Genomic DNA, 57,671 nt, shown 5'->3' with positions numbered 1-57,671 from the left:
AATCTAATGTGAATTTCGGGTAGGTTTTGGTGAGATGTTCCTTGATCATATCCCCCATGTGGCCGACGATGATCGTGGCCGTATGAATTCCCTCATCCTGAATCTTGTCCATGATATGGTCAAGAATCGGCTTGCCGGCTACATTCAGAAGAACTTTTGGTATTGCATACGTGTGCGGACGCAACCTGCTTCCCACCCCCGCTACCGGAATAATTGCTCGCATATTCCCCGTTGTTGTTTCGTGTTCAGGCAGTAACGAAAATTTTGCTGATAAAGGTAAGCAACAATACGTAGAGAAGCAATGCAGGCGATGTGAGCCCGCGCAAAGCATGCGGAGTGTCTGCAGCAGTTATCAGAATCTGTTTCTGCAAACAATCAGACACAAGGAAAACCCCTGCCCGGATTCGAGCAGGGGTTGATCTGAAAGCTTGTACGTTTTTTCTATCTGGCAAGAATCATTTTCCTGGTCTCGACCGATGTTCCCGCAGCCAGCCTGTAGTAGTACACGCCGCTGGCAATACCGGTGGCATCGAATGTGCGGACGTGAGTTCCGGCAGGGAGATGCTCATCCACCAATGTTGCAACTTCTCTTCCCAACATATCAAATACTTTCATCGAGGCGTAGCCGTCTCCGGCTATCCGGAAGCGAATTTCAGTAGTCGGATTGAAGGGATTCGGGTAGTTTTGTTCAAGTCCGAACTGAACGGGGGTTCCGATTTCACTAACCGATGAAGGGGGCCCGTTCAACCGGTAGATTCGACCCGTAGTACTATAGGAACATAAGTACACTTCCCCCTGTTCGTCTTCGCCAAACGTCGAAATTGCGTACGCTTCGTCGGTAAGAAGCACCGCGGTTGCGGTTCCAATACCCGTGTATGTGAGCGCCCACGTCTTGCCCGACCCGTAATCCGCGCAGAGATATTTACCCACCATTGAAGGGATCAGGGAACCGCGATACACGTACCCTCCCGTCACGGCAATATCCGAACCCGCGTTGGGATATTCCCACACAGGACGAATGAGTCCTGCCGTATCGAGGCAATTGGGATTCACACCGGGTGTGCAGAGCGATCCTTCCATCAACCTCCAGCCGTAGTTACCACCGCTGATGATAATATCAACTTCCTCGCGAGCATCTTGCCCGACATCTCCCAACCACAGTGTGCCGTTCAATCGATCAAATGAGAATTTCCAAGGGTTGCGAATGCCGTAGGCATATATCTCCTGCCGCCACCCTTGTGTGTTTTCGAAGTAGGGATTCGTGGGAGGAATTGCATAGTTGTTTCCCCCGGCTGTGCTGTCGACGTTGATGCGCAGAACCTTCCCCAGCAACAGCGATCTGTTTTGGGCACGATTGCCCGGATCGTTCCCGCTGCCGCCATCACCTAATCCGATATACAGATAACCGTCCGGACCGAACACCACCGGTCCTCCGTTGTGATTGGAAAACGGTTGCGCGACCGACATCAGGATCAGCTCGCTTTCGCGTACTGCCGAATCGGGATTGGCTGCACTGACCTGGTAGCGCGCCACGTACGAGGTAAGGGGTGAGCCGCCTGTATAGTTCACATAGAAGTACCCGTTGTTGCGGTAGTTCGGATGAAACGCGAGCCCGAGCAATCCTGTTTCGCTGCCCGATTGCGATACCCTGTCGGATAGGTTGAGGAACACTTTGCGGGCCGAAACAGTGGGAGAGTTTTCGATAACGTAGATAATCCCCCGTTGCTGAACAACAAACATCCTGTTTGTACCGTCGCCGGAATTCACCAGGTCAACCGGCAAACTGAACGTTGGCAGACTCGGATACGCCGACACCCAGCTAAACTGTGCCCTGACTTCAGGCAAGCACAATGCAAGTATCAGCAGGATCGGAATGATGCGCCTCATGGCTACTCCTCACATATGGAAAAGAACGAAACATACTTCCCGATGCCGCCTGTTCAATGACGACACCGGAATTATTTGTTTGATAATATACTCTGCTTGGCGGATTGATGCCAACAATTCGCAGATGAAAATTGCTACATAATGAACACGGGGATTACTGCCACTCGAGTCCGCGGACGCGGAGGAATTCCTGCGCATCATGGAAGCCGAGCCGGGCGGAAGCACGCAACGAAGGAAGCGCAGCGCTCAAACTATCCTGCTGTGTGAGCAACATGCCAAGATCGAAATGGGCCTTTGCATGACGGGCATTGCATGCAATCGCCTTCTTGAAGGAAGCCTTTGAACTGTCAACAAAACCCTGCCCGGCCTGAATGTAGCCCAGACGGTGATACCCTTCGGCATTGCAGGAATCAAGCAGGACAATCATCCTGAACGCGTCGGCCGCCTTCTCCGGTTTTTGTGAGTCGTGATATGCCGTTCCGAGCATGGTCAAGGCATCAAGATAGTCGGGCTTGAGATAAGGTTTGCGCTTCTCAAATTCCTCCCGTGACGCCGGCGCATACCGTGCCGCCTGACTCCACAGCGAAACGGAATTGTTCCAGATGGAAACGTGGCGAACTGTACGATAGGCATTGATTCCGCAGAGAATGAACAGGAGAACGAACAACGCTTCCCGTTGATACAGCTTCGCAGGCGACGACGATGATTTCCTCCACCACCATTCTCCGCAGCCGCCAACAAACAGAAAAAGCGGAATCGTTGAAAGATACGTATATCGATCAGCGAGAGGTTGAAGTCCGGTCGGAACTCCGACAAACGTGGGAGCTATGAATACGATATACGCGAGAAATGCCGTCGCAAGTCCTGTGCGCCGCTTTGCTTTTAGCGCGAACAGCGCAAACGCCGCCGCGACGAGAACAAGAGGCGAAAGAAGGAGAAGTGTCCGGTTGAGTTCAGGGTACACAGGTGACAAGTCAAACGGCGCCAGCATTTTCCAGACATAGAAAAGCACGGCATAGGGAAAGAACAGCAGACGCTCAACAATTCCTATCTCCCCGAACACATTTCCTGAAACACCCCGGGGGCCAGACATATTGATGAGTACCACGGCTGCACTCATCACCATCATCAGGATTTTTCCCTCGACAAAATACCCGAACAGGGCAGCTTTCGTTTCTCCCCTCTTGAGCCACCATGCATCAACGATGACGAGGACAAACGGGAACATAATCGCTACGGGCTTTGTCAATAGTGCTAACGCAAAGAAAATGTATGTCGCGACGAGCCATCTTTCGCGCCGGCGAAACCGCCAGAAAAAATACGACGCGAACGCCGGAACAAGAAAGAAGGTGCAGAGAAGGTCTTTTCTTCCCGAGACCCACGCAACAGATTCGACGCGCAATGGATGCATCGCAAACAACAACGCACACACCCCGCTCCCCAGCAGCATTGCCGCCGTGAACCCGCCCCTCATCACATATGCGGAATGCTTGCTGGCACTCTCCGCCAGGCGAAACAACAGAATCCCCGCAAGAAAAACCCAGGTGGCATTGAATGAATGCAACAGCACGTTGGTAAAATGATGCCCTTTCGGATTCAGCCCCCACAGGGCAACATCTGTTGCATGGGAGAGGAGTGTCAGGGGAATCCATGAATAGAAATACGAGTTCGAGAATGCCCAAGACACTGTTGTGCCATCCAACTGCTTGATATGCGGATTCTTGACGATGTATGCATCGTCATCCCAATTCACGAAATCCGATTGTACAGCATTCACAAACGTCATCATCGTTGCGACGAAAATGAACACCGAGGTAATGAGAATATGCCGGCGTGTCATGGCTTCTGAGAGTGAAAAAATCGTGGGCAGAAAATGCTCAACAACAATGGTCGAAACTAACAGTATTGCGGACAAAACGCAACCGGCAGCAAGGGAGGATTCGAGTGACCCGTTCCTGTTCTTGCAACAGAAAAGAAATACGCTAACTTAAGTAGAGAACGGCGAACTCTGTGGAGCGGGTCTGATGTTTTTTTGGACTCCACAGAGACGCCGTTCTTTTTTTCGAAAGCAACCGTTTTCCCGACCGGTTTGTGTTGTGGCTTTCTACTGTTTCTTCAACCGGGAGATTCTGTTCTGTACAACATCGCGTTGTTCCCGCGTGAGCGATGACAGTTGGGAGATAAGAACAAATTCGTTCAAAGCTTCCCCTTTCAAATTTGCCTTTTCCAGAGCCTGCGCTCCCAGCATCCGATACTCGAACTTTTCACCAAGCGAAGGATAACGTCGCAACACATCTATCGTTCTCAACGCGCTGGTGGAATAGTACCCGTTGTCATACAACACACGGATTCCGTTAAGTTGCAGAAGGCCCGCCTCAACGCCGGCTTCCGATGATGCAATTTTCCTGTCCCCCGCCTCACCGTGAACAACGGTTGTGCCCGGAATGTTCATTTCCTTGCTTTTCCACTCATAGGATGATGCCCGGACTTTTTCCATTGTCAACTTGAGCATCAGTTCTTCCTGCGTCAGTTCCCTCATGTCGGAAATATCCACCATCACTTCAGGAGGGAGAAGAATCCTCTTCTTGGTAGATGGGAGAAAGACCACGGCAGAACTGTTCTTGCCGGTTCGTACGGTTGCATCGGGATTCAGTACGTCACCGACATTCACTCTGTTCCATGTCTCCGTTACGCCCACGCGAATCATGACCTCTCCCTGCGCTTTTTGAAGGGAGATACTCTCTCCGCCAAACGCAGCTGCAGCAAGCACACAGGTCAGGATGAGAACAAGAAATGAACGAAAGCCTTTCATGATTTCCTCCTTCAATTAACATCAACAATTTTCACCCAGCCTTTGATGAGGCCGAGATTGATCTCAACATCTTCAAGGTACTGTTGCGCACCCAACGACCACGCCGATTCGAACCCCTTCGCAACTACTGTCGTTTCGATAGGAAGCCAGATGGTTTTGTTGCCGTGGCGATTTTTTCGGATGACGTATCGTTTCGGATTTTCACTCACGCTGGATCCGAACTTCGGATCGAGCCCCGTATCGAACATCATGTAGATATGGCTCTTCTCGGGATTCTGCGGCGGCACGACGTCAACGAATGCGGTTGATATGCCGACGCTGCTCAACAGCGATGCAAAGCAGGCCGTCATATCGTCGCAGTCCCCGCTTTTCATCACCAGCGTTTCCGAAGGGTATTGGACATAGTCGTTGCTCTGCTTCGGGTCGCCGACATAGACGAGCTTTCCCGCAAATTCATTAAAGAGAATCCTTGCTTTCACCAGCGGCTCCAGTTCCCTCGGAACAGCCGCAAGTGAATCCCTGTACTGCAGTAACACATCACGCGTGTAGCGCAAAATGTCAGGATCATCGGGAGTAACGAAGTAGCGGAGTGAGTGAACGTCGCCGTCCCAATCGTTGCGGGCGTGAATCAACAATCTGGTTTGTACACGATCGTCGTACTGTTCGCCTGCGGCCGTTGAGACGTACACGTTGGCTTCCCTGACGGTGAGTTTCGCGACTGAACGAACCTGATCGTTCAGAACCGCTTGAAACGGAATTTCCTTTTCTTCTCCGGGCAGTAACTCCACTGCCTCGGACTCTGTGGCAGCATCCATAAATCTCTCAACAAAAATACTCGCCTTCGCCTGAACAGTTTTGTCGGAAATATTTCTGACTCGAACCCTGCCAATCGGTCGAAATGCAAACAACTCGTATGACGACGGATAGACGCCGCTCAGTATTTCAACACCCTGAATACGCAACAAGCTTTCCCGAACGTTGCCGAATACGGCTTTCAATGAGAGCACAAGTTTGTTCCGGGTGTACGCATTCAAATCAAGATTTGTGATGCGCGAGGCATTGAAGTCGGCTGCCGCGAATGTTCCGGAATGCCTGTCCGGATTGACGAAACCGAGAAAGGCTGCATCCACTTCGAGAAGGCCGTACCTCCATCCGGCACCGACGCCGTACGCGTATGCAAAGGGCGACTCATTCTTGTCGAAGTAGATGCTGCTTCGCAATGCGATACTATAGGGCAACCTGAACTCGAATCCCGCCATACCGGATTCATTCGTGCTTCCGACCCCTGCAGCCGTGATGCCCGAACCTGCGTCGACCTTCATGCCGAATTCAAACGTCCGGTCTGCAGGCATTTCAAATTCTGATAGATCATCGGGAAGCGACGAGCTGCCGACAGCGAGGAGGTTCTTCGCCATTCCGGTTATCGTGAAAAACGGAGTCGGCTTCCATGAGACACTCACATCGGCCAAAAAAGTCCGGTTTGAGTATTCTGTTGTTGCGATTTCGACTTTGGGAATCAGTTTGTATTGCGTGTCGCTGACTTTCTCGCGCCGAACTCTTCCTCCGATGCCGGCTGAAAAATCCTCGTCGAACCTGTATGCAAGTCCGATTGCGAGATCTTCCGAATAGGCCACACGCTTGTCAAGCGAAACCACGCTGTCCCCCGTGTTGATGGAAAGGCCTGACGGTACAAGAAACTCAAGCAGCGAACCGGGGGAATACTGTACGCCTATGGCAAAGTCGTCGAGAAATCTTTTGCCGAGCGCAAGTCCGTGAAAAACAAATCCATTGTCCGACCGGGCAATATAGGTTGAGGTGGTAAACTCCCAATCACGAAGCCCGACAAGTCCTGCAGGGTTGCTCACAAATCCTCTCGTATCGGTAACAAAGGGAGCGTACGCTCCGAGTGCCGTTGCCCGGGCGCCGAACAAGGATTGGCCGTACGTATTCGAGAGAGTCATGCAAAGACCCATAACAATCATCAGACCCTTTTGTGACATAGATCCTAAATCAAATCAACCCGGACATTATGAATTGATGATGCCTGCATCAGTACTTTCCCCTGATACCGCAATGTCTGGTATTCAGCTCTGTTTGATGCCACAAAACTGAACACATAGTCGCCTCGAGGAAGTAAGCTGAGAACTCTTCTGCTGAGGACAACCCGGCCATCTGCCTGTCTCGCGTTGATATTCAGAACCGGAACCACCCTCGTTTCTCCCTGCTCGATTGTCACTTTGCTGATAATCAGCGATATTTTTCCCTGACCCGACCATCGCAACTCAAGGTCACTTCCACGGTTGATTCGTTGTCCACCAACCGGCGAAGTAACAGTAAGATTCTCGGGCGACTCAATCGTCAAGGGAGAAGCAAGGGAATCGGCCGTGAACGTGTAGACCCGCCGGGGCAGATGGTTCAGGATGTCCCGCACATACTCGACGCCGCTGTCGAGATTGCCCTGAATACGGAGGCGGGGAATCATGAATTCCCCGTTGATGCGGACGGTTCCCAACAGCCTGCCGAAAAAAACACCTCTGTCATGAAATGGAATCCGGTTTGACTTGTTGACAACTACAACACGAGCGTGCACAGATTGCCGCACGCCCGTCCCCCAATCGGACCTGACGGAACTGACAGTCGCAAACCCGACGTAGTCGCGATGATCACGCGGCAGCAGCGCCGTCGTATCCACCGCCGTCCCGTCGAGCGACGTATCCGCATCACTGATCGCTTCAATTTCAAGCCGAGATTGGTCATCGCTCAGCTGAACCTCAGTGGGCTTCTGGCAGCCTGCCAGTATTGTTGCGATCAGGATCGCTATGGAGAATTTCGTATTCATTGTTCGGACCGCCTCAATAAGCTCAAACTTGACGTCATCTTCAACGGTGAAACATTCGCAGCCTCCCGGCAATCGGGAGGCTGCGTCTTCTCCCCCACCATCACATCTTAGTACACCCGGTACGGCACGCCCCACCAACTGACGCTGTAGGCGTTTACGTTGTTGTCGTACAATGTCGCCTTTGTCATAGCCTCGACACCCGCGTGGAAATAGCCGGGACGATTGTGGACGAAGAACTTTTGTTCATACGTCTTCACAAAGCCGAGTGTACCGCCATTATTCTGGCTTGTCAACACCATGCGCGCACGGTTTCTGTGCAGCGAGTTGGCGCCGAATCGCAACGCCACCAGATCGGTATCTGCCGAGGCGCTTTCCAATGTCACTTTTACGCGGACAGTATCCGTGCCGTTGAACTCGAGCATATCACGATCGCCGTGCGGCAAGCGCAGCCAGCGATAGCGAAGGAAGTAGCGAAGCGGATCCGTTATGGTGATGGTTGTGCCGCCGCGTGTTGCCAGTTCAATCGCCTTGATGTCAATCTGTCCGTTCGGCGTGCCGCCATCCACCAATGATGTTGCCACGGGAATCCAATTCAGCCAGAACCGTTCGGCTCCGCGACGTACACGCTTGAACATCACGTTGCGGTCGGATTCATCGCTGAAGGGTTTTTCAACGAGAACGGTATCTCCCAGCAATGTGATGGCGCGGATCTTGAGCGTCCCGTTGATCGTTTTATGCACGCGAACAATAGCGATCGTGTCACCCGGCTGAATCGTGACCGTAGTTTGACGCGTGACGCTGGTGATAAACCGCCCCCAACGGATGGGCGTTATCGAAGCCTGAATCTGTCCGGCAACGTATGCGTAATCGGTTGAGGTGATTGCCTGATCCGCGAACGTGAGTTCATCATTCTTCACAAACTCATCATTCTCTGCTGCCGCCTTCATTGCCGATTGTTCATCGGTAACGCCTGCCGGAGCGCCTTCTGCTTCCGGCCCGTTAGTGCTTTTGTTGCACCCTGCGACAAGCAACCCCACCGTCACGGCAATCGTCCAGAGCAGAGCAAAAGACTTCTTCATACCTTCCTCCCTTGTATTTGATTATTGTTTGACATCAGACCAACTTCGTTTGTTTAGTTCTGCCCAAAAGAGGTCAAGCCTCGTGCCAGTTGGCAACCGAATGGGATGAATTTTTCTTTGATGCAAAAAATCTGCAAATTCACCATGAAATTGGCAAGAAATGGGGTGGCCTGCCAAGCGAACCAGCCGGAATGAAGTCAGGGCAAATTCCAGGAAGTGCGGGAAATTGCGAAAGAAGTGCGGGAAGTCAGCAATTCAGGCAATTTCAGGAATCCTTCCACACACGCCGGAAATACGCCTCTGCAACCTGTTCAAGTGTGGTGTGGTACTTCTGCGGCAGGTTTTTCATCTTCGGACGAAGCGCGGGTCTGATCTCTTCCCAAGGCTTGTCGAAGTCAACGGCCCCGGCAATGTTGGCAAGATATTCCTGCATTTTCCTTTTGACGCGCTCGTTGACCGCCGCGTCGGACGAGAGGGAGATGTAGCGAACGGCCGTGTCGAGATCGTAGGTGTGCTCGACGAAAGCCTTGAGACATTGGCCACGGAGATACTCCGCAACAGTGCCGCGGTTCAAACCGCCCAACTCATCCGCGGTTTCAGTGACTGCGCTGCGCGAGAACTTCTTCTCCCGCAACGACTCAAGGATCTGATCCTCAAGTGCAATGGCATTGTTCGCGGCAGCGGAAATCTCGTCTGCCAGGTCCTTCATGCTGATCATCTGACGTTTCTCTGCTTTTGCAAGAAGTACCGCCCGCGTAATCACGCTCTCGAGTTCACGGATGTTTCCCGGCCAGGCATAGTGTTGCAGCGTGTCCGATACATTCTTCGATACCTTCATCCCGGCATGTTCCCGTTCGATGAAATGACTGACAAGCAGCGGAATATCCTCCTGTCGCTCACGCAAGGGCGGAAGCTCGACCGAAAGGACATTCAGTCTGTAGAAGAGATCCTCCCGGAATCGCTTCTCCTTCACCAATTGTTTCAGATCCTTGTTGGTGGCGGCGATGACCCGGACATTCACCTTGATGGTTTTCGTTCCGCCGACGCGCTCGATTTCACCCTCCTGCAGGACACGAAGCAATTTCAACTGAAACGCTTCGTTCACCTCACCGATCTCATCAAGGAAGATCGTTCCGCCGTCGGCAAGTTCAAAGCGGCCGGCCTTCTCCCTCACGGCGCCCGTGAATGCCCCCTTGTCATGCCCGAACAATTCACTTTCCAACAGACTCTCCGCCAATGCGCCGCAGTTCACGGCAATAAATGCGTTCCCGGCTCTGCCGCTCCGCCTGTGAATTGCGCGGGCAACCATTTCCTTGCCGGTTCCGCTTTCTCCCAAAATCAAAACGGTTGCGTCGCTCGCAGCGATCTTGCCGACAAAATCCGTAACAGCTTGCAGCAGGCCGCCCGATTGATAGACCATTCCCTCGAACATCTGCGCTTCCCCTGCCGCATCAGTAACAGACGCTTCCTCCATATCATCCCTGCGTGAACTCAGAGCATGAATCTCGGCTTTGTATTTGCGGATTTCCTCCAGCAACGCGGCCGTTCTGTCGGCGGATTTGTTTCTTTCGAGTGAAACCAACTCACGCTCAAGAGCGACAACTTTTGCTTCACGATCCTGCAACTCGGCGGCAATGCGCTCTTTTTCAGTCAGAGCTCTTTTGAGTTGTTCGTGAACAAAACGATGCCTGTAGAACACGGCAGCCAGCGTTGAAATCAATCCAACAACGATCAACGGAACGACGGGAAGCACAAGCGGAATAGCGAAGAACAGAAGAAATGAAATCAGGGTTGCCGCGAATATCGTCGCAACAGGAACAAACCGCCGGGCCATGGAGACAAAATGCAGAGCCGAAAATGCGCAGAGATAACCGAGCAGCATAGCCAGCAGCACATCAACCCACCACGGCGCACTCTGCAGGAATCCGGAATGCAGCGCATTATCAAGAAACACGGCATGAAGTCCGAGCGAAGGGAAGCGCGGATCAACCGGCGTTGCGAACGTCTCAGTCCGGCCTTCTGCGATGACACCGATGAGGATGATCTTGTTCTTCAGATTGGCAACCGGAATGAGAGGCTCGCGGCCTGAACGAAGGGCATCGTACGACTTCAGTATTTCCAGAAAGGGATAGAGGGTGAACGAAGAAATCCTGCCCGGAAAATGCAGCCGGACTTTCCCCTCATCCGTGCGGATTTCGAGCAACTTACCTTCTTTGCGCAACGCAAGCCGGTTGTGTTCGAAGCGTATCGCATTTCTGCTGACGCCCGAATACAGGCGCAGCATTTCCGTTCCGAGCGAAGGAATCACAAACTGGTCGCTTGCGACAAAAAGCGAAATCCTTCCGTCATCTTCAATATTCACATGCCCGATACCCGCTGCCGACCGGACAAGCGAAGGCATAGGAAGATGCAGCCCGTCTCCCAACCGGTAGATATCCGACACAAGCGGAAAGTCGAACAATTGTGTCGAATCATCCTCCGCAAGCGGCACATCGTCATCACCAATTCGTGCGAGCTTCCACCCGCTCAGCACAAGCTTTTCGAAGTACGAACTCAGCACAACAGACCGCGCATCGCCAACGATGCGAGTGAGAAGCTGATCGTACTCGGGGTATTCGGGACTCGGGTTCTCGAACAGAACATTCACCCCGATCGCTTTCGCCTTCAGATCGGCGAGCGCGCTGATCATCAGCGCATGAAAATTGCGGCGGACCGGCCAGCCAAGTTCCTTGACGGCCTCATTGTCGATGTAGATGATGACGATGTTCGTGTCGGCGTGCCGGTCACCGCGCAGGCCGTACTTCACCGAGGTGACCTGCTCCTCAAGAGAGTTTAGCGGACTGCCGAGTATGATTGTAATAACAAGCGAGGCACAAGCTATAGCGGCAGGCAGGACAAACGGTTTCATCGGCTGAGCCAGTGTTCGGGGTTTTGTTTCTCGCGTTCTTTCCACAATTCAAAATGCAGCCGCGGGCCGTCGATTGCTTCGCCGCTGCGCCCGATCAGATCGCCTTCCTTCACGTTCTGTCCTTCGGTGACACTGATTTCCGAGAGATGCGTGTACACGGTGCGGTAGCCGTTGTAATGATTGATGATGAGAAGATTGCCGTACGACGGATACCAGAGTATGGTCGAGACCTCGCCATCGGCAACAGAACTGACGGGCGAACCGGCTTTCACCTGAATATCAATTCCGGTATTGGTTGTAACCGTTTTGAGTCGCGGGTGAATTTGATTGCCGAACTTTGCCACAACAAGTCCCTGACTTACAGGCCAGCGAAGCTTCCCCTTTTTCGATTCGAAATTACCTGTCTTTGGGGGAGGTTGGGGAAGTACGCCTTCTTTGACTGCGGCGTCGCGCTTTTCTTTCTTCAACCGGTCGGCCTCAATCAGACTGGCGATCACGTTCTCCAATTCTTTTGCGGCCCTTTTTTGACGATCGATCTCCCGCTGGAACGTGTTCTTGTCTTTTCTGATGTCGGCGAGAATTTTTTTGCGGTCAGCGGCGAGCGACGTGTAGCGATCTTCTTCCGCTCCTTTTTCCGCAATCAGACGACGTTCCTCGGCAAGCTGCGACTGCAACCGGTACTGTACCTGCTCGACTTCACCACGCTTTACGTCAATTTTGTCCGCATCGCGTCTGCGCTGCTCGGTGAATCGTCGCAAATAATACGAGCGGACGTATAGCTGATTGATCGAGCGCGAAGAAAGCAGCAACTCCACATCATAGACCCTACCCGACTTGTACGCCGACTTCACATACGACGCATAATGCTGCTTCAGGAATTTCAGCTGTGCATTGAGTTGGTTTAACTCGGCTTTTGTCTTTTCAATGGATCTTTGCAGGACTGCTGCGTCCGCCCTCAGATTTGCAATCAGCTTGCGAAGCAGAGTTCCTTTCCGGTCGTACGAATCGAGAAGATCAAGCGTCGACTTCTCCCTCGCCTGTTGCTGTTTGATTCTTTGTTCGAAATCCTGAATCTGCTTGCGGATGTTCTGCAGTTCATTCTTCCGTTTCGTGATTTCATCCTGTCCGGCCGCGGGGGCCGCCAGCACCAACAACATCACTATGCAGAGCGCGCACTTCATACAACATCACTGAAATCGAGGTTTTGCATTGGATGGAATAGAGAAACGAAAGTCCGTTTTCCCCGCATTCAGCGTCAGCGAATTGTAAGCAATAGAAAGCTGCCTGCTTTGCTGCGGAAACGTGATGCGAATCCGCCGGGCGGCGACGGCATCGTCCTGCTCGGTGAAAGACGACGCCCGCGCTTCAACAAGAAGATTTCCATCGGTGTCCCGTTGTTCGAAACGCGACACGACAAGGTAGCGCGGGTCAATCCAATACCGGCAGGTATTCTGCCCGCATGAATACGTAAGGAAAAACATGTCATCCTCAATTGTATATCCCTGCAACTCCTTTGCCGAATACGGAATGCTGAACACGCCTGCAAACGCATTGAGTATCTGTTCAGGAGTCAGTTCAAACGGAATAACGGAACGAAGTGCCGCACCCGTCGGGTCGCCCGTGGCAACGCTGTTCTCGAGGCTGTTGTACATGACGTACTTCTCACGTGAAAGAAACAGCGTGCCGACTTCAATACCGAACGGGCCCGCCAGCGTCACGAGCAACGAATCGGGCTTCTTCATATTCGAGTGAAACGACGCGGAACCGGCAATCTCCGGACTATCAAACGTCACAATCCCCCGACCGACAAGCGTCGTGAGTTTGGCTTCGCGTTCTTCCAATCTGTTGAGAAGCAGTGCGGGCGGAGTAGCATCAGTGTTGAGAAGTAGTTCGGAGCGCTTGGGCGCACACGACACGACAAGAAGGGCAAGAACCGGCACAAGGCAGAGGCGTCGTCGGATCATCGCATAAAACGGGAGATCTTTTCTTTCAAATCCGCGTTGCCGGCGTCGAGCTTCAGGGCAAGCCCCCATTGCTCGAGCGCACGCTCGGTGTCGTTCATCCGCTCGTACACATCGCCGAGGTGTTCATACAGAACGGCGCTCGCATTCCCTTTGTCGATGGCCTTCTTGATCCACTTTTCCGCCTCGGTGTAGTTGCCGAGTTTGAAGTGAATCCACCCGTACGTATCAAGATATGCCTGATTGTCGGGTTGCTGCTCAATGGCACGCTTCGACATTGCCAGCGCCCGCTGCAACTGCAACCCCCGCTCGGACATGCTGTAGCTGTAGTTGTTCAGCACGAGATGGTTGTCGGGATCGACACGCAACACATCTTCGTACAAGGAATCGGACTCCGCATACATCTTCATCCCGTCATAAATCAGCGCGAGTTGCGAGATCGTGTTCATGTCCTTCGGATCGAGCGTTCGGGCTTTTTCCAGAACACTGATGGCCTCGGTGTTCCTGCCGAGTCTGTTGTACGCAAAGCCGAGTATCGAATGAATCCGGGGTTCCTCGGGGAGAATGTTCAGTGCTGATTCGAGAACGGTAACAACGGCATCGAAATCATTCTTCTCCAGGAACACCGAAGAGAGATACACCCAGCCGTCCGCATTCCAGCTTGCCAACTCGGTGACTTTTTTGAAGTTGATGAGAGAAAGAGAATCGTCGCGGGTGATGGCGCCGATTGCGCCGAGAAACCAATACGAACGCCAATCCTGCGGATGCGCCTGCTGGATCCGTTGAAACACATCGCGGGCATACGGCGCAATGGTGGAATCCTTCTCAAGCTGGCCGAAGTACATCTGCCCGATGCGAAGCTTGTCCTCCACATTGACGGAATCCTGCGCGAGGGTAACGGCAAACTCCTTTGCAGCTCTGGCATATTCCTTTTGCATCAGATACACTCCGCCGAGTTCAGCGGCGTATTCATGGTTCTCGGGATCGCGCTCGCGCAAATCACGATAGATGCTCAAAGCCTCTTCTGGCTGATTGGCGCGGACAAATGCGCGGGCGAGACTTTGTTTCAAATCGAGATTGGAGGGATCGAGATCCGTCATCTTCCTCATTGCTTCGGCGGCTTTGCCGAAATTCCCCGTCGCGTTGTGCAACTCGACAATCTGCAACAAAATCTCCCACTGCGGGCCGAAGCGGTTGGTGATCTCTTCGAGAGTCTGAAGGGCTTTCTGCGGATTGCGGGCCTGTTGCAGTCGTGCAAGATTGAACCACGATTCGATGTTGGTGGAATCGCGTTTCACAACCTCTTCGTACATCGCGGAGGCGGAGTCGAACTCGAACGTCTGCGCGTAGGATGCCGCAAGAATGCGGCGGTATTCCGTGTTGGCGGGGTCGAGCTTCACCGCCTGCCGCGCAGACTCGATAGCGAGCGAATGCTTGTTCAAAGCGGCGTAGTTTTTCGCAAGGCCATAGTGGATGGCGGGGTCTTTTGCATACCGGAGGGCATCCTGGAATTCGAGAATCGCCTGCGCATACTCGCCTTTCACCTCGTACAACGAGCCGTTGATCATATGCTGCGTGGCAACATCGTGCATCGGCGGACGGGGGCTTGTCCCGGTTTGCTCGCTTGCGCCCGCTGACGGAACAGCCTGCTTGCTTCCCGAACAGCCGCCGAGAACCAGCATGGCAAAGGCAACACATACACAGGCAATGAACAGCGTTTTCACAAATCCCCTCGTGTTTTTCATGAAAAATATATTCATAACACGGGTGAATAACAAGAAGAGGATTCTTGCTTGAAACCCCGAATTTCGTATTAATAGTATGCGACACCATCATCCTGTATCATGCCCGACTACTACCACATCGCTATTGCGTGGGATTGGGAATACGACACCGACTTCGTTGCCATGTTGGAAGCGGAAGTGCAGCGGCTGAAGTTGAAGTCGTACTCCATCACGCACCACAATACGCAGGAGACAATCAGGAACGTGCAGAAAGGGGAACTCCGGTTCGGCGCGTTTCTCGACCGTGCCGGTGACGGCGACGAGAAATTTCCGCCGCTTGCCCGCTTCATCAAAAAATCCGGTGCGCTGTTCATCAATCATCCCGATCACGTTCACCACGCAATCGACAAAGCGACGATGCATCTCGAATTCATCACGAAGGGGATCGAGGTTCCGTTTTCCGTCATCATCTCCCCCCATAACAAAAAGAAGGAGATCGAGCTGCGGCTCAGCGATATCGCCAATCTGAAATGGCCCTTTATCATCAAGCCGGCAAATACAACGGGGGGCGGCATCGGGGTTGTGCTGAACGCGGCTTCGCTGAAGGATATCATCGAAACGCGTCAGCATCACAAGAATGACAAATATCTTCTCCAGGAAAAGATCCTTCCCGCCGGGATGGGAGAACAGAAGGCATGGTTCAGGGTGTTCTACATCTTCGGGAGCGTGATTCCCTGTTGGTGGGACGACGAGACACACATCTACCATCTCATCACTCAGCACGAAATGACACTGCATCGCCTTCGCCCTCTCATCACCATCACAAAAAAAATACACGGCGTCTGCAAACTGGATTTCTTTTCAACAGAAATTGCCGTCGCCGATAACGGCCGTTTTGTTGCAGTTGACTATGTCAACGAAATCTGCGACATGCGGCTGCAATCGAAGCATGTTGACGGCGTGCCCGATGTGGTTGTGCTGGAGATTTGCAGAAAGATAGCCAAACACTTGAAGGCCGCACTTCGTTGAATCCGTCACAAGAAAGCCACAATTATACACGCTGCTTGACTTTACCTGATGCGTTTGATACATTTGAACCATGATATACACGTTCCGGGAAGATGTCCATCGACAATTCACGTTCATCCTTAGGAGAATCTTCATGAAACAGACAGGGGCTCACATATCGTTTCTCTTCGTGGTCGCAGTTGCCGGATTGGTCATGATGGCCGCCGGCTGCGGAACAGTGGAGGAAACAACGAGTGAAGACTGGACAAACACCCCGCCGATTTCAACAACGGCCCAACTCGAATACCGGCTCGACAGCCTTTCCAATGAAAACCGGAAATTGCAGCAACAACTTGAAGTTGTTGCAACGGAAAACACGAATCTCTCGGCACGCAATTCGGAACTGGAAACACGCATGCGCGAGGCGGTTATCACACCGCGCACTGCGGCTACTACACCGCCTCCTTCGACGCCAAGATCATCGGCTGCATTTTCCGGGGGGTATGAAGCTGCCCTTTCAAAATACCGGAACAGAAATTTCCAGGAGGCAATCGATCACTTCAGCAGCTTGATTACGGGGGGGGTCAGCGACGACCTGCTCGACAATTGCTATTACTGGATCGGCGAATCGTATTTCGGGTTGAAGAGATATGACGAAGCCATTCAACAGTTCCAAACTGTTACAGGCATGACCGGATCGGATAAGGCGGATGATGCGCAGTATATGATCGGCAACTCGTATCTGCAGGCAGGAAATCGTGAACAGGCACGTGAGGCTTTTCAGAAACTGCTGACGCTCTATCCGGGAAGCCAGCTTGCGGGACGGGCACGATCGAAGATGAGTTCGTTGTAAGAGATCCCTGTTAGAAAGGCAACAACCCCGGCTCACCGAGCCGGGGTTTTTTCGTTTCAGGGAATTACATCCGGTTAGCGTTTGCCCGCAAGAAATTCTTCGGCGAATCTCACGTCATCGGAGCTGCCGATGAAGAGCGGAGTTTTCTGATGCAGCTTCGTCGGAACAATATCCATAATACGTTGCTTCCCGTCTGACGCGGCGCCGCCGGCATTCTCGACGATGTAGGCAAGCGGATTGTTTTCGTACATCAGACGCAGTTTGCCGCTGGGATTCTTTGTATCACCGGGATAACAATAGATGCCGCCGTACATCAGCGTGCGGTGAACGTCGGCGACGAGCGAACCGATATAGCGGAGCGAATACGGCCTGCCGTCTGCTTTGTCTTCCGTCTTCAACCAGTCGATGTACCGCTTCATGTTCGGCTCCCACCGGTTGTAGTTGCCTTCGTTGATGGCATAGATGGCCCCGCGCTGCGGCATGCGGATATTTTCGTGCGAAAGGAGAAACTCGCCGACGGAGGGATCAAGGGTGAACCCGTGAACGCCATGGCCCGTTGAATACACGAACATCATGCTCGAACTGAACAGCGCGTACCCGGCTGCAACCTGCTTATAGCCCGGCTGCAACACATCCTCAAGTTGCCCCTGGCCGTCAGGCGTGATGCGTCTCAGGATCGAGAAGATCGTCCCGACGGTGATATTGGCGTCAATGTTGCCGGAACCATCCAACGGATCGTATAGCAGCACGTACTTGCCGTATTCGTACTGGTCGGGTATGTGCAGGAGATCTTCGTTCTCTTCCGATGCCATCACACACAAATGTCCGCCGTGATCCATTGCTTTATAGATGGTTTCATCGGCAAACTCGTCGAGCTTCTTGACTTCGTCGCCGGTAACATTCATACGATCTGTTTTGCCGAGAATGTTCACCAGCCCGGCTTTTGTGACTTCACGCCACACAAGTTTGACGGCAAGCGAGAGTGCATGCATCACGCCGGAGAATTCGCCCGTTGCGTCAGGATGATGTCTTTCCTCCTCCATAATATGCCGTTCCAACGTCATGAATTTCGCTGAAGATTCGCGGTCGGGATTCATCGGGATTCCTTGCAAGATTGAATAATGATTGTGTGAGTATGAACGGGTATGAACTGCGGGGGAGACTACTTGATAATAGTGAAGAGGGCGTAGAGTTGCAACCCTGTTTTTTGCGGCTTATGCCGTTTGCCTGACCTCCTGGTCTTTGTACTGCAACTGGTACAATTTGAAGTAAATTCCGCCGTGGGCCAGCAATTCCTGATGCGTTCCGATCTCGCGGATTTCGCCTTTGTGCATGACGATGATTTTACTCGCATTTTGTATTGTCGAGAGCCGGTGGGCGATCACAATGGACGTTCTTCCACGCAGCAGCTTTTCGATAGCCTGCTGGATCAGTTGTTCTGTTTCGGTGTCGATGCTCGATGTCGCTTCGTCGAGGATGAGAATCTGCGGATTGTACGCCAGTGCCCGCGCAAAAGAGATCAGTTGTTTCTGCCCGACCGAGAGAGTAGCGCCCCGTTCCTTTACTTCAGCATCATATCCGCCCGGGAGTTGCCGGATAAACTCATCGGCCCCGACTGTGCGTGCTGCCTGCTCGACTGCATCTCTCGGTATTGTTCCATCTCCCAGATTGATATTGGAGGAGATGTCGCCCGAAAACAGAAACACATCCTGCAGCACAACAGCAATATGCTTCCGCAACTCCTGCTGACGAATGTGTTTGATATTAATGCCGTCTATCAGAATTTCGCCTTTCTGAACATCATAAAACCTGCAGAGCAGGTTGGTGATTGTGGTTTTCCCCGCTCCCGTATGTCCCACAAAGGCCGCCGTTTCGCCGGCATTGATCGTAAATGACACATCCTTCAAAACCCATTCGGTCTCGGCGTCTGTCGGGCCAACATTGTACGCAAACCAGACATTCTTGAATTTGAGCGTTCCACTGACATGATCGAAAGGTTTCGGATGTCCTGGGTCGTTGATCGCCGTCTTGTCGTCCAACAGCTTGAATATCCTCTCGGAAGATGCCATCGCCGTCTGCATAATGTTGTACTTCTCCGAAAGATCACGTATCGGCCGCCAGAACATCTCATTGAACTGCAGGAAGGCAATCACCGTCCCGACCGTGATCGTTCCTTCGAGCGCATCAACGCCCGCATACCAGATGATCAGCCCCACGGCGATAGCACCGATAAGATCGACTCCGGGATAGAAGAGGGCGTAGTAGAAAATGGATTTGATATTGGCATCACGGTGCGCCGCATTGACGCGATCGAATTTCTCGAACGATTTCTTCTCACGATTAAACACCTGATCCACCATCATGCCGGTGATATGTTCCTGCATGAACGTGTTGATGCGGGCGATCTGGATGCGAACTTCACGATACGCCTCACGGGCTTTCTTCCGGAAGAGAAACGTTCCGTAGAACAGCAGCGGCAGTACGCTGAGCGAAATAAGCGCAAGCTGCCAGTTCATCGTAAACATCAAGGTGAGGATGCCGATGATGGTGAAGATGTCGCTGAACACCATGACGATTCCGGACGAGAACATCTCGTTCAACACCTCGGTATCGTTTGTGACACGGGTGATGAGCCGGCCGATGGGGTTCTTGTCGTAGAATTTGAGACTACGTGACTGAAGGTGCTCGAATACCTGCATGCGCAAATCAAAAATCGTCTTCTGGCCGATCCACTGCGTCAGGTACGCGTTGAAGTATTGGATGACCCCGCGTAAAAGCAGAACGCCAAGAAACGCCAGCGCCGTCAGGAGAAGGCCTTCTCCGTCTTTCTCGGCGATGTTCACGTCGACAGCAATTTTCGTAAAGTAGGGACGAACGGCTTCGAGTCCCGAAACCACCACGCTGAGGACGATGCCGAAAACGACATGCCATCTGTACGGACGGAGGTAGATGAGCAACCGCCGCATCAGAGAGGCGTCGTACGCTTTACCGAGTATTTCTTCTTCGTGCATCAGAGATTTTCCAGTTCCTGCTCCAACAACTGCTTGCGGTGCAGCTCGGCGTACACACCACCCTGTTCCACCAACTGATCATGCGTTCCACGTTCAACAATCTTGCCGTCATCCATCACCACAATCATGTCGGCATCTTTCACGGTTGAAATGCGGTGACTGATGATGATGCTCGTCCGGTCTTTCATGATCTGTCGAAGCCGTTTCAGGATTTCTTCTTCCGTATATGTATCGACTGCGGAGAGGGCGTCATCGAGAATCAGGATTTTGGGCTTGCGCATCACGGCTCGCGCAATACTTGTCCGTTGCTTCTGTCCGCCCGAGAGGGTGATACCCCGCTCGCCCAACATGGTTGCATATCCCATCGGGAAATCGCTGATGTCGCGGGCAATCTGGGAAATCTCGGCAGCATCGCGGACGTGTTCCTCGGTTCCATTGTCCGTCCCGTAGCTGATGTTCTCGGCAAGCGAATCCGAGAACAGGAAGGTTTCCTGGGGGACGTAGCCGATACTTCTGCGCAGCACTTCCAGCGGAATCTGCTTCACATTCTTCCCGTCAATCAACACCTCGCCGGACGTCGCGTCGTAGAGCCGCGGAATCAGGTTGACGAGCGTACTCTTGCCGGCTCCGGTATAACCGATAACAGCAAGAGTGGCGCCTTGCGGAATTATCAGGTTGATATCGGAAAGCGATGCACGAGCCGCCCCGTTGTGCGTGAATGAAACGTTGCGGAATTCAATCATTCCCCCGATATCGGTAATTGTATGATCAGTCCGTTTGGTATCCTGAACCTCGGGCTTGGTATCGAGTATCTTCGCGAGACGATCCATCGAAGCGGCGCCTTGTTGCAATATGTTGATCACCCAGCCGAAGGCAATCATCGGCCAGATGAGCATTGTCAGATAGATCAGAAATTTTGTAAGGCCGCCCACGGAAAGTTCATTGGCAATCACCTTCAATCCGCCGAAGTAAATGGTGATAACGAGAGAAAGTCCGACCAGCAGGAACATTAGCGGCCACATAATGGACTGCACGCGGGCAAGTACCAGGTTCTTCTTCAAATACTCGAAGCTCATCGTGCGGAACAACTCCGTCTCGTATTCCTCGCGAACATACGCCTTGACGACGCGAATGCCGGAGAGATTTTCTTGAGCCCGTGTCGTCATCTCGCCGTATTGTTTCTGCCGTTCATCGAATTTCTTGTGCACAACTTTGCCCAACCGGTACACCGCGAATGACACAAACGGCAACGGAATCATGGCAAAAAGAGTGAGTTCCCAATCAATGCGGAGCATCATCGCAATGACCATGGCAAAGGCGAGGATCGTATCGGTGGGATACATGATGCCGGGACCGAGACAATTGCGCACGGCACTGATATCATTGGTGGCATGCGCCATCAAGTCGCCGGTGGGGGTGTTCTGGTAAAATGAGAGTGAGAGTTTCTGGATATGGGAAAGGAAATCATTTCGCAAATCGAATTCGATGTGACGGGAAACGACGATGAGCGTTTGTCGGGTGAAGAATGTAAACGTGCCTGCGATAAGGAAGAAAACAACTATCCCGACGGCGTACATGACAAGGTCGGACCCGCCTATACTCTTCGCTTGAAGCCCCTCCTCAAGGATATCAATCGCATCCCCGATGTAAAGCGGAGGCAAGATGGTAAAGATGTTACTCCCCACAACCGTCAGAAACCCGATGAAAAGGGTCCGTTTGTATTGTGCAAGATACGGCAGCAGCCGCAGCAGTGGTTTCATGCAATCTCTAAAAGAACATATTGCCCGCAGCAGTCGATGACTCGCTGCGAGCAGATTGGCTCACCCAATCACTTCAAAACCTGTGTACTTATGCAGGACTTTCGGCATAATTACTTTGCCTTCCGGAGTCTGGTAGTTCTCGATGATTGCCGCGACAATGCGGGGCAATGCAAGCGCCGAGCCGTTGAGTGTGTGCACAATTTCAGGTTTTCCTCCGCTCCCCGGTTTGAAACGGATGTTCATGCGCCGTGCCTGATACGACTCAAAGTTGCTGCACGACGAAACTTCAAGCCATTTCTGCTGGCCTACCGACCAGACTTCCAGATCATACTTCTTTGTTTGTGTAAACCCCAAATCGCCCGAACACATCAATAATACGTGGTAGTGCAGCCCGAGTTTCTGCAGAAGCCGTTCCGCGTCTGCGCGGAGGCTTTCCAATTCATCGTACGATGTCGAGGGATGCACGAACTTGACCAGCTCGACTTTGTCGAATTGATGCACACGGTTCAGCCCGCGCACATCTTTGCCGTACGAACCGGCTTCACGCCGGAAGCAGGGTGTGTATGCACACATCTTGACGGGGAGTTGCTTCTCGCCTAAAATTTCGTCGCGGTAGAAATTCGTTACAGGGACTTCGGCGGTGGGGATGAGATAGAACTCATCCTTTGTTGCGACATACATCTGGTCTTCTTTGTCGGGAAGCTGTCCCGTTCCCGTTGCGCTTGCGGCATTCACCACATGCGGTGGCATCACTTCTGTATAGCCCGCCGCTTCTGCTTCGTCAAGAAAGAAATTGATGAGGGCTCGTTCCAACTTCGCGCCTTTCCCGACGTACACGGGAAATCCGGCTCCGGTAATCTTCACGCCGCGCGGGAAATCAATAATTCCCAATTTTTCCACCAACTCCCAATGCGGCCTCGGTTTGAAGTCAATGGCCGGAGGCTCACCCCACGTGGCAACGATTTGGTTTTCTTCGGGTGTTCTGCCGACGGGCACCGAGGGATGCGGGATATTCGGAATGGCGAGCAGCACATTCCGCAGATCTGCCTCGATAGCCGCCAGATCATGATCCAGCGACTTGATTTCGTCGGCAACTTTCCGCATTTCTTCGAAAACTGCAGTTGCATCTTCCCCCTTTGATTTCTTCTTTGCTACTTCGGCGGATACGCTGTTCTTCCGTGCTTTCAGTTGCTCGGCCTGCGCCAGCGTGTGCCTCCGCTTTTCATCGAGCGCAAGCGCCTCATCGACTTTGGCGGGATCCTCCCTTTTTCTTGTGACGCCTTCTTTGACGACCTCTGCGTGTTCACGAACAAACTTGATATCGAGCATGAATCCTCATGTATGGGATGAATGTGCTTGCACATTCTACCCAAATGATGCATGAGTTTCAAGGCTTGAGAATGGACTTGTCTCTACTCAGTTTAATCACTCTCACGAGCAGTGAGCATAACAGAGTCCGTCTGTTGCGTGGATTAGCTTTTCGGCTTGCTCACGTTCTGCGCGGGAATCGGGCCGCTGTCGGCCAACATGCGGAGTGTGCGGTTGAGTTGTGTTTTGAGAATCAGCAATCCCTGCTCTACCGTGCTCGGACGGAAGCCAAGTTCCACCTCGGCCTTCAGCGTTATCAGTCCGCTTTTCAACGGCCGCGGCGCGGGTTGCTTGAGTGTTGATGTTTTGATGGGAGTAATGAGTTGGGGATCGAGATTGAATACTTTGGCAAGTTTCAATGCGAATTCGTACCGGCTGATAATATCGCGCCCGGCAATATTGTAGATGCCCGTCCGGTCCATTTCGAACGCCTGAATCAACCCGTACGCAAGATCATCCACCAACGTCGGGTTGCCGAACTGATCGTCCACAATGTTGACGGGCTTTCCGCTTTCGAGACTGTCGATAAGCCACAGCGCGAAGTTCGGCTTCACACCTGGAGCAAAGCCGTACAGCACCATCGTCCGGGCAATCATGTAGGGCACGCCTCCAGTCCGCACGGCGGTTTCACTGGCGAGCTTGCTTTTACCGTAATAGCTCAGCGGCTCGGGCCTGTCGTCCTCGGTGTAGGGTCCGGTCTTTCCGTCGAACACATAATCGGTTGAAACATGAATCACTTTCGTGTCGCGCTTCTTCGCCGCCTCGACGATGTTCTCCACCCCTTCCACATTGATCTTCCAGCACATTTCCCGCTCGGTTTCGCAGATATCAACATTCGTCATGGCGGCAGCGTTGATGATTACGTCGGGATTACAGTCGAAGACGAGGCTTTTCACATCCTTCTTGCTCGTAATATCGACGCTCTGGTACTGCGCCCCGACTACCTGCCTGACAGACTTCTCTTCGATTGAAGCAATCGTGAGAGAATAGGCTCCGCCGCGAACGATAATCTCACACAATTTTTGTCCGAGCAAACCGTTACTGCCGATAACGAGGATTTTTTTGCTGTTCATGGGGTGTGAAGAAATGTTGATGGTTGATTGTTAGTGGGCAGGATCAACACCCGGCAACGAACAACGAAGAACGAAGAACAAACTCACCGCAACGCCTCCTCCAACGCCACCGCCGCGCTTGTCTTTCCGTCCCGGTATTTTATGATAACCGGAGTCGACACCTGAAGTCCCTGCTCCATCCCCCACTCATCCGAAACGGGCCGGCTTCCTGCAACAACAACGGCGTTTTCAGGAATCGTGAGCGGGCGCCCTTGTTCTTTTTGGTGGATTGTTGTATGAACAAGATCGTACACCCGCGTTCCGCTTGTGAGAATCACGCCCGCGGCAAGTACCGCCCCGCGCCGTATACGCGTCCCTTCGTACACGCCGCAATTCCCGCCGATAAACACATCGTCTTCGACAATGACGGGCATTGCGCCGACCGGCTCCAACACTCCCCCGATTTGCGACGCCGCGCTGAGATGCACACGCTTCCCGATCTGCGCGCACGACCCGACCAGCGCATGCGAATCCACCATCGTGCCTTCGTCCACATATGCCCCGACATTGATGTACATCGGCGGCATGCAGACAACACCCTTTGCGACGTACGCGCCATCCCGAATCGACGAGCCCCCCGGCACAATCCGGACGCCGTCTGCAAGCTGCATCGGCTTCAGCGGGTATGTTGTTTTGTCGAAGAATTTGAAATGCGTGTTGATCGACACATCCTCCAAATCGCCGAGCCGGAAGCCGAGAAGAATGGCCTTCTTCACCCAATCATTCACCCTCCATTCCCCGCTCACACATTCGGCGGCACGGACTTCCCCCTTGTTCAGAAAGAACTTGAACTTGCTGAACACTTTCAGCGCCCGGTCAATGTCGGCACCTTCGAGTTTCATGTCGAAGAGCCGCTCGATGTCTTGTCGGAGAGTTGTCATACGAATACCTTTACTTGATCAGGCCGAGTTCCTTCAAACACCTCTCCACTTTCGGGCGTGAGGCATCGGAGAGTGGAACGAGCGGGAGCCGCAGATGTTCTTCCATCATTCCCATCATCGCCATCGCCGCTTTTACGGGAATGGGATTGGACTCGACGAAGTTGATGTTCATGAGATGCAGCAGTTCGTAGTGAAGCTCGCGGGCATCGTCAAGCTTGCCCTTCAACGCGAGACGCACAAGCTCCGAGAATTTTGCGGGGACTTCGTTCGAAAGCACGGAAATTACGCCGTCTGCCCCGAGCGCAATCATCGGCAGCGTCAGATTATCGTCGCCCGACCAAACACCGAATCCTTCAGGGCAATGATGCAAGATTTCCATGATCTGCGCAAAATTTGCCGACGCTTCTTTCACTCCGGCCACATGCTCGATCTCTTGCGCGAGACGCAGCGCGGTGCCTGCCTCAATGTTCGAGGATGTCCGTCCGGGCACGTTGTAAATTACGACGGGCATCTGCACGGCTTCGGCAACAGCCGCGAAGTGCCGGAAAATTCCTTCCTGCGTCGGCTTGTTGTAGAACGGAGCAACACTCAGCACGGCATCGGCGCCGCAGGCTTTCACCTGCTTTGCAAGCGCGACGGCTTTTGCGGTGGAGTTGCTGCTCGCCCCGCCGATGACGGGCACCTTGCCGTTCACTTCGTCGACGACAATTTCAATGACGCGTGCCTGTTCGGCTTCGGTCAGCGTTGCGCCTTCGCCCGTACTGCCGACGGGCACCAGCGCCTCGACTTTCCCCTTCAGCTGAAATTTGACGAATGCCCTCAGCGCAGCCTCGTCCAGCGAACCGTCGCTTTTGAATGGTGTAACAAGCGCGGTTGCCGTTCCGCGAAACAGTAGATTACGTTTCATTGACCTCCTTTTCATTCTCGTGGAAACCACATCTCCTTGCCATCAAGACACAGAGGCACAGAGAGGATCAACGTGAAAGTTACATTTTCCTTTTTATGAACTGAATCTTCGTCCTCTTTCCCGGAAGAAACCTCTGTGGCTCCGTGTCTCTGTGGCTTCCGGGATCGTTCTGCAACACCATGCTAAACAACAACATCCTTCATCGTAAAAAACCCCTTCTTGCCTTTGAGCCATTCAGCGGCAACCACTGCGCCAAGCGCCAGGCCGCGGCGGTTCTTGGCTGTATGAACAAGCTCAATGGTGTCACATTCGGAATCAAATATCACGGAATGCTTCCCGACTGTACTCCCGACCCGCGTCGAGCTGACATGCAGTTGGTGAGGCTTGATTTGTCCGTGCGATGTTTCCGAGAGAATCTCCGTTTTCCGGCGGACATGCTGGACTATCGTCGAGCCAAGCGAGAGCGCGGTACCGCTGGGGCTGTCGACTTTTTTGTTGTGGTGGGATTCGAGAATCGCGACATCGTACTCGGCATACTTGTCGAAGATATGAGCCGCATCCTTCAGAATATGCAGGAAGATATTGACGCCGAGCGAAAAGTTCGACGAATAGAGAAATCCCGTATTCTTCTCCTTCACCATCTTGCGAACGTCGTCTAACTTGTCGTACCATCCCGTTGTTCCGACGACGATGTTTTTCCCGCACGAAACCACGGCTTTGATATTGTCCATCACGGCAAACGGCGTCGAGAAATCAATGCACACATCCACCCCCGCTAGCGCGGAAGTGTTCAGCGCGTGGCCCCCGTGATTTTCCTTCTCGTCGAAGATCTGAAGAATCGTGATCCCTTTTTCCCGCGCCACTGCATCGATCTCCCTCCCCATCTTCCCGTACCCGATGAGAGCAAGGTTCATGTTTATGCCTTCACGTTGTTGCAAATGATTTCAATTGCCGGATATCATCCGAGCCTACCATGTTTGCCTTTGCAGCCGCCACCTGATTGGCGAACGTTGCCGCAGCAGGCAGATCGCAGTTCTTCACATAATGAAGGTGAAACGCCGCCCCGAACACGTCGCCGCATCCGGTTGCGTCACGCGGCCGCTCAACGGCCAACCCGTCAATGTCCTGCCGGATGACTTTCTTATGTTCGTTGAAGAACAGCGAAACGCCGCGTTCTCCCCGCGTAACCACAAGCCCCTTCACGCCCAACGTGAGCATGTGCCCGACCGTTTGCTGTTCGGTCAGCTTTTCGAGCGTAAGTCCGCCAATCTCTTCTTCGTTCAGTTGAACTGTGTCCGTCATGAACGCCCACCGGCGCCAGTCGGATACAGGGCGGCGAAACCGTTCGAAGTTGGGACTGATGCCGAGCGTGAGACTGTGATAGTCGAAATGAACCGGAATATTCTTCTCCCGCACGGCCATGCGAATTTCGTCGAGCGTGTTCACGGTGATATCGGAACCCGAAATCATGTTCACAAGAATACCATCCACCTTCAGGAAGTCCTTGATGCGACTAAACGGAATCGGCTTCGAGATATCCTTCGAGCATTCGATGCGTGTTTCCTTATTCTGATAGAAGAGATGAACGTTGTTCGTCGGTTCATCAAACTGAAAAATCGCCAAGGTATCGACATTCGGAAATTGTTTCAGATGTTGAATGAGCGGCTCATAGTGATTCTTGTTCACTCCGAAAACAGGAATGATGCGATCATTCTCGCCAAGAAGGGACGCAAGCGTGGCAATCGAGTAGTAGATCCCGCCGTAGCTTTGCACTTCGGGTTCATCAACAGGATGAATGACATCGAGACACATGTGGCCGATGACGAGAAACTTCATGGCTGGCCTGTAGAGGTGTTGACGTGGCGGGCGATCAGAACTTCGCCCCTTGCTTTCTGAATTCAATCAGCTTTTGCTTGATCGACGAATCGTGCAGTGCGAGAATTTCGGCCGCAAGCACGGCTGCATTCTTTGCCCCCGCGCTTCCGATGGCAACTGTGGCAACGGGAATTCCGGCGGGCATCTGCACAATTGAATAGAGTGCATCAACGCCGTTCAACGCCGAACCCTCCAGCGGAACTCCGATAACGGGGATTGTAGCATGCGATGCGGCGACGCCGGGCAAATGCGCCGCCATGCCCGCCGCGGCAACAATTATTGAATAGCCGTTCTTCTCCGCATTCTTGCAGAATTCCGCGGTTTCGTCGGGATTTCTGTGGGCGGAAGAGACTTTCAAATCGAACGGTATGCCGAACTTCGTAAGATAGTCGGCGCATCCCTGCATAACCGCTTCGTCGGATTTGCTTCCGAGAAGTATTGCAACTTTTGCCATGACACACTGAGAGTTAGGAATAGTATAGAATCAGAATTGAACCCGTGCCGTGTAGGGAAAATTCTCCTTCTCGCACATTCGCCACAGCGCCTGGCAGGAGAATTTGTTCTCGTACAACGAGCGCCCCATAATGACGGAATCGACGCCGTATTGCTGCAATTCCTGAACTTTCAGCAAATCATCGAGGCCGCGAATACCGCCGGCGGATGTTACGCGCATTCCTGTTACCTCGGTAAGTTGGCGAAGAACTTCAAGATTCACGCCTTCGAGGTTTCTGTGCTTGTTGATATCGGTATAGACAAGGCGTTTGAAGCCCAGTGCTTTCGCGTTCAAGGCAACGGAAAGGGGTGACAAGCCCGATGTGTGCTGCCAGCCATGAGTTGCTGCAAGTCCGTCAATAGCGTCAATCCCGACAACCACTTTACTTGAACCGAATCTGTCAAGCGCCCGCTTCGCATCGTCGGGGCTTTCAATAAGCATGGTGCTGATGAGGACGCGGTACGCGCCGATCTCGAATGCGGCACACACATCATCAAATGTCCGGAACCCGCCCCCCACTTCAATCGGAATATCCACAGCCCTGATCATCTCGCCGACTGTCCCCAGATTGACGGGCTTTCCCGCAAGTGCACCGTCGACATCGGTGACGTGCAGCGTTTTCGCGTTCTCCATACGCCACAATTTGACCGTGCGAACCGGGTCGTCGGAGTACGTCGTGCCATCGGCTCCGACAACCGTGCGTACGCAATGTTCAGCGCAAATCTCAATTGCGGGAATGATCAACAACATGACTGCTGCATCTCCTCGTCGTCGGGATCAAGTTGCAGAAAAAGAGGCTGAATTTCAAGCAAGCCATGTGACGGCCGGAAGCATGCAACTCACCGAACACGATCTTCCCTTTCTTTTCTAACGACTTTTCACTACACTTTTCCAACATCCTACTCTGTTTTTCACAGTCATTTCCGCCACGAGTCATTCAATGGTCAAGCGAATTTTCACCATCACGCTGTTCTGCGTTGCAGCAGCTATGCAGGCCCGCGCATCCTCACCAAAGCTCATCGTCGTTATCAGTCTCGACCAATTCCGCTACGATTACATCACACGGTTCGGGCAGCATTTCGGCAAGGGCGGGTTCAGGTACTTTCTTGAGAACGGGGCAAACTTCACGAACGCGAGTTTCAAACATGCCATCAACACGACAGGGCCGGGACATGCCGCGTTGCTCAGCGGCACGTACGGCAATGTCAACGGTATCATCGGCAACGATTGGTTCGACCGCGACAGCCGGAAATGGATGTACTGTGTAGAAGATCGGAATGCGGCGCTCATTGGCTCGCAAGGTACGGGCCGCTCGCCCCGCAATTTCATCGGCTCGACACTCGGCGACGAGCTGCGTATGAAATACGGCTTTCATGCGAAAGTGGTTTCCGTTTCGAACAAGGACCGGGCCGCCATTCTGATGGGCGGCAAAATGCCCAATGGCGTCTATTGGATGAAGGATTCGGTTTTCATTTCCTCGAACTACTATGCGAACGAACTTCCGGCGTGGGTAAAGCAATTCAACCGATCGGGCTACATCGATTCATTCTTCGGAAAAGTCTGGAACAAGAAGCTCCCCGATTCCGCCTACCGGTTCATGGACGATGATAACGTGCCCTACGAAACGGATCAGGATGGTTCAGGCAGGACTTTCCCTCACACAATCAACGGGCTTGACACAACGAAAATCACCCCCTCGTATTACTGGTCGTTGGCAAGAAGCCCGTTTAGCTCGGAGATTCTGAACGAATTTGCCAAGAAGGCAATCGAGGCCGAGAACCTCGGGCAGCGCGGACTTACCGACTTGTTGTGCGTAGGATTCTCCGCCCCCGACATTGTGGGACATGCGTATGGACCCCACAGTATTGAAGTGATGGATATGGCGTTACGGACGGATCAGATTTTGGCGGATTTTCTTTCCTTTCTTGAGAAGAGAATAGGATTGAGCAACTGCGTGTTTGTCCTCTCTGCCGATCACGGCGTCGCGCCGATTCCGGAATACATGAAACGCCATCATCCGAATGCCGACGCAGGACGAGTCCGGGTTGATTCGCTGAAGGAATTCTGCTCCAGAGTTCTTACGAGACGATTTGGCGAGCCGCAGAATGACGCAAAGTGGATTGATGCCATCGTGGCAAACAACATCTACTTCAATCGGGAGACATTCCAACAGATGAAGGTTCCAACGCTCGAGTGGGCAGCAAGCGAGCTCGCCGACTCGCTGCGTACATATCACCCGATTGCCGCGGCATACAGCAGCAGCCAACTGTCCGCACTTGCCGCCACCGGGCCGGTGGAAAACAAACTGAAGCGCAGCTTCCACAAAGTCCGCAGCGGGGATGTGGTCTATGCGCTGAGGCCCTATTGGACGGAAAGCAACTGGACTGCGGGCGCTTCACACGGCGAGCCGTACGAATATGACGCCCACGTTCCTCTTGTTTTCGTCGGCGCCGGAATTCGCAAGGGCACGTATGCGGTCGAAGCCAGCCCGGTTGATATTGCGCCGACGCTTTCCGCATTGCTCGGCATCGAACTTCCGGCAGGCCGCGGCGGCCGCGTTCTGACGGAAGCCCTCAAGTAACTGCGCCATTCAACATTTCATGAGTGTATAATGTTCAGAACAACAGAAGGAAGTACCGGGCGCCTCATCCAGCTCTGTATCGGCTATTTCGTTTTCTACGTCATCACCGGCGTCAGCGTGAAGTATTTCACAGGCAGAGCGGAACTCGGTTTCCCGGGGATGCACCAGATCGAGTACCTCGTGTACAGCACATTCGGAGGCAGCCTCGTTGCGCTTTCCGTTGTGCTCATTCTGCGTTGGTTCAAACTCAAATCCAACAAGATGATCTCCTGGGGGAGATTCCGGTTTCCTTCCGAGGTTCTGTACATCATCCCGTCGGGAGTCTGTACAGCCGTCATCATCCCGACAACAACAATGATGTATCTTCTTCCAATCTCTGTTATGGTGGCGATGGTGATTATGCGAGCGAGCGTCATCATCATCAGCCGGGTTGTTGATGCTGTGCAGATCAAACAGGGAATTCTCACCAAACGCGTCTATTGGGAAGAGAACATCGCCGTCGTCTTTGCCTTGATTGCGGCAGCGATAAACATTTTCTGGGTAGGCCCGAACGATTTCGACTTCGCGGCCTCCACTGTTGCCCTTGCCATACTGGGCAGCTACATTGTCGCGTACTCGCTGCGCATTTACATCATGAACTATTACAAGAACACACGGGCGAAAGGCGTGAAGTTAGACAACAACGGCTTCTTTGCCATCGAGCAGATTGCAGCATCACTGACGATGATGCTCGCCACCTACATCCTTTTCAAATCACCGGAATGGTTCAACAATGTCAGCGCGGAACTTGTCACATTCCGTAACAGCATTGCCAGCCCGCACTCGTTGTGGTCGCTTGCCGTAGTTGCGGGCTTCGCGTACGGTATCGTGGCGTTCTTTTCCGTTTTCATTTTCATGTTCAAGGGACGAACCGCAACCTTCGCCGGACTCGTCAACAGGCTGACGTCGCTTGTTGCAGGAACTGCGGCAACCCTCGTCTCGTACTTCGCCTTCAGCGGAAGATTTCCCGGCACGCAGGATTGGTTGGCTCTCGTTTTTATTCTGGTCGCCGTCGGATTCCTGACGAGAGCCGAACGGAAGCGAACGCAGGAACTTCTGCTGGCACATGAGATTGAAGGCAGCGCCAAAGCCTCCTGATGACTGCCGCCGCGCACAGCGAACATCCACTTTCCTCCGACTTCCGCAAAGCGAGAAGGCCCGTTCTTCTCACGCTCGGCCTGATGTATGCCGCGTACTACACGGGACGTTTCAACTTCCTTTCCGTCGCGAACAAGACTCTCACCACCGAGTTCGGCTGGCGTGCCGATGAGTGGGGGCTTATCATCAACGCAACACTCTGGGCCTACGCCGCCGGACAAATTATCAACGGACTTCGTGTCGATCGGGCCGGAGGACGAAGGATGATGTTGATCGGCGCGATCGGCATTGTCGCCGTCAACGTTCTCCTCGGTTTCGGCATGTTCGTCCGGACGCTTTCGTATTTTGTGGGGATGGGCGTATTGCTCGGATTTTTCCAGGCTCATGGCGCGCCGTCTCTGGTAAAAATCTGCGCGAGCTGGATGCGGGTGAACGAGCGGGGAACATTTACGGGAATATTCGGCGCTGTTATTCAATGCGGCCGCTGGGCAATACTGCTTGGCGGCGGCTGGCTTGTCGCCAACGCCCCATGGCCGTGGCTCTTCTGGGCACCGGCAATCCTCATCGCCGCAACTGCGGCAGTTTTCTATTTCGTTGTGAGAAACAATCCGGAAGATATCGGCTTGCCGCCCGCCGAAACCGGAGATGTCGGGCACGGCATCGAGGATACCACGCCACTGCGACTCGGCGAAATCTTCCGCAAAGTCGCAACCAACAGGATTATCTGGATGCTTGCCGCCGCGTATTTTTGTACGGGCGTCATCCGGTGGGGAGTTGATTCGTGGTACATCCGCTACCTGCAGGAAACATACAACATGCGCACGGATTCGTTCACGTATGTCGTCAGCGCATTCCTGATTCCGATTTCAGCGGTGGCGGGATCGTTCCTTGCAGGTCTTTCATCCGACAAAATCTTTGGCGCACGACGCGGCCCGGCAGCGGCTCTCATGTATTTCATGAGTTTTGTGATGCTGCTTCTTTTTCTCTATTTCCCGGGGCCAATCCTCTCGGTCGTCTTTCTCATCATCCTTCAGATGTTCATCAACGGGCCGCATTCATTGCTCGGCGGCGCTGCTGCAATGGATTTCGGGGGAAGAAAAGCGGCGGGATTTGCAACCGGATTGATTGACGCGTGCCAGTATCTGGGCGGAGGGTTGTTTGCAGGCTCGATCATCGGCGCAATCATGCAGAGTTACGGAACTGTTCCGGGCACAACCAACATCACCCCCGAAGGCTGGCAGGCATGGATTATTGTGTTGATGGGATTTACCCTGCTCGGCGGCGTGCTGATGACGGCGATGTGGAATGTGAAGCCAAAGAAGGCCTGACTGCTCAGTCCGGCCTCACTTCCTCTCCATCCTCTGCCAATTCTGATTCGAGCCTATGTTCGGGTTGTAGTTGGGATTGTCCGAAAGAATGTACTCACCCAGCCCGTTCACCCATCCATCGTTGTAGCCCGAAGGAAGTTCAACCGTTTCCCCCTTCACGGGATCGTAGTAGCCGTCTACTCCTCTGATGTTTCTGCTGAAGTTCTCCGAAATCTTGTCGTACACATTCTGACGGTTGGTGTACGTCTCCATCATCATATCGCTGATTTCGTTGTGCGTGCGGCTGATGATTCTGCTCAACTCGCCGATGTTGTGGATTTGTTGTATCTGCTGCTTAATCAGATACTCCACCACCTGGTTGTACCTGCTGAACCATTGCGGGTTGAGCTTGAACGATGAGACGATTGTCTGAAAGAGCTTTGACTGTTCGTCGAGTTTCCCTTTGTCAGATTTGAAGGAGAAGATATAACCCACCGTCCACATCGTATTCGTTTGCGTGCCGAACATGGATTGAACGGGAAAGGAAAACCACTCCACTACCGCATACAGTTCTTCCTCCCTCATAGTTTGTCCGGCTGGATACTCGACACGCATGCTCGCGCCGTCAGCTCCGGCCGAAATTCCCTGCTGACTCTGTCCGGCACCCAGCGCTTGTGCCAGTTCAGGAAGCGGCTGTTCGGAGATGATGCGAAGATCTTTGTACCCTCTTCGGAATCGTGGGAGAACGATCTTCCTCAACGCGTCCATCGGCCCTACCGGCGAACGTACTTCCGCGCCGAAATACTTCGATCCGATTGGCTTCAGTTGCAGTGTCATCTGATTCGTCGTCCAGAAGAAGGATTGGTTGGGGAAAGTTTCAACCTCGTCTTTACCATCGGGACTCGTAATCCTGAAGCCTGCCACCGCAGGCATGCCCGGATTATCCAATACCCAACGGATTCCTCCGTCAAAAGTCCAATCAGTCGGAATCAGCACCCGGAACGCTTCGATGCCGATGCCGTGCTTGTCCACATAACTGACTGTCTTGAATTTGAGGAGCGCTGTTGTTTGCTGAGCGGCCTTCTGATTTGTTGCCGGTTCTTGTTCGATGGACTTTTCCTGTCTTGCACACCCCTGCGACAATTGGGTAAGGAGGTATACGACTGCAAGATAACAGAAGAGAGACTTCGTGTTCATGGCAGTACGTGTTTTCATTCAAGTTGATGGTGCTGACGTAGCTTCCCGGAACGGAGAGATGCATATACTATTTTCCTTGAGACGATCCGAAGAACCCGAGCAGCCCGAAAAGTCCGAACAAGCCGTACAGTGCATCGATGCCCGTCAGTGCACCGAGCAATCCCAACATCCCAAGAAAGCCCAGGTAGCCGAGGTTTCGCCTTGATATGATTCCTCCAATGTTTGTTAGGTTTTTTTCAGCCGATCTTTCCACTATCAGAAGAGAATCGACTCACTGCACCCGGGTGCCTATTTGAACAGTACGAGTGTACGCGTTTGTGTGAATCTTTCCGTCGCCATACGATACAAATACACGCCGCTCGCCACACCGCTCGCATTGAACAGGACGGATTTGAACCCGGGATATTGAACCTCGTTTACGAGCATCGCAACCTCGCGCCCGAGAATATCAAACACCTTCAGCGTAACGTGGCTTTTCGCTGCCAGTTGATAGTTGATTGTAGTCGCCGGGTTGAAGGGATTGGGATAGTTCTGATGTAAAGCAAACGCCGGGGGAACTCCGTTGGTTGTCTGGGGCGCGCCGGCAACCGGGGAGATCTTCCCGCGCAACCATAGACGAAGGGTATCTGTCGGGGCAAGAAACAAACCTGTAAATCGCTTCTCGACATATCCTGCAAACGACTGTCCCATCGTATTCCCATGAGCGAGTTGCATGCAGTGGACGGATGTGTCGGGCGTGATCGAACTTGAAGTCACCCGGAGATAGCTTCCGTTGGTCGCAATATCCAGGAACCAATCAGAATAATCCCCATCGTCAAAATCATCAATCAGGGAATCGGCAAGACTGAGATGGTCAATCCAGTCAACCACTTCCACATACGGCCCACCGATCAATCCCCCACCGCCGATGGGAACCACGACGAACTTCGTCACCGATGTATCGAGAAATCCGCTTCCGTTTCCGAAGGCGGAGAGCGGAATTGAGTACCGGTTCCACACCGTATCGCGAGGGACTTTCAGACTCCAATCTTGCCCGTCATCTTCAAAAAGTCGGAAACCAATCGAGTCGCTGAACATTTGCGCGGCCGATCGATGCTCGGCCATGACGATCAGAGAAACAATCAGCGAGAGCGTTACGCCAACGATCCTCTTCATATGATGCTCCTGTGTGACTGTGCAGAAATGCAGAAACCTCTTTCGTGTATACTTCACCCTTGCGGGATACACAAAAGAGGTTTCTCGTATGAGGTCGGAATGAAGAAGGCCTCGCGTAGTACCAGATTTGTTTCCCGCGAGGGGAAACCACACCTGTTTTTCTTCTTGCTCTCCTGCGCGAATTTAGGCGAAGGTATCTGCAAAGTCAACATCCAGGGAAAAGAAATGTACCGGCAGACGAGAGACTGTTGAGGAGTTCAGCAACATCCTATGGCGCATCGGGTCCGGGAGTTCGGCCGCCGACAGGCACGCACGCCGACCCCTGAGTTCTTGCTTTCACATTCGTGATGAGAGAGGGAACATTCTCAGTTAGCTTCCGCGTGTGAGGTCACGTTCCCGGGCCTGTCCGCAGCAGATGCGACTACGGCTAATGGACCGCCGCCGGCATGGGATAGTGCAACTGTATACATCCATTGATCCGGGTCTGCAGTTGACTTGACTGCAAGCCCACTCTCGATGGTTTCGCCGTTGCTGTTGTAAATTGCAACATCAACTTTTGTTACTTCGAAATCGTCTGTCGCATGAATCAGGATTTGGTCTCCGGCCTTGCGGTTGTAGTTGTTATAGGGAGAATAGAATATGCGGGGAACTAAGTCAGACAGATTCAGAGAATTGCTGTCACGGTGCCGGATTGGTTCGGGAAACCGTGACAGCCCAGCCAATGATGAGGCGGGCTGCCATGATAAACCGGGCACCGGTGGCAGCCCAGCCAAATCATACCTGTTCCCGTTCGGCCTCGCTTTGTTCACGATGCCATTTCTCCCACTCTCCCCGTTCATGGGCAAAAGCTACCTGGTCAACGGTTCGTCCCCTCAGAAGAGGAACTTGTTGATCGATGGTCTTGCCGATGAGCATTCGGTGAGCGTGTTCTACGATCAGCTTCTGAAAAAGCTTAGCGGCATCAGGGTGAATTTCTCCCTGCAGATTGGGTCGTTTTCCAATCTGAGTGTAGATTAAGTGCTTAGGGGAGAGGGGGAGAAAAATCTCCGTGCCTTTACTCCCCCAACCCCCTTTGAAATCGTACTGTTTTGGTGAGGCATAGTTGAGTCGGATCACGGGATCGTCACTCGTTACCCACTCAACGTTGTCAGGTGCCGTCAATATTTTCCATTTATGCTGCAATAACACTTTCGCGATTCCCTTAAGCAGATGTCGCATTTGCCAAAGCCAGAACTCGCGTCCGACATTCAACTCAGCCTTCAGTCTGATCTTCTCCCCGCCAGGATGTACTTCCTTCGAGACTTTTATCGGTGGAATAGGGAAAGGATTGGCCTCGGGTTTTAGGGGACGTCCTTTCCGCTTAGCATCCGCGATTTTCTCTGGCAGATCGCGCAGAATTTCATCAAGCGTGTTAGGTACGTCTCTTCGCCACCTCAACATGTTTTCATATAGCCGTGCTGGAGTCCTTACATCTTGCGCTCCCACAAATCGTATGAGGTGCATCCAATGTTGGCGTGTCAGACGGCGACCGGTGGTCGCCAGTTCCAACGCTTCGGCCGCGGGGGTTTCATACTCCTTTTCAAGCCATCGCTCGAACTCGTCCGTCTCACCGCCAGCCGCAATTTTCACATAAAGGAAACGGTGATACGCTATCCCGCGAATTGATTGAAGCTTCCAGTCGGGCACATTCTGGCTCGGCACCAGCAGCCGATAAATCCAAACCCTCTGTCCATCGACACTCCACCGCTTCAGGTACATCTCTGGAACATAGTGATTGTTGCGTCGCAACCTGCCTGAACTCATTTAGGTGCAGCATCATATTCGGAACGACTAATTTCAATCACAAAGTGCATTAGCGTGGTGGATAAGTACGTCATGTACTCCACTTCTGTAGTCGTGAACGTTCTGGGATCGTCTGATTGTGGCTGGTTATCGTGTTTCACGACAGAATTTTGAAAACTTGTGAACTGGTTGAGCATCGTCCAGAAGTTATTGCGAATTTGTGAGTGTACTCCTTTTTCCTTCATCCATAATAACAACTCTTCCTTTTGCTTTTCAAGAGGTAGTGAATTCTTGAAGAGAATTTTGAGGAGCTTCTCCATCGCGTACCGAAGACAATCCAATGCCTGTCTGTAAGACGCATTCTCGTTAGTTGCAAGGATTCGAAGTGCCTTGTTATACTCTGCCGCGACATCCGGGAATCGGCCCAGCCATAAAACATTCGAATCCACAACGGTATCAAGTATCGGTACACCTAACGGATACAATTGTACACCCTTGCCAGTGAATTCAAGCTTTCGAAGTCTTATCCCCGGTGAGAGATCAAGAACTGTATTAACGTTCTCCACCATTAACCGGCATGCCTCTTCCCACTTCTTTTTGTCCTGAATAGCAACGTCCAGATCACCTATAGCCCAAAAGAGATTCTGCATGATCAGTACGAGTTCTCTTAGGGTATTAGTAGCTTCGATGGATGGCGGTATGTCGCCCTTGCCGTCACCCTTCAATCCACTAATAAGGGCAAACCTTCCCTCCAACGATTGTCTGTACAGATTCAAAGGGTTGTGAAAGAGGGGGTTCCTCAGAAAGGCCCAAACAACCTTCTGAAGCCTATTGCGGAATGCTACAAATGATTCTTCATGTGGGAGCTCTATGTCCCATCGCTTATAGAACTCATCGATGTCTTTGCCGTTTATCAAGTCGTCACCTGCTGTGCCCGCAACTCGGACAAACCGTAATATTGGGAGAATTCTCTCGCCTGCAATAAATCACAGAGCCAGGTCCCAGTTTTGTCCGGTTCCCGCAAACGGTTCTTGATCTCGCGTAGCAATACGATGAGAACATCGATCTTCCAGTACCAGATAAAGATTGGTCGTAGGAGTAGAAATGCGGCGAGCGTGACGACGAGATAAATCACAACGTTTGATCCATTGATTCACCCCCCCCAAGGTTACTGGCCGTAACGGGAGGCCATGTTGACGCTGAGTTCTTCAAAATGTCTATTGGCAATGTCGTAGTATTCTGATAATAGCACCTCTGGCAGTTTCTCTTTCTCGAGCAACGAAATCAGTCTGCAGGTTGCTGCAAGTAACGCTTGGGAATAAGCCAAATTTGTCATGGCAAGGGATGCAAGCATTGCATTTGTTTCAGATTGTGAGAAGGAAATCCCATCCTTCAATTTGTCAAAGATGTCTGGCATATTGAGGTCTCTCCTACAATTTCTGTTTACTGATTATCTCTTTCCCGTCATCCTTCAGTTGAGGGTCTCTTCGGTTAAACCGCCATGTTCGGAGAGTGATACTCGCCGCACGCTTCAAGCAAAGCAAGGAGGATTTTTCGTCGGTAGTACATGATCTGTCAGAGGAAAGTCGGTACGGCAACAGGATAGGAAATCGGAACATGAATTTCAAGCAGGCCTACCTGTTCATCCCCCACAACTTCTTTGACACGCGTTCCAACTCTTCGCCAATGAGGTTCGGGTCGAGTGTTTTCTCCGGCATGTTCTCGAATACGGCGTACGGGACTTTGAAGCCCTTCACTTCAATGAAGTTCGGGTTTCTCGCTTCGAGCTTTTCCCAATCATTTGTCTTGTAGTAGAATTCCATCTTCTCGTCGGGAAGAGAATGATGGAGAATGGAATGTTCCTCGCCGGGACGTGCCCGGCGGTGGTTCTTGCGGACTGATTCGGCATAGTCAACACGAATGTACACAATGCATGCCTTGCTCAGAATATCTTCATGCAGAAAGTTCAAGGCTTCTTCGATGCCGTTCTCACCGCCGCGGGCAAACTCGACAAGCGTGGTTGTGTTGTCGTGGTACGTCGGGTTGCGGGCGAGCTTCTTTCTGTACTCAAGATTGATCCGTTCGATGTAGAGATTCCAGATGAAATGATCCTTGAACCAATACTTCTCGTCCGTCCAGATGCGGGGCTTGCCGTTCTTCGTCAGGATGTCATCAATCTCGAACGTCTCCCACACATACAGAAAATCATCCAGTTCATCAACATTCCCGATATGAAACCGTTGCAGTCGCTCCGCAGGGTTGCATTTCTTCAGGTAGTCGATCACTTCGGATTTTCCGGCCGCCGGGCGTGCCGTTAGAATGACAACAGGAAAGTTGCTTGTACTCATGCGCTGTTCCGTGTTCGTGTTATTGAATGATCTGAATGCGTTTTTCGGTGATGTTGGCAATGGTCTTTGCTTCGCGTGCGGCGTTCTCGATAACCTTGAATATCGTGTGCTTTGAGTAAATCGGCTTGTCTATTTCGAGTCCGAGGTACTTTTTCGATTGCCCCGCCATAAAGTCGTTCATAGCACAATTGTACATCCGTTCATCATCCACGGGCTTACCTCCGATCCGCATCGATTCAAGCTCGAATATTCCGTTCGGCAGTTTCCGGATTGCCGCTTCGATGCCTGAAAACACAAGCGATTCCTCCGCCTTCATGCTGTGAAGGACAACTTTCTTCAACTGTTTGCCGCTGAGTTGAAACGTGGTGAGCATGTTCCTGAACGGCAGGACCTGAAACAGTGTCTGCTTTGTCAACGGACCTGCGGACACATTCGAACGAATGCCGCTGACGTTCATGAACGCAACATCTGCCAGGGCCGCATCGCGCTGCGCATCGGTAATGAACTGCCCGATATTGCTGTCGCCGCGTTGCCTTGTCCAATCGATAGCGAGATGCGCAATCACTTCATTGTATTCCATTTCGATTTCCCGCTGCATCGAGTCAACAAGGGCGGAGAGTCGTGTCGCGGGACGGTTCTCCCCCGGCCATAATTGAATGAGCTTGCCGTTGAACTTCGTAACCTTCCCGTCTTCAACCGTCACTTCAAGCTCGCCGAGATTTTCGCAGTAGCGCCCCGCCTGCACGATGATGACGTTGTTCACCACCTTGGGTTTCGTCAGACGCGTGTGGGAATGCCCGCCGACAATGATATCGAGGCCGCGGACATTCATGGCAAGAATCGAATCATTATCAACCCCCTGATGCGTTAGCGCGATGATCAGATCCGTTTCATTTCCTATCTTGTCAATAACCTTTTGCGCGGTTTCGACAGGCGAAAGAACGCGTATGCCCTTCACGTTATCGGGAAGAACCATGCCGGCCAACGACTGCAGAATCAGCCCGAAAATACCGATTCTCAATCCTCCGATGTTGACAATGATGTATTCGCGGTTGTTGAACGGAAACTCTCCCTTGTCGTTCACAAGGTTTGCGGAAAGCGCCGGACACTTCGCGATTCTAACGAGCGCCCTGAGGTTTTCCTGCGAGATGTCGAATTCATGATTGCCGATTGCCCACGCGTCGTACTTCATCATATTCATCATCTCAAAGAGAGCGCCCCCTTCAGCCCCTTTGTACATCCGGTCGGTAATCGGGTTCCCGGTCATAACATCTCCCGCATCAAGCAGCAGCACATCGGGCTTCACTCTCCTGATACTGTCGACTTTGAACTCAAGTTCCTTGAACCCGCCTACCATTGGTTTCGGTGTTTCTCTCATCCACGTCGCTTCGTGAGGCACGAAACTCGCGTGCATGTCGTTTGTATGGAGGATGGTGATGGTTGTTGCCTGCGACGCATCCTGTTGTTGCGCCGTCGAGCAACTGACGGTCACAAAGGACACAAGGATAACGCAGTTGAGTCTCAGAGAATACGATAGCATATCAAGGATTGTCTTGTGGTTGGATGGAACTGTTTACAAAGCCAATCTACAAAGAAAAGGAAAGGGATGGAAGCATCATTTACTTCAACAGAAGCATCGGCTTCGATATTCTCCGGCCTGCCGATTCCAATGAGTAGAAGTAGACACCGCTTGAAAAACGAGAGGCGTCAAACGCCGCTGTATGACTTCCCGACTCAAGCATTCGTTCGACCAGCGTTGCTGCCTCCCTTCCCAACACATCCAACACCTTCAGGGTCACGATTCCCGACGCAGGAATCTCGAAGCGGATTGTTGTTGAAGGATTGAACGGATTCGGGTAGTTGTTGTCGAGACGAAATCGGCCGGCGACTTCGAGCGGTACTGACGTTGGAGATGACTTGACAGTAAAGGTAAACGCCCCGGCTTCGCCGACAAACGGAAATGTTGATCGCCGCCCCGAAAATGATGTCGCTTCTATGAAGTACGAAACCCGGCTCCCCGCCGTTTGCGCTGGAATCTGAGCAACGTACACGCCGCCTGTATCCGTCATTTGCGCGCGTGTGAACCCGGCAGTCGAGTCGGCACGCCAAAACAAAAACACGGAATCCACGCCGCTTCGTACGCGGACTGTTCCTTCAATACGATATGAGTTCGTCGTATCAGCCACCTCCCACAGACGCTTGTGCCTGATGCGCATTGGCTCACGGACGCCGATTTCCTTCGTAATGCAATGTATTGCGCCGGACTGCGGAATGATGGCGTTGCAATCAAAACCGAGAATGCGGTATCCCGGCAACGCTTCGCGCCAAATCTGTAACGCGGCTGCATCAGTCGGCAGGTTGTACACCGGTACAAGAACAGTCTTGTTCACAATCAGCGCGTTCACGTACGTGAGATAGTATGACTGTGGCGGATATCTGCCGGATGCGTCGGCAGGCATTGGAATGCGGATAATCCGGTAGGGCCGTCCGTAGCTGTTCGTGAGGGTGCTGAGATAGTTGACAGTATTCTCAATACGTTGATAGTCCGACACGTTCACCGGATACTGACCCACAAGAATCGTCTCTTCATCCAACAACTTCATGTGCATATCAATGTGGTGAATGCCGTCGTACAGCAGCGTATCCATTGTTATAAATGACGAGATGCCGTTATACCGCAACAGAATGCTGTCGATGCGATCCATCGACTGCAGCCTGTTCTCGAAATAAATCAACTTCGAAGCGAAGCCCCTTCCCGATCCATCCACCATGTAGTTTCCGCCTGTGTGGGAAAGACTGTCCGGCATCGTTACAGTTTGATACAGCGGCAGGTTCCACAATTGCGCAAGAGCGACCGGAACAGCGTCATCCTGCGGGCGGGGACGGTTGTAGCGGAAGTCGACGATCGCCATCGAGTCCGTATCAGTGTCGTACACGCACCACGGGCCGTAGTCGCGTGACCAGATGCTGTTCGTGCTGATGGAAAGGAACTCGATATTCGTTAGCGGAATGCTTCTTGAGGTGAGATACGATTTGATATTGGTGGAGTCGGAAGTTCCCGGTCTTGTGATGATCCAGACCATGCCTTCATCCTGTGCAGCATCAACAATCTGACTCAGCAGAAGATTCTGTGTGTTGTACGCCCATCGGACGATGATACCCTCAAGTTCCTCGAACTCCGCCATCGTGCGGACGGGTCTTGATGGAGGGAGAATGCGAACAGCAGGCGGCGGTACGTAGAGCGGAGCAATCGCATGTTCTTCTGCCGTCGCGTGTCGCGGAAGGGGATGCAGTTCCGTTTCCGAGATTTGCCCGAACACATCTCCGCAAAAAATCAAATGGAGTACGAAAAGGGTAAAGGAATAGCGCATCGGAAAGTTCTGCTTCATTGTCAGATAATATATATAACTCTGTGGTGACAATCGACAGAGAAAAGTACCGTGGAAAATCGAACGGCTTGATTTTCCATTTCATTTGCGATAGTTTGGTAACAGAATTCTCTCTTGCAAGGGAAAAACGGCTGATCACTTATGTTACGCACCACGCACCTTCACGTCCTTCTTTTGTTGCTGCTGTGCGCTGAGGCGTATAGTTCTTCACGAACCATCTTTCCACTTTCCCCGCCTGAACAATTTTTCCGCTTTCAACGCTGGACTGTAAACGAGGGGCTGTCGCAAGGCTCGATCGGTTTCGTCCATCAAGACAAGACCGGATTTCTCTGGTTCGGAACAGCAGGGGGATTTGATCGGTTTGACGGGATCGAATTCAAATCCTTTGCAAGCATCACGGGTATCCCGGTCCAGCCGGTATACTTTTATTCATGCATTGAGAACAGCGATTCAACATTCTGGCTCAGCACAGACGTCGGCTTGATTCTCTTTGACCCTGTTACGGGGTCGGGAGAGTTGTTTACTCCGCCGGTGTCCCTCACGCAACGCGTCGCTCGCTTGAGCGCACTTCATCTCACGCGATTGCAGGATGGCTCCATGCTCTTCGGCATCAGCGGAATTGGCGTGGTGAGATTTGATACCAACTCACGCTCTTTCGCCCTTGTGGATTCCTTTTCGATATCGAGAAGGGGACGATCGCCGGACGTCGAGGTCGCCGGTGTCGTGCCTCTGGAAAACGGCGATGCGTACATCGCTACGAACGACCACCTTTTGCTGTATGACGGAAAGAGTAAAATAACGAAGCGTCTTGCCGCATTCGGCGCCGATCAGCAAGCGCAGTGTTTGCTCTTCGATCTGAACCCAAACGTGCTGCTCATTGGAACGGGCAGAGGATTGTTGCAGTATGTCAACGGATCGTTGACACCCGAATTATTTTCCGGTAGTCAACCGCTCTTGCGAAATGCTTCCGTGACCGCATTGTTCAGAGACAGCAAGGGCATGCTCTGGATCGGAATGGACATCGGCCTTGCGGCCTATCATTCACGCAACAACAGCATGGCCGTGTACGTTCATGACCCGACCGATGCGTCGAGCGTGATGCCCGGCGCCGTTCTCACGATTACGGAAGATCATTCTCATAATCTCTGGGTCGGGATACGTGACCAGGGAGTGTGCAAGCTTGACCTCAAGCCCCGAAGGTTCTTTTCTTTTTACAATCATCCCCGCCTGCCCCGGCAAATTCCCAGCAGCCTCGTGTGGGCGCTGGCCGTTGACCGCAGGAATCGCCTCTGGATAGCCGGTGGGGGTCTTACCACGATTGACCGCGCAAACGGTATTGTAATGCATCACAACTACATTCCGAGCGACACATCAACGCGATATGCACATAACACGAGGCGCGTGTATGTGTTGGATGACTCGACAGTGTGCCTCATTGCCAATCGCGTTGTCTATCTCTACAACACGAATCGTAACAAGGCCGAAGAGCTTGTCGTTGCCGGACACGCGACAAACGATGTCTACCGTTTGCTCATCCGCAGCGCGACCGGAACCGTCATCTGCGTTTCATCCGACAGCGTTTTCGAGGTTGATCCGAAACGGCGGGTGTTTGTACGAACGCTGTTTGCCTTGCGGCGGCAAGCACTTGTTCCGGAATCCGCATCAATCTCGACATTGATGGAGGAGGGAGAGAATGTGTGGATCGGGACGAACGGCGGACTTCTCCTGTGCAATCTTCGTGATGCAACAGTCCGGTTGATGACAGACGCTGCCGGAAGTCCAGTGAATATTCCTCAAGTGCCGATTCTTTCGCTTGCGCTTGAGGGACCTTCGACTCTCTGGATTGGCTCGCAGTCCGGCTTGTATGTTCACGACGCCACGACGCGACAAACCCACTTCTTCGGAATTCGTGACGGAATGCCGAATGAAAAAATCTGGTGTATTCAACCCGACCGGAACAATTCGGTATGGATCGGAACAAACCGCGGCCTAACAAGTGCACGGCGGGCTCCCGATGGAACCATCCGCATACGCAACTACACAGTTGACGACGGCCTTTTGTGGAACGAGTTCGGGATGGGAATGAATGCGATAGACAGTGCCGGGACGTTGTACTTCGGCATGACCGGGCTACTGTTCTTCTCGCCCGATTCGCTTCACGATAATCCGAACGCACCGACCATAGCACTGACGGGCCTTTCTTTTTATGGCGAACCTGTGAAATTCGAACGGGATATTTCGACGATGAAGTCGCTTACGATCCCTTTCGAGCAAAAAGTCTGGTCGGTGCGGTTTGCCGGACTTGAGTTTACATACCCGCACCGCAACCGTTATGCGTACAAGCTCGAGGGACATGATGACAATTGGACTGAAGCAGGAACGCGTCGCGAGGCATTCTACACCAACCTCGATCCGGGAACCTATTCGTTGCTGATCAAGGCATCCAACAACGACGGAGTGTGGGCGGACACTCCGCTCGCGGTGAGGATTGAAATTGTCCCTCCGTTTTGGATGACGTGGTGGTTCAGGGGAATTGCAGTAATGGTCCTACTGGGAACATTCGGCGGCGGCGTCCGATACTACGAACTGCGCAAAATCCGGCAGCGTCTTGCGCTGCTTGAGCAAGAACGGGCACTGGAACGCGAGCGGGCACGCATCTCGCGCACGATGCACGATGAGCTGGGCGCAAGTCTCACCAGTATCTCTGTCTTGAGCGAAATTGCAAAAAGAGGGTTGTCGTTGTCACATGAGGCACAGGCAACCATCCAAAAAATTTCCGACACGGCGCGACACGTTGTCGGCAATCTCGATGAAATCGTCTGGGCTGTCAATCCGAAGAACGATACGCTCGACAGCCTCGCGGCATACATCGCCGAATATGTGGAGCGCTACTTCGAACTCACACAGGTAAAGTGCCGGTTTGATTTTCCGGGCGTGATTCCGCCGCTGCCGTTGACAGCAGAAGTTCGCCACAACACGTTTCTCGTCATCAAAGAAGCTCTCACCAACGTACTGAAGTACGCCGGGGCCACTACCGTGAGAATCGGGCTTTGCGCCGATGAAGAGTCCTTTGAACTCTCGATACAGGATGACGGGAAAGGGTTTTCAATGGAAACAGTCAGCCGCTTCAGCAACGGCATCACCAACATGAAGAGGCGTATAGAAGAAATCGGGGGAAGGTTTGAAATCCACTCACAACCCGCAAAGGGAACGATTGTGAAGATTCGTTTCAGTTTCTCCGCAATTCGTACAGAATCTTGAGAATTTCACACGAACGTGTGAGGGATAGCTATGTTCCATTTCATACATTGAGTTTATGACAATCAAAGTTGCAATTGTAGAGGACATCGATGGCATTCGGGACGGACTTTCAACGCTCATCAACGGGTCGGACGGGTTTCGTTGCGTCAGCGCGCACCCAAATGCCGAGGCGGCTCTCGCGAGCTTCAGTGCGGTAAAGCCGGATGTCGTCCTGATGGACATCAACCTGCCGAACATGAGCGGCATCCAGTGTGTTCGAAAGTTGAAAGCGATTTCGCCCTCCACCCAAATCATCATGCACACGGTGTACGAAGACGCCGAGAATATTTTCGAGTCATTGCAGGCCGGAGCAAGCGGTTACCTGCTGAAACGCACGCCGCCCGCGAAACTGCTTGAAGCAATCATGGAAGTGCATGCCGGCGGATCACCGATGTCCAGCACCATTGCGCGAAAAGTTGTGCAGACATTCCATCAACAGGGGCGCTCGAAATCCGAGCAGGAAAACCTTACGCCGCGGGAGGAAGAAATTCTCGCTGAGCTGGCAAAGGGGTTCCGCTACAAAGAGATTGCCGACAATCTCTTCATCGGCGTTGAGACGGTTCGCTCGCATATTCACAAGATCTACGAAAAACTCCATGTCCGTTCGCGCACCGAAGCAGTCGTGAAGTACCTTCAAAAATAGCCTGCGTAGTTACTCTTCATCAGTACAATCCCCCACGAACGTGTGAGTCCGGCTTCTCCTTCGGACTGGTTTTCGCGTCAATTCACACATTTGTTCGATTGTCCCGCCTCGCGTCGCTGCGTACCTTGTTGTTAACAAACCGTCACAACTCCACACACAACATTAAGGGAACCCCATGAAACGATTCAACCTGTTCTTTGCTGCCCTGTTCATCGTTGCGGCTGTCATCAGCGGCTGCAAGAAGGACGAAAACAATCCGGCAAACAACAATCCCGACAATACTCCCGATCGCCGCGGGTCTTACGTCGGAACGCTGGCCGATCAGGCAGGCGGCGGTGCTGTTACGGTCAATGTCGGTCTTGCAAAGGCGATGGATATCCTTCCGGTCACGGGCGTGTTCCGTCCTGCGGCAGGAGGTTCAATCACGCTCAGCGGTACGTACAACACAGTCAACGACAGCCTCTACGCCACGGGCGGCGGGTACACATTTGCAGGACGGTTCAGCGGCGGACAAATCTCGGGTACATGCACGGGGCCGAACGGAACGGGAATCTTCACAGTAGCAGTATCGACAACCAACAGTCCGGTCAAGGTGTACACGGGGTCATTCTCGGTAAGCAACGGCGACCACGGACCGTTTAACATGCTCATCTCCGGAGCAACCATCTCAGGAGTGGCATTCATTATTAACCAGAACGGATCGTTCCCGTTTGCCGGTACCGTTCAGGGCTTGAACGTGACCATTGTCGATCCTGCACGTGCGAACCTCGTTGTTGCATCAGGCACAATCAGCGGAAGCGGAACAACCGTCAGCGGCTCGACAATCAACACAAGCGGACAAGCAAACGGCACGTGGAACGGAACGCTGGTGCAGTAAGGGATGGAAGTTGTACCCCCTCGACGCAAAGAAAAGCTCACGTGATCCAAGCGCAACAAGACCCGACGTTCTCTCGGGTCTTGTTCTGTTTGGAGTATCTTAGTTCGGAAGGATTGCATGCGTTTCCATCCTTCAATCGAAGGGTGCTTGAAAAAGTTGAAGGCGGGAAGGTGTGAAACGAGTTTTGATGCTGGGGAACTGGCAAGCGGCGAATATTTCTACATACCCCAAACGACCACGTTCGCGCAGGTACGCCGGATGTTCTTGCTGAAATGATTATCGGGAGGTGAACTTCTTTTTCCGATTGCGAATGTAATCCACAAACACAAACTCGCCGAGGTTATTCAGGGATGAGTAGTATGCTCGTCCCTGATTTGCTTTAGTGAGTTCTTCAACGAAGTTGATAAGATATGGATCGCGGGCAACCATGAATGTGGTAATGGGAATTTTCTCCCTTCGGCACGCTACCGCTTCATCGAGCGTCTTGTTCACGATTTTGGGATCGAGGCCGAAGGAATTCTTGTAGAGCTTGCCCGATTCAGTAAAGATGGCGGATGGTTTTCCATCCGTGACCATAAAGATTTGCTTGTTGGCATTGCCGCATTTGCGAAGCAATTGCCGCGCAAGCTGCAACCCGGCACGCGTGTTCGTATGATACGGCCCGACATTCAGAAACGGCAACTCATTAATGCTTACGAGTTGGGCATCATCCCCGAACGTGATCATGGCAAGATAATCTTTCGGAAATCTCGTCATGATGAGTTCGGAAAGCGCAAGCGCCACTTGCTTGGCCGGTGTGATGCGATCTTCACCGTACAAAATCATGCTGTGGCTGATATCGATCATCAGAATCGTCGCGCAAGTCGTCTGATGCTCGGTTTCGTAGACTTCGAAGTCCTCTTCCTTCAGCGTAAAGTCATCAATTCCGTCACGCTTGAAAGCGTTGGAGAGAGTTGATGTAAGATCAATGTTCGTGGGCTGATCGCCGAAGGTGAATTTCTTCGTCTCGCTTAAGCGGTCGACCCCGCTGCCTGTGTACGGTGTCTCATGCGAGCCGGTGGGGGATTTCTTTAATGACGTGAAAATTTCTTTCAACGCATCCTGCCGGATTCGCTGGATTCCCTTCGTGGTGAGCGTCGGAGTATCATTCACATCTTCGATGATGCCCATCTCGCGCAGCTTGTCGATGAGATCATCCATCGACATGGTCTCATCGAACAATCCGTATTCTTCAGCAAGCTGGCGGAGCCATTCCAGCGCCTCTTCAACATCGCCGCTCGTCTGTACGATCAGGTAGCTGAACAACGACACCATCTGCTGGAGACGTTGTTCGTCAGTCCGGGATTGCGGCGTCCATTGTGAATAGCGGAAACGCATCAATCCTCCTCAAAACCTCGTCCCGGCCCCGAAAAGATACTTCCCACCATATCCTTATACGACGTCATGTGATCAACTTCGTCCTTCGCAATCTTTGAATTCTGATGCAATCCGTCAAGCACAAACTCCATGACAGAAGGCAACTCGTACTTCTCTTCAAGATCGGGCATGTGTTTTCTTGTCAACTCGCGCAGGCCTTTGACCTTGTCTAGCTCCCGGAAGTATTGTTCCGCCGGCATGTCATCGGAGATTTCAATTTTGTTGCCCGATTCGAACCAGAGGGTGATCTTCCCGTACTCTCCATCCTCAACATGTTGCCGGCCTCCCTCGGCACTCTGCGGACGGGTCGGACGCTTCCGCAGCGGGTCGGGAAAATACTTCTTGAATGTTTCCCGTACAGCTTTTCCCACCAACGCCTTGCTCACTTTCACGGAGCCTTCCTGTTCGCCCTCGAACACCAATTCCACTTTCCCGGTCATGCCGGGAAGAACGTGCGGAAGATCGCAGATGCGCGGCACGATCACGTTATCGCCAACCGTAATTGCGCGGCGTTCGGCGTTACTCACGAGATTTTCCATCGCCGCGATTGTCAGTCGTGCGCTGACGCCGGATTTCTGATCGACGAACTCACTTCTGCGTGCTTCGAACGCGATCTGTTCGACAATCTCTCTGAAGAACTGGGGTATCCGCACTTCCCGACCATCACGTTTGATATGCGCCTCTTGCTCGGTAATGCCGATCGCCTCTTCAAGTGAGCGGGGATAGTGCGTCAGAATCTGTGAATCAATACGATCCTTCAGCGGCGTGATGATGTTGCCGCGGTTTGTATAATCTTCCGGGTTCGCCGTGAACACTAACATAATATCCATCGGAATGCGGATATTGAATCCGCGAATCTGAATGTCCTTCTCCTCAAGAATATTGAAGAGTCCGACCTGAATACGCGGCTGCAAATCGGGAAGTTCGTTGATGGCAAAGATCCCGCGGTTGCAACGGGGGACAATACCGAAATGAATCGCGCCTTCATGCGAGTAATGCAGGCGCTTCGCCGCGGCTTTGATGGGATCGATGTCGCCGATCAGATCGGCAATCGTGACGTCGGGCGTTGCGAGTTTTTCTCCATACCGTTGGTCGCGGTGCAGCCACTCAATGGGAGTTGCTTCGCCCATCTCGTTCACGAGATCGACGGCATGCTTGCTGACGGGATGAAACGGATCGTCGTTGATTTCGCTTCCACGCACAACCGGAATGTATTCATCCAGCAAACCCGGCAAGGAACGTACGATGCGCGACTTTGCCTGTCCGCGCAGCCCGAGCAAAATCAAATCGTGCTTCGCGAGAATGGCATTTACGATCGCCGGAATTACTGTCTTCTCATAACCGATGATGCCGGGAAATAACGGTTCTTTGTTGTTGAGCTTGCGAATCAGGTTGGCACGCAACTCTTCTTTCACCGATTGCACGTTGTAACCGCTTGCTTTCAATTCGCCAAGCGTGGCGGGACGACCCATAGAATTCCTCTCACGAAGTTCGGACAACACCTGTGCATTTCACATGCTGCGTCAATGTAGGCGCTTTGATTCTCAAAATCAAACACACCGTCGCGGCTTTGTTCATTGCAATTGCAAATCGATTTTGGTAGAATGATACGCAGCATGACAGATGTACTACATAAAACACTCGTCATTCGATTAAGTTCCATCGGCGATATCGTGCTGTCATCGCTGCTCGTCCGCGTGTTGCGCAGCCGCTTTCCTGCAAACCGGCTTGACTACTGTGTGAAGGAGGAATTCGCCGACCTCATCCGTTTGAACCCGAACATCTCGAATGTCATCACATTCCCGAAACACGGCAGGTTCGGCGACGTGCGAAAACTCATGCGCACGATCGGAGAAAACGATTACGATCTCATCATCGACATTCACGATAGTCTACGAAGCCGATTTCTCCGCTTCGGCGCTTCACGCGTCGTCCGAATCAACAAAAGAAAACTCGCACAGTTCCTGCTTGTCAAGTTCAAGCTGAACGTGTATGAACGATTTGGCGGCAGCCCCGGCGTTGCGCTCCGTTATCTTGAACCGCTTCGCCCGTTCGGGATTGAAGATGACGGAAAGGGACTGGAGATCTTCATTTCGGAAGACGACCGGCAACGAACAGAACACTTGATTCGCGAAGGCGGATTCGGGCAGGAACAGTTCATCGGCATTTGCCCTTCAGCCAAACATCACAACAAGATGTGGCTGAAGGAACGCTTTGCAGAAACCACGGCGGCGTTGAGCATCGGGCGGCAGCGCCCTGTCGTTCTTTTCGGTTCCGGAGATGAGGCGGAACGGTGCAATACCATCGCCGATCTTATTCGAGAACGAAATCCGCAAGCGGGGATTCTGAATCTTGCCGGGAAGATCTCGTTGCGCGAAACGGCGGCGATGATGGATCGTTGCTCGATTGTTATCACAAACGACTCCGGATTGATGCACATTGCGGCGGCTCGCAAGCGACACGTCGTTGCACTCTTCGGACCGACGGTGAAAGAGTTAGGCTTCTTCCCTTTCGGGACCGAGAACGAAGTTATCGAGAATGCTGAATTGGCATGCCGCCCCTGTACGCACATCGGGCTTCCGAATTGCCCCAAAGGACATTTTAAGTGTATGAATGATATTTCCGCGGCGCAGGTTATCGCATCCGCCAACAGACTTCTGCAAACGCACACGCAATGAAAACCATCTGGCACACTGCGTACAGCCTGCTCGCCCTGCCGATGATGTGGGTTGTTGTCAGAATTCTCGGCCTCTTCAACAGAAAGGTCAGACGGGGTATTCAGGGACGGCGTGATCTTTTCGCGATGCTTGAAAAGCAAGTCACCGGGAAGCTGGCGGGCGGAAGGCGTGTGTGGTTTCATGCATCGTCGATGGGCGAGTTTGAACAGGCGAAACCGATTATTGCAGAACTGAAGCACCGCCATCCCGACATCCGCATCATCGCAACATTTTTCTCCCCGTCAGGATTCGAACATTCCCGGAAATATCCGCTTGCCGATGTGATCAGCTACATTCCGTTCGACACACGGGCAAATGCCAGACGCTTTCTCGACCTGACACGTCCCGATGTTGCCGTCATCATCCGTTACGACGTCTGGCCCAATCACATTTGGGAATTACAACGCCGCAACATTCCTGTTCTCATCGCCAACGCTACAATGCGGCAGAATACACAACGCCGCTTTCCGCTTGTGCGGACGTTCCACTACTTCATCTATAATGCAATTGATAGCATTCTCACCGTATCGGAACAGGATGCCGAAGCCTTCAAGATCTTCTCTCTCACGCATCCTGCCATTCAAGCAATCGGCGATACGCGCTACGATCAGGTAAGCATCAGAAGTGCGGAAGCGAAGAAGCGGCATGTGATTGCGGAGCCTGTGCTTCGCGGCAAGCGCGTACTCCTGGCAGGCAGCACGTGGCCGGAAGATGAGGAGGTGTTGCTGACCGGTTTCTTGCGACTGCGACAAACGATGCAGAATTTCCTGCTCATCATTGTGCCTCACGAGCCAACCATTGAGCATTTGGAGGAACTTGAAGCGGAGCTGCAAGGGAAAGCCTCGTTCATCCGTTTTTCCGCGTTGAATGATTACAGCAATGAGGATGTTGTCATCGTAGACAGCATCGGCATACTCCTTACACTTTATACATACGCCGATGTTGCGTTCATCGGCGGAAGTTTCAAGCAGAACGTTCACAACGTGTTGGAAGCCGCCGTGTACGGAATTCCCGTGGTGTACGGGCCCCGTCATGCAAACTCGCAGGAAGCAGTGACGCTTGCAGAATCAGGTGGAGGATTTGTTGTGCAGGATTCCGACTCCCTCTTCACGTCGTTGAAGAGGTTATTCGAGAATGAGGGGAAGAGAAGAGAGGCGGGGAGAATTGCGGCAACCTTTGTTCATGAGAGAATCGGGGCAACGGAGAAGTTTTTGGCTCATTTGAGCAAGTATTTGTAAGAATCAGTCGGGAACATTCAAGGACCTGCTTGAAACGCATGCTTGCTCCTATTCGGGCTCTCCTTCTCGGTTTTGTTTTGCGTGGAATCGCCGTGAGTGTTGTTAAGGACTGCCGCCGCTTTCGTGTTGATTTGATGCCCGACGTGGCAAAAAGCCTATTGCGTCAAAGAACGCATTTGACTCTGCCAGCCGTAGGCCTATCCACATATTACAGGAACTCACAAACTGTTTGTCAATAGAGGATTCTCTCTGAAAATCAACTCAACAGCGAGTAGGTAATTAATATTTTACCATTTTCCTGCCATTGGATCCACCCTTTCCCCTGAGGTTGGAAGTTCTCATCCAGCAATTCCACCTCCATCCATTGACTGGAAATCCTCAGCGGCTTCAAGAAAGCATAGCGTGTCGAAACAAGCGAAGCATGGGATAGCGGCTTTATCCGAACAGGATAATCCTGCGGAAACAACGGCTCCACGCTATTGATTGTTAACAAGAACTCCGGCCAATACCGCAAATCACTCTTGAACCGATCCATGAACGCAGTGTGTCCATTGAGCTCATTGACAATGACCTCAACAAAATCGGAATGAATGGAAACAACTCGAAGAAACAGAATGTCGTAATCGAGCTTGAGATGCGCGGGGACGAACCACGGCGGCGCCGAAGTGATCTCAAACCCCGTTTCGCGCCGTTCAAATACCAGGCTGTCGGTCGGCATGTGATCGGAGACCGGTTTTTCCAGGTTGGGATTGCCGTAGAAATACACAACGCGATTGTCATAGAACTTCGGCACGGCCATCCCCAGCCCCATTGGTGGATAGTCATTACGTACGTCAGGTTGAGCGTACACGGCGGGCGTCAGACATATTAGCGCTGACAGAATACAAAACATACCGGCAAATTTCCGGATGTCGACAAGCCGAACGCCGAACTGATTCTCCCCGGCGCTATTCTTCTTGCTTTGCATACGAACTTTCTCATTGCGGAGAAGTTTACGCTGCGCGAGGAATTTGTCAAGAGTTATTGTCATGTTGTGGTGCTCCTGATTTGCCTGCCCGCCGGAACCGTTTGTCTTGGCGGGACTCTTTTCTTGGGGAATTCGCCCGTCACGGGAAACTTGTCAAAGGATATGGTGTCAAAAATGTCGGAGATGAACATTCGACCATTTTGCATACCGCCAACGTTACAGATCGCAAATATTTGCAGGTTCATATAGTGTCAAGATTAGTTGAACACAATTTGCCGCCAGCCAACTGTTTGCGTTACCTGCGTGTGGGCGGTCGTGGACTCTCTTTGAGAGCAGGAAAAACTCGAAGCCAGATAAAAGGTTGAAAATGCCGCAGAATCCACACGTCAGGTGCACGCTGTGTCCGGCGGCTCCCTGCCTTAAGACTCGTTGACAAAAAGAGATGCCATAGCCAATACGATAAATTTTTACACACAACTTAATCCTTGGCAATCACTAAAAACAGAATTTGTTAACCGTGCACTCTCTTCGACAATGTTATTTTTCAGAAAGCCATTGTTTTGCTTCGTCCAAGTCTTCAAACAACTTCGTGTGTTGCCAGCGATTTAGTGTTACGGTTTCATAAAAACGATAGTCTCCTAATCGCTTATCTTTCAAGCCTTTTGCTATAACAACTGCTCTCCTGAGTTTGTGAACATTAATCCCCAACGGAGCAACTATATCTGCTAGTATGGTGGGCAAATCATAAAGTTCCATCGTTGACAAGTCCAATATTGCCTCACGATAATCGGCGAGATAGAGAAAAGACTCGTTCTCCATAGTCGTTTGTACGTACTTAGAATAGATCTCTTTAATTTCGTTGAAACTTATAGCTCCTTGAACCTTCGCTTCAACAAAACCTGTTTCTGGATTGTAACTGATTCTATATGGCATTTTGTCGCCTCATTTATAGAAATAACGTCAAGAAACGCCGATCAAAGTTTTTATTTACTGACTTCTAAAGTTTGCCTCAAAAATAATTCGACTTTCAAAGAACAAATGCGCTATTTCGGACGTGTTGTCGAAGACCCGACGTGCTTTACCTTCTGTCGGGAGCTGCTGGTTAGGTTGCGGACGGTTCATCGTTGCGACAATTGCACACAAAGCTCCTTCAACTCTTTCAGCACTTCCCAGTGGTGTCTCGTTGCTCCCTCGTATTCCGCAAGTGTTACCCGCGGGTATTCATCAATGAAAGACAACTTGTCTTGCTCAGGAATATCATGTACTTGCATTGCGTTCCTGAAGGACATATCGTTGCTTGTCCAAATGCAAAAGTGTTTTGAGGGCTCAACAAACACTTCTTCCGTCTTCCCCTCAACTTGGTGAATCAGTCCGAATTGTATGAATCCGTCATTCGCAAGTTCAAACTCATATTTACCGAGTATGTTTAGAAGAGCTTCCCGGCTCGAATATGGCCCTAGAAAGAGTTGATCTTTCTCCTGGTCCTTCTCGCCAAGAATAGTACCAACCTCCTCAGGAAGAAGCTGGTGACTTAAATCTTTGAAGACTTTCCAGACTTGTGGGGCACTGACATTGATTTCGGCGTAATAGGGGTAGTTTGGGTTTTCACTCGTAGCCAGAACATACCCTTCGCGAATGTCTGCACTTGCGATTCTGTCGAGAAGGCTCACCTTGAGATCATTATTAGGTATTTCATCTGCAACGGGAAAACGAACCCCCTTTGGAAAGACCAGAGCTCTTGTCATTGACTGCCTTGTTCGATGGAACGATTCCGCAACCTAACGATTGCGGCTAATCCCGATTCGACAGATCCCGCCCTGGCGGGATCGTGGTCGAATCGAGGATCCCGCAAAAGCGGGACCCGCCGCAACGTAAACTCTCCCGCACGCAAAATGCGCGGGGAGCTATCATTGATTTAATTTTTTGTGCGTTGGTGACACTTGATAACGTGAATGAGTGCTGACTGAGTTTGAACGAACGACGGTTAGGAAATCAATGAGATTAAGACTCACATCCTTGATGTGCGCCCATTTCTCGTTAGGCTTTCCGTTCCAGTACGCCCGAACACACATTTTCCCAGACGAACACTGAAAAAGAAATTCCAGCGTCCTCGCAAGCACATCAAGATACTGAGCGTCAAAAGTCCAGAATTCATTCTTCCAATCTGCGCCATCTGCCAGAAGTTTGCATGAACAGTTACTCTCGAGTGACGAACTCACATGAAATCCGCAGAGCTGCTCAGACTTTTCAGTACGAGCTGCAAGAAGACCAAGGAGACTTTTCTCTTTCGCTTGCTTCGTAATCTGACCACCCACTTGTCGAGAGACATCAGGTAACACAATTTCAATGAGCAAACACATGTTTGATTGCGCTGGCTAACGGACTGGAGCTAACCTGCGTTGCAATGTTCCAGCGGGCTGCCGCCGTTTTTAAATTTAAAATGATGTTTCGTATCGTAAGTTGTGTTTAGAACTCTCGAACAATTTCAGTTCAGGCGCGCCCGCGATTGCAACGTCAGGTTGAGCGACTGGTTAGGCTTACAAAAATAATTCACGAGAAGAGGTTTAATCAAACAACCAATCCCAAAAACTGTTTTTCTTTGGTGACTTGTGCCCGTGACCTAGCCCGGATGATCCGCTCTGAAAAGGAAATAAGGGAGCGCTACATTTATCGCAACTCATAATTTTTCCTAATACCCAAGTTTTCCCGCAGTCTGGACAAGTAAAGTCGGAAGAATGCCGAAATGGGTCCCACGAAATACTCCAAAGTTCTTTTGGAGAAAAACCTTCGAGTCCAGCAAGACGCTTTCCACATTCACGACATTTCGTCTCTGATGGAAGAGTGAAGTAACGTTCAAGACATTCTTTATGAGCAACTATATCCTGCCAGTATCCTTCAACTGTATTGTGCCACCGTTTTGAAGTTATACCATCTGACCGGCGAAGGCGTGTAAAACACAATTCACACAGCACACCGAATGGTTCATTCGATGAACAGTTCGGACACGATAAAGCAGAATCACTGAGTTGGCACTTACAGTCAAGACATTTTGTTAATGCCATTTCAATTGGTACTCCTTTTGTAAGCCTAACGATTTCTATGTTCAATTAGTGGGAGAGGGGATGTTCGCCCCCCTCCC

General features: G+C 52.1%; 47 protein-coding genes (1 of these 47 running past the window's edge). 10 read left to right on the top strand and 37 right to left on the bottom strand.

Annotated features, from left to right (window positions below; translation table 11 throughout):
- From KF749_04510 to KF749_04460, 11 genes are all read right to left on the bottom strand, one after another.
- Positions 1-223: the beginning of an NTP transferase domain-containing protein gene (locus KF749_04510; protein MBX2990416.1), read on the bottom strand. It extends 755 nt beyond the left edge of the window; only the first 223 of its 978 coding nucleotides appear in the window; its start codon is at positions 221-223; the stop codon falls past the left edge of the window.
- A 218-nt stretch (positions 224-441) separates the two neighbouring features.
- A complete protein-coding gene (locus KF749_04505) occupies positions 442-1,887 on the bottom strand; it encodes a PQQ-dependent sugar dehydrogenase (GenBank protein MBX2990415.1) in 1,446 nt (481 codons plus the stop codon).
- A gap of 154 nt (positions 1,888-2,041) precedes the next feature.
- Positions 2,042-3,727 (bottom strand): hypothetical protein, encoded by a 1,686-nt coding sequence (locus KF749_04500; GenBank protein ID MBX2990414.1) that lies wholly within the window; start codon positions 3,725-3,727, stop codon positions 2,042-2,044.
- 264 nt (positions 3,728-3,991) lie between these two features.
- Entirely contained in the window at positions 3,992-4,699 is a 708-nt protein-coding gene (locus KF749_04495; GenBank protein MBX2990413.1) for a hypothetical protein, read from the bottom strand.
- 11 nt (positions 4,700-4,710) lie between these two features.
- Entirely contained in the window at positions 4,711-6,660 is a 1,950-nt protein-coding gene (locus KF749_04490; GenBank protein ID MBX2990412.1) for a transglutaminase domain-containing protein, read from the bottom strand.
- Positions 6,661-6,704: 44 nt separating this feature from the next.
- On the bottom strand, positions 6,705-7,538 hold the full coding sequence (locus KF749_04485) for a hypothetical protein (protein ID MBX2990411.1): 834 nt from the start codon (positions 7,536-7,538) through the stop codon (positions 6,705-6,707).
- Between the two features lie 107 nt (positions 7,539-7,645).
- Positions 7,646-8,617 carry a hypothetical protein gene (locus tag KF749_04480; GenBank protein MBX2990410.1) on the bottom strand — a complete coding sequence of 324 codons (972 nt, stop codon included), beginning with the start codon at positions 8,615-8,617 and terminating at the stop codon, positions 7,646-7,648.
- Between the two features lie 265 nt (positions 8,618-8,882).
- Positions 8,883-11,525: a sigma 54-interacting transcriptional regulator gene (locus tag KF749_04475; GenBank protein ID MBX2990409.1), complete on the bottom strand. Its 2,643-nt coding sequence runs from the start codon at positions 11,523-11,525 to the stop codon at positions 8,883-8,885.
- Positions 11,522-12,706, bottom strand: coding sequence for a peptidoglycan DD-metalloendopeptidase family protein (locus KF749_04470; GenBank protein ID MBX2990408.1), 1,185 nt, complete (start codon positions 12,704-12,706; stop codon positions 11,522-11,524). The genes KF749_04475 and KF749_04470 overlap by 4 nt, the downstream gene beginning before the upstream one ends.
- A gap of 6 nt (positions 12,707-12,712) precedes the next feature.
- Entirely contained in the window at positions 12,713-13,489 is a 777-nt protein-coding gene (locus KF749_04465; GenBank protein MBX2990407.1) for a DUF4292 domain-containing protein, read from the bottom strand.
- Complete coding sequence (locus KF749_04460) at positions 13,486-15,231, bottom strand: tetratricopeptide repeat protein (protein ID MBX2990406.1); 1,746 nt, start codon at positions 15,229-15,231, stop codon at positions 13,486-13,488. Before KF749_04460 ends, KF749_04465 begins: the two co-directional genes overlap by 4 nt.
- Before the next feature lie 99 nt (positions 15,232-15,330).
- On the opposite strand from KF749_04460, the gene KF749_04455 reads away from it, so the two are divergent.
- Together KF749_04455 and KF749_04450 are read left to right on the top strand one after the other, a co-directional pair.
- Positions 15,331-16,239, top strand: a complete 909-nt coding sequence (locus tag KF749_04455; protein ID MBX2990405.1) for a hypothetical protein — start codon at positions 15,331-15,333, stop codon at positions 16,237-16,239.
- Between the two features lie 133 nt (positions 16,240-16,372).
- Positions 16,373-17,071, top strand: coding sequence for a tetratricopeptide repeat protein (locus KF749_04450; GenBank protein ID MBX2990404.1), 699 nt, complete (start codon positions 16,373-16,375; stop codon positions 17,069-17,071).
- Positions 17,072-17,145: 74 nt separating this feature from the next.
- Here the strand turns inward: KF749_04450 and fbp are convergent, their stop codons facing one another.
- The 11 genes from fbp to KF749_04395 form a co-directional block, all read right to left on the bottom strand.
- The gene (fbp, locus tag KF749_04445; protein ID MBX2990403.1) at positions 17,146-18,168 is read right to left on the bottom strand and encodes a class 1 fructose-bisphosphatase; all 1,023 of its coding nucleotides are present in this window, start codon (positions 18,166-18,168) and stop codon (positions 17,146-17,148) included.
- A gap of 117 nt (positions 18,169-18,285) precedes the next feature.
- The gene (locus KF749_04440) at positions 18,286-20,082 is read right to left on the bottom strand and encodes an ABC transporter ATP-binding protein (protein ID MBX2990402.1); all 1,797 of its coding nucleotides are present in this window, start codon (positions 20,080-20,082) and stop codon (positions 18,286-18,288) included.
- A complete protein-coding gene (locus KF749_04435; GenBank protein MBX2990401.1) occupies positions 20,082-21,842 on the bottom strand; it encodes an ABC transporter ATP-binding protein in 1,761 nt (586 codons plus the stop codon). Before KF749_04435 ends, KF749_04440 begins: the two co-directional genes overlap by 1 nt.
- Positions 21,843-21,902: 60 nt before the next feature.
- Positions 21,903-23,171 (bottom strand): serine--tRNA ligase, encoded by a 1,269-nt coding sequence (serS, locus tag KF749_04430; GenBank protein ID MBX2990400.1) that lies wholly within the window; start codon positions 23,169-23,171, stop codon positions 21,903-21,905.
- Positions 23,172-23,314: 143 nt separating this feature from the next.
- Positions 23,315-24,283, bottom strand: a complete 969-nt coding sequence (gene rfbD, locus KF749_04425) for a dTDP-4-dehydrorhamnose reductase (GenBank protein MBX2990399.1) — start codon at positions 24,281-24,283, stop codon at positions 23,315-23,317.
- An 83-nt stretch (positions 24,284-24,366) separates the two neighbouring features.
- On the bottom strand, positions 24,367-25,203 hold the full coding sequence (locus KF749_04420) for a 2,3,4,5-tetrahydropyridine-2,6-dicarboxylate N-succinyltransferase (protein MBX2990398.1): 837 nt from the start codon (positions 25,201-25,203) through the stop codon (positions 24,367-24,369).
- 10 nt (positions 25,204-25,213) lie between these two features.
- A complete protein-coding gene (dapA, locus tag KF749_04415; GenBank protein MBX2990397.1) occupies positions 25,214-26,110 on the bottom strand; it encodes a 4-hydroxy-tetrahydrodipicolinate synthase in 897 nt (298 codons plus the stop codon).
- Between the two features lie 182 nt (positions 26,111-26,292).
- Positions 26,293-27,024, bottom strand: a complete 732-nt coding sequence (gene dapB, locus KF749_04410) for a 4-hydroxy-tetrahydrodipicolinate reductase (GenBank protein MBX2990396.1) — start codon at positions 27,022-27,024, stop codon at positions 26,293-26,295.
- Between the two features lie 10 nt (positions 27,025-27,034).
- Positions 27,035-27,946, bottom strand: coding sequence for a carbohydrate kinase family protein (locus KF749_04405; GenBank protein MBX2990395.1), 912 nt, complete (start codon positions 27,944-27,946; stop codon positions 27,035-27,037).
- Between the two features lie 34 nt (positions 27,947-27,980).
- Positions 27,981-28,439: a 5-(carboxyamino)imidazole ribonucleotide mutase gene (purE, locus tag KF749_04400; GenBank protein ID MBX2990394.1), complete on the bottom strand. Its 459-nt coding sequence runs from the start codon at positions 28,437-28,439 to the stop codon at positions 27,981-27,983.
- 30 nt (positions 28,440-28,469) lie between these two features.
- Positions 28,470-29,228 carry a 1-(5-phosphoribosyl)-5-[(5-phosphoribosylamino)methylideneamino] imidazole-4-carboxamide isomerase gene (locus KF749_04395; protein ID MBX2990393.1) on the bottom strand — a complete coding sequence of 253 codons (759 nt, stop codon included), beginning with the start codon at positions 29,226-29,228 and terminating at the stop codon, positions 28,470-28,472.
- Positions 29,229-29,418: 190 nt separating this feature from the next.
- On the opposite strand from KF749_04395, the gene KF749_04390 reads away from it, so the two are divergent.
- The 3 genes from KF749_04390 to KF749_04380 are packed head-to-tail and all read left to right on the top strand — an operon-like array spanning position 29,419 to position 33,524.
- Positions 29,419-31,059: an alkaline phosphatase family protein gene (locus KF749_04390; GenBank protein MBX2990392.1), complete on the top strand. Its 1,641-nt coding sequence runs from the start codon at positions 29,419-29,421 to the stop codon at positions 31,057-31,059.
- 30 nt (positions 31,060-31,089) lie between these two features.
- Positions 31,090-32,196: a hypothetical protein gene (locus tag KF749_04385; GenBank protein ID MBX2990391.1), complete on the top strand. Its 1,107-nt coding sequence runs from the start codon at positions 31,090-31,092 to the stop codon at positions 32,194-32,196.
- Complete coding sequence (locus tag KF749_04380; protein MBX2990390.1) at positions 32,196-33,524, top strand: MFS transporter; 1,329 nt, start codon at positions 32,196-32,198, stop codon at positions 33,522-33,524. The genes KF749_04385 and KF749_04380 overlap by 1 nt, the downstream gene beginning before the upstream one ends.
- A gap of 15 nt (positions 33,525-33,539) precedes the next feature.
- Here KF749_04380 and KF749_04375 read toward each other — a convergent pair whose 3' ends face one another.
- From KF749_04375 to KF749_04335, 9 genes are all read right to left on the bottom strand, one after another.
- Positions 33,540-34,718: a hypothetical protein gene (locus tag KF749_04375; protein MBX2990389.1), complete on the bottom strand. Its 1,179-nt coding sequence runs from the start codon at positions 34,716-34,718 to the stop codon at positions 33,540-33,542.
- Between the two features lie 270 nt (positions 34,719-34,988).
- Positions 34,989-35,855, bottom strand: coding sequence for a T9SS type A sorting domain-containing protein (locus KF749_04370; protein ID MBX2990388.1), 867 nt, complete (start codon positions 35,853-35,855; stop codon positions 34,989-34,991).
- A 365-nt stretch (positions 35,856-36,220) separates the two neighbouring features.
- Complete coding sequence (locus tag KF749_04365; GenBank protein MBX2990387.1) at positions 36,221-36,664, bottom strand: hypothetical protein; 444 nt, start codon at positions 36,662-36,664, stop codon at positions 36,221-36,223.
- Entirely contained in the window at positions 36,630-37,643 is a 1,014-nt protein-coding gene (locus tag KF749_04360) for a DUF4238 domain-containing protein (GenBank protein MBX2990386.1), read from the bottom strand. The genes KF749_04365 and KF749_04360 overlap by 35 nt, the downstream gene beginning before the upstream one ends.
- Before the next feature lie 11 nt (positions 37,644-37,654).
- Positions 37,655-38,554, bottom strand: coding sequence for a hypothetical protein (locus KF749_04355; protein ID MBX2990385.1), 900 nt, complete (start codon positions 38,552-38,554; stop codon positions 37,655-37,657).
- Positions 38,555-38,805: 251 nt separating this feature from the next.
- Positions 38,806-39,054, bottom strand: coding sequence for a hypothetical protein (locus tag KF749_04350; GenBank protein ID MBX2990384.1), 249 nt, complete (start codon positions 39,052-39,054; stop codon positions 38,806-38,808).
- A gap of 217 nt (positions 39,055-39,271) precedes the next feature.
- A complete protein-coding gene (locus KF749_04345; protein ID MBX2990383.1) occupies positions 39,272-39,985 on the bottom strand; it encodes a hypothetical protein in 714 nt (237 codons plus the stop codon).
- 19 nt (positions 39,986-40,004) lie between these two features.
- A complete protein-coding gene (locus tag KF749_04340; protein MBX2990382.1) occupies positions 40,005-41,525 on the bottom strand; it encodes a bifunctional metallophosphatase/5'-nucleotidase in 1,521 nt (506 codons plus the stop codon).
- A gap of 79 nt (positions 41,526-41,604) precedes the next feature.
- On the bottom strand, positions 41,605-43,356 hold the full coding sequence (locus KF749_04335; GenBank protein ID MBX2990381.1) for an agmatine deiminase family protein: 1,752 nt from the start codon (positions 43,354-43,356) through the stop codon (positions 41,605-41,607).
- Positions 43,357-43,515: 159 nt separating this feature from the next.
- Between KF749_04335 and KF749_04330 the strand changes: the two genes are divergently transcribed.
- The 3 genes from KF749_04330 to KF749_04320 all read left to right on the top strand — a co-directional run bounded on the left by KF749_04330 (position 43,516) and on the right by KF749_04320 (position 48,194).
- The gene (locus KF749_04330) at positions 43,516-46,635 is read left to right on the top strand and encodes a hypothetical protein (protein MBX2990380.1); all 3,120 of its coding nucleotides are present in this window, start codon (positions 43,516-43,518) and stop codon (positions 46,633-46,635) included.
- Between the two features lie 55 nt (positions 46,636-46,690).
- Positions 46,691-47,317, top strand: a complete 627-nt coding sequence (locus tag KF749_04325; protein MBX2990379.1) for a response regulator transcription factor — start codon at positions 46,691-46,693, stop codon at positions 47,315-47,317.
- Positions 47,318-47,492: 175 nt separating this feature from the next.
- Positions 47,493-48,194, top strand: coding sequence for a hypothetical protein (locus tag KF749_04320; GenBank protein ID MBX2990378.1), 702 nt, complete (start codon positions 47,493-47,495; stop codon positions 48,192-48,194).
- A gap of 276 nt (positions 48,195-48,470) precedes the next feature.
- On the opposite strand, the gene KF749_04315 is transcribed toward KF749_04320, so the two are convergent.
- Positions 48,471-49,571 carry a VWA domain-containing protein gene (locus tag KF749_04315; protein MBX2990377.1) on the bottom strand — a complete coding sequence of 367 codons (1,101 nt, stop codon included), beginning with the start codon at positions 49,569-49,571 and terminating at the stop codon, positions 48,471-48,473.
- A complete protein-coding gene (locus tag KF749_04310; protein ID MBX2990376.1) occupies positions 49,571-51,082 on the bottom strand; it encodes a sigma 54-interacting transcriptional regulator in 1,512 nt (503 codons plus the stop codon). Before KF749_04310 ends, KF749_04315 begins: the two co-directional genes overlap by 1 nt.
- A gap of 144 nt (positions 51,083-51,226) precedes the next feature.
- Here KF749_04310 and waaF point away from each other — a divergent pair, with 144 nt between their 5' ends.
- On the top strand, positions 51,227-52,288 hold the full coding sequence (waaF, locus tag KF749_04305) for a lipopolysaccharide heptosyltransferase II (GenBank protein MBX2990375.1): 1,062 nt from the start codon (positions 51,227-51,229) through the stop codon (positions 52,286-52,288).
- Positions 52,285-53,565: a 3-deoxy-D-manno-octulosonic acid transferase gene (locus KF749_04300; protein ID MBX2990374.1), complete on the top strand. Its 1,281-nt coding sequence runs from the start codon at positions 52,285-52,287 to the stop codon at positions 53,563-53,565. The genes waaF and KF749_04300 overlap by 4 nt, the downstream gene beginning before the upstream one ends.
- A 256-nt stretch (positions 53,566-53,821) precedes the next feature.
- On the opposite strand, the gene KF749_04295 is transcribed toward KF749_04300, so the two are convergent.
- The 4 genes from KF749_04295 to KF749_04280 form a co-directional block, all read right to left on the bottom strand.
- Positions 53,822-54,595: a hypothetical protein gene (locus tag KF749_04295; GenBank protein ID MBX2990373.1), complete on the bottom strand. Its 774-nt coding sequence runs from the start codon at positions 54,593-54,595 to the stop codon at positions 53,822-53,824.
- Between the two features lie 474 nt (positions 54,596-55,069).
- Positions 55,070-55,465 (bottom strand): hypothetical protein, encoded by a 396-nt coding sequence (locus KF749_04290; GenBank protein ID MBX2990372.1) that lies wholly within the window; start codon positions 55,463-55,465, stop codon positions 55,070-55,072.
- A gap of 185 nt (positions 55,466-55,650) precedes the next feature.
- Positions 55,651-56,277 (bottom strand): hypothetical protein, encoded by a 627-nt coding sequence (locus KF749_04285; GenBank protein MBX2990371.1) that lies wholly within the window; start codon positions 56,275-56,277, stop codon positions 55,651-55,653.
- Between the two features lie 162 nt (positions 56,278-56,439).
- Positions 56,440-56,892, bottom strand: a complete 453-nt coding sequence (locus tag KF749_04280; GenBank protein ID MBX2990370.1) for a hypothetical protein — start codon at positions 56,890-56,892, stop codon at positions 56,440-56,442.
- Positions 56,893-57,671 lie beyond the last annotated feature (779 nt).

This window comes from Bacteroidota bacterium (assembly GCA_019637975.1).
Taxonomy (GTDB): domain Bacteria; phylum Bacteroidota; class Ignavibacteria; order UBA10030; family UBA6906; genus CAADGV01.
This window is presented reverse-complemented; position numbering and strand designations above follow the sequence as displayed.

What these genes read in the sequence shown, in the direction of transcription:
- KF749_04505 (MBX2990415.1), bottom strand. Translation starts at nt 1,887, where the DNA reads ATGAGGCGCATCATTCCGATCCTGCTGATACTTGCATTGTGCTTGCCT.
- KF749_04500 (MBX2990414.1), bottom strand. Translation starts at nt 3,727, where the DNA reads ATGACACGCCGGCATATTCTCATTACCTCGGTGTTCATTTTCGTCGCA.
- KF749_04495 (MBX2990413.1), bottom strand. Translation starts at nt 4,699, where the DNA reads ATGAAAGGCTTTCGTTCATTTCTTGTTCTCATCCTGACCTGTGTGCTT.
- KF749_04490 (MBX2990412.1), bottom strand. Translation starts at nt 6,660, where the DNA reads ATGACTCTCTCGAATACGTACGGCCAATCCTTGTTCGGCGCCCGGGCA.
- KF749_04485 (MBX2990411.1), bottom strand. Translation starts at nt 7,538, where the DNA reads ATGAATACGAAATTCTCCATAGCGATCCTGATCGCAACAATACTGGCA.
- KF749_04480 (MBX2990410.1), bottom strand. Translation starts at nt 8,617, where the DNA reads ATGAAGAAGTCTTTTGCTCTGCTCTGGACGATTGCCGTGACGGTGGGG.
- KF749_04475 (MBX2990409.1), bottom strand. Translation starts at nt 11,525, where the DNA reads ATGAAACCGTTTGTCCTGCCTGCCGCTATAGCTTGTGCCTCGCTTGTT.
- KF749_04470 (MBX2990408.1), bottom strand. Translation starts at nt 12,706, where the DNA reads ATGAAGTGCGCGCTCTGCATAGTGATGTTGTTGGTGCTGGCGGCCCCC.
- KF749_04465 (MBX2990407.1), bottom strand. Translation starts at nt 13,489, where the DNA reads ATGATCCGACGACGCCTCTGCCTTGTGCCGGTTCTTGCCCTTCTTGTC.
- KF749_04460 (MBX2990406.1), bottom strand. Translation starts at nt 15,231, where the DNA reads ATGAAAAACACGAGGGGATTTGTGAAAACGCTGTTCATTGCCTGTGTA.
- KF749_04455 (MBX2990405.1), top strand. Translation starts at nt 15,331, where the DNA reads ATGCCCGACTACTACCACATCGCTATTGCGTGGGATTGGGAATACGAC.
- KF749_04450 (MBX2990404.1), top strand. Translation starts at nt 16,373, where the DNA reads ATGAAACAGACAGGGGCTCACATATCGTTTCTCTTCGTGGTCGCAGTT.
- fbp (MBX2990403.1), bottom strand. Translation starts at nt 18,168, where the DNA reads ATGAATCCCGACCGCGAATCTTCAGCGAAATTCATGACGTTGGAACGG.
- KF749_04440 (MBX2990402.1), bottom strand. Translation starts at nt 20,082, where the DNA reads ATGCACGAAGAAGAAATACTCGGTAAAGCGTACGACGCCTCTCTGATG.
- KF749_04435 (MBX2990401.1), bottom strand. Translation starts at nt 21,842, where the DNA reads ATGAAACCACTGCTGCGGCTGCTGCCGTATCTTGCACAATACAAACGG.
- serS (MBX2990400.1), bottom strand. Translation starts at nt 23,171, where the DNA reads ATGCTCGATATCAAGTTTGTTCGTGAACACGCAGAGGTCGTCAAAGAA.
- rfbD (MBX2990399.1), bottom strand. Translation starts at nt 24,283, where the DNA reads ATGAACAGCAAAAAAATCCTCGTTATCGGCAGTAACGGTTTGCTCGGA.
- KF749_04420 (MBX2990398.1), bottom strand. Translation starts at nt 25,203, where the DNA reads ATGACAACTCTCCGACAAGACATCGAGCGGCTCTTCGACATGAAACTC.
- dapA (MBX2990397.1), bottom strand. Translation starts at nt 26,110, where the DNA reads ATGAAACGTAATCTACTGTTTCGCGGAACGGCAACCGCGCTTGTTACA.
- dapB (MBX2990396.1), bottom strand. Translation starts at nt 27,024, where the DNA reads ATGAACCTTGCTCTCATCGGGTACGGGAAGATGGGGAGGGAGATCGAT.
- KF749_04405 (MBX2990395.1), bottom strand. Translation starts at nt 27,946, where the DNA reads ATGAAGTTTCTCGTCATCGGCCACATGTGTCTCGATGTCATTCATCCT.
- purE (MBX2990394.1), bottom strand. Translation starts at nt 28,439, where the DNA reads ATGGCAAAAGTTGCAATACTTCTCGGAAGCAAATCCGACGAAGCGGTT.
- KF749_04395 (MBX2990393.1), bottom strand. Translation starts at nt 29,228, where the DNA reads ATGTTGTTGATCATTCCCGCAATTGAGATTTGCGCTGAACATTGCGTA.
- KF749_04390 (MBX2990392.1), top strand. Translation starts at nt 29,419, where the DNA reads ATGGTCAAGCGAATTTTCACCATCACGCTGTTCTGCGTTGCAGCAGCT.
- KF749_04385 (MBX2990391.1), top strand. Translation starts at nt 31,090, where the DNA reads ATGTTCAGAACAACAGAAGGAAGTACCGGGCGCCTCATCCAGCTCTGT.
- KF749_04380 (MBX2990390.1), top strand. Translation starts at nt 32,196, where the DNA reads ATGACTGCCGCCGCGCACAGCGAACATCCACTTTCCTCCGACTTCCGC.
- KF749_04375 (MBX2990389.1), bottom strand. Translation starts at nt 34,718, where the DNA reads ATGAAAACACGTACTGCCATGAACACGAAGTCTCTCTTCTGTTATCTT.
- KF749_04370 (MBX2990388.1), bottom strand. Translation starts at nt 35,855, where the DNA reads ATGAAGAGGATCGTTGGCGTAACGCTCTCGCTGATTGTTTCTCTGATC.
- KF749_04350 (MBX2990384.1), bottom strand. Translation starts at nt 39,054, where the DNA reads ATGCCAGACATCTTTGACAAATTGAAGGATGGGATTTCCTTCTCACAA.
- KF749_04345 (MBX2990383.1), bottom strand. Translation starts at nt 39,985, where the DNA reads ATGAGTACAAGCAACTTTCCTGTTGTCATTCTAACGGCACGCCCGGCG.
- KF749_04340 (MBX2990382.1), bottom strand. Translation starts at nt 41,525, where the DNA reads ATGCTATCGTATTCTCTGAGACTCAACTGCGTTATCCTTGTGTCCTTT.
- KF749_04335 (MBX2990381.1), bottom strand. Translation starts at nt 43,356, where the DNA reads ATGCGCTATTCCTTTACCCTTTTCGTACTCCATTTGATTTTTTGCGGA.
- KF749_04330 (MBX2990380.1), top strand. Translation starts at nt 43,516, where the DNA reads ATGTTACGCACCACGCACCTTCACGTCCTTCTTTTGTTGCTGCTGTGC.
- KF749_04325 (MBX2990379.1), top strand. Translation starts at nt 46,691, where the DNA reads ATGACAATCAAAGTTGCAATTGTAGAGGACATCGATGGCATTCGGGAC.
- KF749_04320 (MBX2990378.1), top strand. Translation starts at nt 47,493, where the DNA reads ATGAAACGATTCAACCTGTTCTTTGCTGCCCTGTTCATCGTTGCGGCT.
- KF749_04315 (MBX2990377.1), bottom strand. Translation starts at nt 49,571, where the DNA reads ATGCGTTTCCGCTATTCACAATGGACGCCGCAATCCCGGACTGACGAA.
- KF749_04310 (MBX2990376.1), bottom strand. Translation starts at nt 51,082, where the DNA reads ATGGGTCGTCCCGCCACGCTTGGCGAATTGAAAGCAAGCGGTTACAAC.
- waaF (MBX2990375.1), top strand. Translation starts at nt 51,227, where the DNA reads ATGACAGATGTACTACATAAAACACTCGTCATTCGATTAAGTTCCATC.
- KF749_04300 (MBX2990374.1), top strand. Translation starts at nt 52,285, where the DNA reads ATGAAAACCATCTGGCACACTGCGTACAGCCTGCTCGCCCTGCCGATG.
- KF749_04295 (MBX2990373.1), bottom strand. Translation starts at nt 54,595, where the DNA reads ATGACAATAACTCTTGACAAATTCCTCGCGCAGCGTAAACTTCTCCGC.
- KF749_04290 (MBX2990372.1), bottom strand. Translation starts at nt 55,465, where the DNA reads ATGCCATATAGAATCAGTTACAATCCAGAAACAGGTTTTGTTGAAGCG.
- KF749_04285 (MBX2990371.1), bottom strand. Translation starts at nt 56,277, where the DNA reads ATGACAAGAGCTCTGGTCTTTCCAAAGGGGGTTCGTTTTCCCGTTGCA.
- KF749_04280 (MBX2990370.1), bottom strand. Translation starts at nt 56,892, where the DNA reads ATGTGTTTGCTCATTGAAATTGTGTTACCTGATGTCTCTCGACAAGTG.